Origin of the sequence: Paenibacillus sp. 2TAB26 (assembly GCF_052115145.1) — a bacterium.
In the GTDB taxonomy this organism is placed as follows: Bacteria; Bacillota; Bacilli; order Paenibacillales; family Paenibacillaceae; genus Pristimantibacillus.
On the sequence record NZ_JBFRGC010000039.1, the window covers coordinates 1 to 56,386 of the forward strand.

The 56,386-nt window shown below is 45.1% G+C and carries 68 protein-coding genes, 2 rRNA genes and 1 other annotated feature (1 of these 71 cut by a window edge); of the genes, 69 read left to right on the forward strand and 1 reads right to left on the reverse strand.

Going from position 1 to position 56,386, the window contains the following annotated elements; all coding sequences use genetic code 11:
- From AB4Z50_RS31590 to AB4Z50_RS31640, 11 genes are all read left to right on the forward strand, one after another.
- A 23S ribosomal RNA gene (locus tag AB4Z50_RS31590) occupies positions 1 to 104 on the forward strand; the annotation flags it as partial.
- Positions 105 to 264: 160 nt separating this feature from the next.
- Positions 265 to 381: ribosomal RNA gene (gene rrf, locus AB4Z50_RS31595) — 5S ribosomal RNA — on the forward strand.
- Between the two features lie 306 nt (positions 382 to 687).
- The gene (locus AB4Z50_RS31600) at positions 688 to 1,149 is read left to right on the forward strand and encodes a CtsR family transcriptional regulator (RefSeq protein WP_054025359.1); all 462 of its coding nucleotides are present in this window, start codon (positions 688 to 690) and stop codon (positions 1,147 to 1,149) included.
- Positions 1,150 to 1,184: 35 nt separating this feature from the next.
- Positions 1,185 to 1,706, forward strand: coding sequence for a UvrB/UvrC motif-containing protein (locus AB4Z50_RS31605; protein WP_441885683.1), 522 nt, complete (start codon positions 1,185 to 1,187; stop codon positions 1,704 to 1,706).
- A 28-nt stretch (positions 1,707 to 1,734) separates the two neighbouring features.
- The gene (locus tag AB4Z50_RS31610) at positions 1,735 to 2,814 is read left to right on the forward strand and encodes a protein arginine kinase (protein ID WP_339205305.1); all 1,080 of its coding nucleotides are present in this window, start codon (positions 1,735 to 1,737) and stop codon (positions 2,812 to 2,814) included.
- Positions 2,815 to 2,816: 2 nt separating this feature from the next.
- Positions 2,817 to 5,276: an ATP-dependent protease ATP-binding subunit ClpC gene (gene clpC, locus AB4Z50_RS31615; RefSeq protein WP_441885579.1), complete on the forward strand. Its 2,460-nt coding sequence runs from the start codon at positions 2,817 to 2,819 to the stop codon at positions 5,274 to 5,276.
- Positions 5,277 to 5,406: 130 nt separating this feature from the next.
- Positions 5,407 to 5,763 carry an antibiotic biosynthesis monooxygenase gene (locus AB4Z50_RS31620; RefSeq protein WP_076271455.1) on the forward strand — a complete coding sequence of 119 codons (357 nt, stop codon included), beginning with the start codon at positions 5,407 to 5,409 and terminating at the stop codon, positions 5,761 to 5,763.
- 375 nt (positions 5,764 to 6,138) lie between these two features.
- Positions 6,139 to 7,506, forward strand: a complete 1,368-nt coding sequence (gene radA, locus AB4Z50_RS31625; protein ID WP_076271454.1) for a DNA repair protein RadA — start codon at positions 6,139 to 6,141, stop codon at positions 7,504 to 7,506.
- An 11-nt stretch (positions 7,507 to 7,517) separates the two neighbouring features.
- Complete coding sequence (gene disA / locus AB4Z50_RS31630; RefSeq protein ID WP_441885582.1) at positions 7,518 to 8,594, forward strand: DNA integrity scanning diadenylate cyclase DisA; 1,077 nt, start codon at positions 7,518 to 7,520, stop codon at positions 8,592 to 8,594.
- A gap of 88 nt (positions 8,595 to 8,682) precedes the next feature.
- Positions 8,683 to 9,429: a CDP-diacylglycerol--serine O-phosphatidyltransferase gene (gene pssA, locus AB4Z50_RS31635; RefSeq protein WP_076271452.1), complete on the forward strand. Its 747-nt coding sequence runs from the start codon at positions 8,683 to 8,685 to the stop codon at positions 9,427 to 9,429.
- Between the two features lie 186 nt (positions 9,430 to 9,615).
- Entirely contained in the window at positions 9,616 to 11,703 is a 2,088-nt protein-coding gene (locus AB4Z50_RS31640; RefSeq protein ID WP_441885584.1) for a serine hydrolase, read from the forward strand.
- Between the two features lie 115 nt (positions 11,704 to 11,818).
- Here AB4Z50_RS31640 and AB4Z50_RS31645 read toward each other — a convergent pair whose 3' ends face one another.
- A complete protein-coding gene (locus AB4Z50_RS31645; RefSeq protein WP_054025352.1) occupies positions 11,819 to 12,214 on the reverse strand; it encodes a hypothetical protein in 396 nt (131 codons plus the stop codon).
- Between the two features lie 176 nt (positions 12,215 to 12,390).
- Here AB4Z50_RS31645 and AB4Z50_RS31650 point away from each other — a divergent pair, with 176 nt between their 5' ends.
- The 58 genes from AB4Z50_RS31650 to rpsK all read left to right on the forward strand — a co-directional run.
- Positions 12,391 to 13,485, forward strand: a complete 1,095-nt coding sequence (locus AB4Z50_RS31650) for a PIN/TRAM domain-containing protein (RefSeq protein ID WP_076271450.1) — start codon at positions 12,391 to 12,393, stop codon at positions 13,483 to 13,485.
- A 150-nt stretch (positions 13,486 to 13,635) separates the two neighbouring features.
- Positions 13,636 to 14,355 carry a 2-C-methyl-D-erythritol 4-phosphate cytidylyltransferase gene (gene ispD / locus AB4Z50_RS31655; protein WP_441885587.1) on the forward strand — a complete coding sequence of 240 codons (720 nt, stop codon included), beginning with the start codon at positions 13,636 to 13,638 and terminating at the stop codon, positions 14,353 to 14,355.
- Positions 14,352 to 14,834 carry a 2-C-methyl-D-erythritol 2,4-cyclodiphosphate synthase gene (gene ispF, locus AB4Z50_RS31660; protein ID WP_441885589.1) on the forward strand — a complete coding sequence of 161 codons (483 nt, stop codon included), beginning with the start codon at positions 14,352 to 14,354 and terminating at the stop codon, positions 14,832 to 14,834. The genes ispD and ispF overlap by 4 nt, the downstream gene beginning before the upstream one ends.
- A gap of 100 nt (positions 14,835 to 14,934) precedes the next feature.
- A complete protein-coding gene (gltX, locus tag AB4Z50_RS31665; RefSeq protein WP_441885591.1) occupies positions 14,935 to 16,407 on the forward strand; it encodes a glutamate--tRNA ligase in 1,473 nt (490 codons plus the stop codon).
- A 507-nt stretch (positions 16,408 to 16,914) separates the two neighbouring features.
- The gene (gene cysE, locus AB4Z50_RS31670) at positions 16,915 to 17,577 is read left to right on the forward strand and encodes a serine O-acetyltransferase (protein WP_441885593.1); all 663 of its coding nucleotides are present in this window, start codon (positions 16,915 to 16,917) and stop codon (positions 17,575 to 17,577) included.
- On the forward strand, positions 17,574 to 19,016 hold the full coding sequence (gene cysS / locus AB4Z50_RS31675; protein ID WP_441885595.1) for a cysteine--tRNA ligase: 1,443 nt from the start codon (positions 17,574 to 17,576) through the stop codon (positions 19,014 to 19,016). Before cysE ends, cysS begins: the two co-directional genes overlap by 4 nt.
- Positions 19,013 to 19,438, forward strand: a complete 426-nt coding sequence (locus AB4Z50_RS31680; RefSeq protein ID WP_441885597.1) for a Mini-ribonuclease 3 — start codon at positions 19,013 to 19,015, stop codon at positions 19,436 to 19,438. The genes cysS and AB4Z50_RS31680 overlap by 4 nt, the downstream gene beginning before the upstream one ends.
- Positions 19,439 to 19,488: 50 nt before the next feature.
- Positions 19,489 to 20,250, forward strand: a complete 762-nt coding sequence (gene rlmB / locus AB4Z50_RS31685) for a 23S rRNA (guanosine(2251)-2'-O)-methyltransferase RlmB (protein WP_076271442.1) — start codon at positions 19,489 to 19,491, stop codon at positions 20,248 to 20,250.
- Between the two features lie 3 nt (positions 20,251 to 20,253).
- Complete coding sequence (locus AB4Z50_RS31690; RefSeq protein WP_339205296.1) at positions 20,254 to 20,778, forward strand: NYN domain-containing protein; 525 nt, start codon at positions 20,254 to 20,256, stop codon at positions 20,776 to 20,778.
- 299 nt (positions 20,779 to 21,077) lie between these two features.
- The gene (gene sigH, locus AB4Z50_RS31695; RefSeq protein ID WP_053373882.1) at positions 21,078 to 21,728 is read left to right on the forward strand and encodes an RNA polymerase sporulation sigma factor SigH; all 651 of its coding nucleotides are present in this window, start codon (positions 21,078 to 21,080) and stop codon (positions 21,726 to 21,728) included.
- A gap of 314 nt (positions 21,729 to 22,042) precedes the next feature.
- Positions 22,043 to 22,192: a 50S ribosomal protein L33 gene (rpmG, locus tag AB4Z50_RS31700; protein ID WP_015847242.1), complete on the forward strand. Its 150-nt coding sequence runs from the start codon at positions 22,043 to 22,045 to the stop codon at positions 22,190 to 22,192.
- Positions 22,193 to 22,210: 18 nt separating this feature from the next.
- The gene (gene secE / locus AB4Z50_RS31705) at positions 22,211 to 22,420 is read left to right on the forward strand and encodes a preprotein translocase subunit SecE (protein ID WP_053373883.1); all 210 of its coding nucleotides are present in this window, start codon (positions 22,211 to 22,213) and stop codon (positions 22,418 to 22,420) included.
- 24 nt (positions 22,421 to 22,444) lie between these two features.
- The gene (gene nusG / locus AB4Z50_RS31710; protein WP_054025341.1) at positions 22,445 to 22,978 is read left to right on the forward strand and encodes a transcription termination/antitermination protein NusG; all 534 of its coding nucleotides are present in this window, start codon (positions 22,445 to 22,447) and stop codon (positions 22,976 to 22,978) included.
- Positions 22,979 to 23,098: 120 nt separating this feature from the next.
- The gene (gene rplK / locus AB4Z50_RS31715) at positions 23,099 to 23,524 is read left to right on the forward strand and encodes a 50S ribosomal protein L11 (protein WP_054025340.1); all 426 of its coding nucleotides are present in this window, start codon (positions 23,099 to 23,101) and stop codon (positions 23,522 to 23,524) included.
- Positions 23,525 to 23,625: 101 nt separating this feature from the next.
- A complete protein-coding gene (gene rplA, locus AB4Z50_RS31720; RefSeq protein WP_076271440.1) occupies positions 23,626 to 24,318 on the forward strand; it encodes a 50S ribosomal protein L1 in 693 nt (230 codons plus the stop codon).
- A gap of 12 nt (positions 24,319 to 24,330) precedes the next feature.
- Positions 24,331 to 24,496: a sequence feature (ribosomal protein L10 leader region), on the forward strand.
- A gap of 57 nt (positions 24,497 to 24,553) precedes the next feature.
- On the forward strand, positions 24,554 to 25,057 hold the full coding sequence (gene rplJ, locus AB4Z50_RS31725; RefSeq protein ID WP_054025338.1) for a 50S ribosomal protein L10: 504 nt from the start codon (positions 24,554 to 24,556) through the stop codon (positions 25,055 to 25,057).
- A 92-nt stretch (positions 25,058 to 25,149) separates the two neighbouring features.
- Positions 25,150 to 25,509, forward strand: coding sequence for a 50S ribosomal protein L7/L12 (gene rplL / locus AB4Z50_RS31730; RefSeq protein WP_076271439.1), 360 nt, complete (start codon positions 25,150 to 25,152; stop codon positions 25,507 to 25,509).
- A gap of 92 nt (positions 25,510 to 25,601) precedes the next feature.
- The gene (locus AB4Z50_RS31735) at positions 25,602 to 25,730 is read left to right on the forward strand and encodes a hypothetical protein (protein ID WP_441885604.1); all 129 of its coding nucleotides are present in this window, start codon (positions 25,602 to 25,604) and stop codon (positions 25,728 to 25,730) included.
- 6 nt (positions 25,731 to 25,736) lie between these two features.
- The gene (locus tag AB4Z50_RS31740) at positions 25,737 to 26,336 is read left to right on the forward strand and encodes a class I SAM-dependent methyltransferase (RefSeq protein ID WP_339205294.1); all 600 of its coding nucleotides are present in this window, start codon (positions 25,737 to 25,739) and stop codon (positions 26,334 to 26,336) included.
- Positions 26,337 to 26,720: 384 nt separating this feature from the next.
- Positions 26,721 to 30,272 carry a DNA-directed RNA polymerase subunit beta gene (gene rpoB, locus AB4Z50_RS31745; RefSeq protein WP_441885607.1) on the forward strand — a complete coding sequence of 1,184 codons (3,552 nt, stop codon included), beginning with the start codon at positions 26,721 to 26,723 and terminating at the stop codon, positions 30,270 to 30,272.
- A 95-nt stretch (positions 30,273 to 30,367) separates the two neighbouring features.
- Entirely contained in the window at positions 30,368 to 33,994 is a 3,627-nt protein-coding gene (gene rpoC / locus AB4Z50_RS31750) for a DNA-directed RNA polymerase subunit beta' (RefSeq protein WP_441885610.1), read from the forward strand.
- Positions 33,995 to 34,240: 246 nt separating this feature from the next.
- Positions 34,241 to 34,471 (forward strand): ribosomal L7Ae/L30e/S12e/Gadd45 family protein, encoded by a 231-nt coding sequence (locus AB4Z50_RS31755; protein WP_441885613.1) that lies wholly within the window; start codon positions 34,241 to 34,243, stop codon positions 34,469 to 34,471.
- Between the two features lie 256 nt (positions 34,472 to 34,727).
- The gene (rpsL, locus tag AB4Z50_RS31760) at positions 34,728 to 35,150 is read left to right on the forward strand and encodes a 30S ribosomal protein S12 (RefSeq protein WP_441885615.1); all 423 of its coding nucleotides are present in this window, start codon (positions 34,728 to 34,730) and stop codon (positions 35,148 to 35,150) included.
- A gap of 66 nt (positions 35,151 to 35,216) precedes the next feature.
- The gene (rpsG, locus tag AB4Z50_RS31765) at positions 35,217 to 35,687 is read left to right on the forward strand and encodes a 30S ribosomal protein S7 (RefSeq protein WP_028609662.1); all 471 of its coding nucleotides are present in this window, start codon (positions 35,217 to 35,219) and stop codon (positions 35,685 to 35,687) included.
- A gap of 29 nt (positions 35,688 to 35,716) precedes the next feature.
- Positions 35,717 to 37,792, forward strand: coding sequence for an elongation factor G (gene fusA / locus AB4Z50_RS31770; protein WP_441885619.1), 2,076 nt, complete (start codon positions 35,717 to 35,719; stop codon positions 37,790 to 37,792).
- A 116-nt stretch (positions 37,793 to 37,908) separates the two neighbouring features.
- Entirely contained in the window at positions 37,909 to 39,099 is a 1,191-nt protein-coding gene (tuf, locus tag AB4Z50_RS31775; RefSeq protein WP_076271433.1) for an elongation factor Tu, read from the forward strand.
- A gap of 306 nt (positions 39,100 to 39,405) precedes the next feature.
- Complete coding sequence (locus AB4Z50_RS31780; RefSeq protein WP_441885623.1) at positions 39,406 to 40,449, forward strand: ABC transporter substrate-binding protein; 1,044 nt, start codon at positions 39,406 to 39,408, stop codon at positions 40,447 to 40,449.
- A gap of 98 nt (positions 40,450 to 40,547) precedes the next feature.
- The gene (locus tag AB4Z50_RS31785) at positions 40,548 to 41,462 is read left to right on the forward strand and encodes an ABC transporter permease (protein ID WP_441885626.1); all 915 of its coding nucleotides are present in this window, start codon (positions 40,548 to 40,550) and stop codon (positions 41,460 to 41,462) included.
- On the forward strand, positions 41,462 to 42,256 hold the full coding sequence (locus AB4Z50_RS31790; RefSeq protein ID WP_076271430.1) for an ABC transporter ATP-binding protein: 795 nt from the start codon (positions 41,462 to 41,464) through the stop codon (positions 42,254 to 42,256). The genes AB4Z50_RS31785 and AB4Z50_RS31790 overlap by 1 nt, the downstream gene beginning before the upstream one ends.
- 551 nt (positions 42,257 to 42,807) lie before the next feature.
- Entirely contained in the window at positions 42,808 to 43,116 is a 309-nt protein-coding gene (rpsJ, locus tag AB4Z50_RS31795; RefSeq protein WP_017692074.1) for a 30S ribosomal protein S10, read from the forward strand.
- A 41-nt stretch (positions 43,117 to 43,157) separates the two neighbouring features.
- Complete coding sequence (gene rplC, locus AB4Z50_RS31800) at positions 43,158 to 43,781, forward strand: 50S ribosomal protein L3 (RefSeq protein WP_076271429.1); 624 nt, start codon at positions 43,158 to 43,160, stop codon at positions 43,779 to 43,781.
- A gap of 28 nt (positions 43,782 to 43,809) precedes the next feature.
- Positions 43,810 to 44,433, forward strand: a complete 624-nt coding sequence (rplD, locus tag AB4Z50_RS31805) for a 50S ribosomal protein L4 (protein ID WP_053373899.1) — start codon at positions 43,810 to 43,812, stop codon at positions 44,431 to 44,433.
- Positions 44,433 to 44,726, forward strand: a complete 294-nt coding sequence (gene rplW, locus AB4Z50_RS31810) for a 50S ribosomal protein L23 (protein ID WP_054025324.1) — start codon at positions 44,433 to 44,435, stop codon at positions 44,724 to 44,726. Before rplD ends, rplW begins: the two co-directional genes overlap by 1 nt.
- A 17-nt stretch (positions 44,727 to 44,743) precedes the next feature.
- Complete coding sequence (rplB, locus tag AB4Z50_RS31815) at positions 44,744 to 45,574, forward strand: 50S ribosomal protein L2 (protein WP_076271428.1); 831 nt, start codon at positions 44,744 to 44,746, stop codon at positions 45,572 to 45,574.
- A gap of 67 nt (positions 45,575 to 45,641) precedes the next feature.
- Positions 45,642 to 45,923, forward strand: a complete 282-nt coding sequence (rpsS, locus tag AB4Z50_RS31820) for a 30S ribosomal protein S19 (RefSeq protein WP_053373902.1) — start codon at positions 45,642 to 45,644, stop codon at positions 45,921 to 45,923.
- Between the two features lie 43 nt (positions 45,924 to 45,966).
- Positions 45,967 to 46,302 (forward strand): 50S ribosomal protein L22, encoded by a 336-nt coding sequence (gene rplV / locus AB4Z50_RS31825; protein WP_076271427.1) that lies wholly within the window; start codon positions 45,967 to 45,969, stop codon positions 46,300 to 46,302.
- A 13-nt stretch (positions 46,303 to 46,315) separates the two neighbouring features.
- The gene (gene rpsC / locus AB4Z50_RS31830) at positions 46,316 to 46,978 is read left to right on the forward strand and encodes a 30S ribosomal protein S3 (protein WP_054025321.1); all 663 of its coding nucleotides are present in this window, start codon (positions 46,316 to 46,318) and stop codon (positions 46,976 to 46,978) included.
- A 2-nt stretch (positions 46,979 to 46,980) separates the two neighbouring features.
- A complete protein-coding gene (gene rplP / locus AB4Z50_RS31835) occupies positions 46,981 to 47,415 on the forward strand; it encodes a 50S ribosomal protein L16 (RefSeq protein ID WP_028609647.1) in 435 nt (144 codons plus the stop codon).
- Positions 47,405 to 47,605, forward strand: a complete 201-nt coding sequence (gene rpmC, locus AB4Z50_RS31840; RefSeq protein WP_053373905.1) for a 50S ribosomal protein L29 — start codon at positions 47,405 to 47,407, stop codon at positions 47,603 to 47,605. Before rplP ends, rpmC begins: the two co-directional genes overlap by 11 nt.
- Positions 47,606 to 47,655: 50 nt before the next feature.
- On the forward strand, positions 47,656 to 47,919 hold the full coding sequence (rpsQ, locus tag AB4Z50_RS31845; RefSeq protein WP_076271426.1) for a 30S ribosomal protein S17: 264 nt from the start codon (positions 47,656 to 47,658) through the stop codon (positions 47,917 to 47,919).
- Positions 47,920 to 47,966: 47 nt separating this feature from the next.
- Positions 47,967 to 48,335 carry a 50S ribosomal protein L14 gene (gene rplN / locus AB4Z50_RS31850; RefSeq protein WP_076271425.1) on the forward strand — a complete coding sequence of 123 codons (369 nt, stop codon included), beginning with the start codon at positions 47,967 to 47,969 and terminating at the stop codon, positions 48,333 to 48,335.
- Between the two features lie 46 nt (positions 48,336 to 48,381).
- The gene (gene rplX, locus AB4Z50_RS31855; protein WP_076271424.1) at positions 48,382 to 48,735 is read left to right on the forward strand and encodes a 50S ribosomal protein L24; all 354 of its coding nucleotides are present in this window, start codon (positions 48,382 to 48,384) and stop codon (positions 48,733 to 48,735) included.
- 31 nt (positions 48,736 to 48,766) lie between these two features.
- Positions 48,767 to 49,309: a 50S ribosomal protein L5 gene (rplE, locus tag AB4Z50_RS31860; protein WP_441885641.1), complete on the forward strand. Its 543-nt coding sequence runs from the start codon at positions 48,767 to 48,769 to the stop codon at positions 49,307 to 49,309.
- Positions 49,310 to 49,335: 26 nt separating this feature from the next.
- Positions 49,336 to 49,521 carry a type Z 30S ribosomal protein S14 gene (locus AB4Z50_RS31865; protein WP_054025317.1) on the forward strand — a complete coding sequence of 62 codons (186 nt, stop codon included), beginning with the start codon at positions 49,336 to 49,338 and terminating at the stop codon, positions 49,519 to 49,521.
- Between the two features lie 30 nt (positions 49,522 to 49,551).
- A complete protein-coding gene (gene rpsH / locus AB4Z50_RS31870) occupies positions 49,552 to 49,950 on the forward strand; it encodes a 30S ribosomal protein S8 (RefSeq protein WP_053373909.1) in 399 nt (132 codons plus the stop codon).
- A gap of 31 nt (positions 49,951 to 49,981) precedes the next feature.
- Positions 49,982 to 50,524, forward strand: a complete 543-nt coding sequence (gene rplF / locus AB4Z50_RS31875; protein WP_076271423.1) for a 50S ribosomal protein L6 — start codon at positions 49,982 to 49,984, stop codon at positions 50,522 to 50,524.
- Positions 50,525 to 50,584: 60 nt separating this feature from the next.
- Positions 50,585 to 50,953 carry a 50S ribosomal protein L18 gene (gene rplR / locus AB4Z50_RS31880; RefSeq protein ID WP_054025315.1) on the forward strand — a complete coding sequence of 123 codons (369 nt, stop codon included), beginning with the start codon at positions 50,585 to 50,587 and terminating at the stop codon, positions 50,951 to 50,953.
- A gap of 30 nt (positions 50,954 to 50,983) precedes the next feature.
- On the forward strand, positions 50,984 to 51,481 hold the full coding sequence (rpsE, locus tag AB4Z50_RS31885) for a 30S ribosomal protein S5 (protein ID WP_054025314.1): 498 nt from the start codon (positions 50,984 to 50,986) through the stop codon (positions 51,479 to 51,481).
- 13 nt (positions 51,482 to 51,494) lie between these two features.
- Complete coding sequence (gene rpmD, locus AB4Z50_RS31890; RefSeq protein ID WP_076271422.1) at positions 51,495 to 51,680, forward strand: 50S ribosomal protein L30; 186 nt, start codon at positions 51,495 to 51,497, stop codon at positions 51,678 to 51,680.
- Between the two features lie 39 nt (positions 51,681 to 51,719).
- The gene (rplO, locus tag AB4Z50_RS31895; RefSeq protein ID WP_053373914.1) at positions 51,720 to 52,160 is read left to right on the forward strand and encodes a 50S ribosomal protein L15; all 441 of its coding nucleotides are present in this window, start codon (positions 51,720 to 51,722) and stop codon (positions 52,158 to 52,160) included.
- On the forward strand, positions 52,161 to 53,462 hold the full coding sequence (gene secY / locus AB4Z50_RS31900; protein WP_076271421.1) for a preprotein translocase subunit SecY: 1,302 nt from the start codon (positions 52,161 to 52,163) through the stop codon (positions 53,460 to 53,462).
- Positions 53,463 to 53,553: 91 nt separating this feature from the next.
- The gene (locus tag AB4Z50_RS31905) at positions 53,554 to 54,204 is read left to right on the forward strand and encodes an adenylate kinase (protein WP_076271420.1); all 651 of its coding nucleotides are present in this window, start codon (positions 53,554 to 53,556) and stop codon (positions 54,202 to 54,204) included.
- Positions 54,204 to 54,962, forward strand: coding sequence for a type I methionyl aminopeptidase (gene map / locus AB4Z50_RS31910; protein ID WP_441885650.1), 759 nt, complete (start codon positions 54,204 to 54,206; stop codon positions 54,960 to 54,962). The genes AB4Z50_RS31905 and map overlap by 1 nt, the downstream gene beginning before the upstream one ends.
- A gap of 7 nt (positions 54,963 to 54,969) precedes the next feature.
- Entirely contained in the window at positions 54,970 to 55,251 is a 282-nt protein-coding gene (locus AB4Z50_RS31915; protein ID WP_144376900.1) for a KOW domain-containing RNA-binding protein, read from the forward strand.
- 3 nt (positions 55,252 to 55,254) lie between these two features.
- The gene (gene infA / locus AB4Z50_RS31920) at positions 55,255 to 55,470 is read left to right on the forward strand and encodes a translation initiation factor IF-1 (protein ID WP_053373919.1); all 216 of its coding nucleotides are present in this window, start codon (positions 55,255 to 55,257) and stop codon (positions 55,468 to 55,470) included.
- Positions 55,471 to 55,514: 44 nt separating this feature from the next.
- Positions 55,515 to 55,628 (forward strand): 50S ribosomal protein L36, encoded by a 114-nt coding sequence (gene rpmJ / locus AB4Z50_RS31925; protein ID WP_003333770.1) that lies wholly within the window; start codon positions 55,515 to 55,517, stop codon positions 55,626 to 55,628.
- Between the two features lie 19 nt (positions 55,629 to 55,647).
- A complete protein-coding gene (gene rpsM / locus AB4Z50_RS31930; RefSeq protein WP_054025308.1) occupies positions 55,648 to 56,016 on the forward strand; it encodes a 30S ribosomal protein S13 in 369 nt (122 codons plus the stop codon).
- A 19-nt stretch (positions 56,017 to 56,035) separates the two neighbouring features.
- A protein-coding gene (gene rpsK, locus AB4Z50_RS31935) for a 30S ribosomal protein S11 (protein ID WP_054025307.1) crosses the window boundary here: on the forward strand, positions 56,036 to 56,386 show its 5' portion. It continues 45 nt past the right edge of the window; only the first 351 of its 396 coding nucleotides appear in the window; it begins with the start codon at positions 56,036 to 56,038; the stop codon falls past the right edge of the window.

Consider the following 56,386-nt stretch of genomic DNA (forward strand, 5'->3'; position numbering starts at 1 on the left):
CCAGTATGTAAGACCCCTTGAAGACGACGAGGTTGATAGGTTCGGGGTGGAAGCACAGCAATGTGTGTAGCTGACGAATACTAATCGGTCGAGGGCTTATCCTAAACACGTTTACTGTGACCCATACATCCAGTAGACAGCAGCATAAAAGGCTTCAGCAAGCCTAATCTTTCGTATCCAGTTTTCAGGGCGTAAACACCTTGAAGGACTTTGGTTGGATCTTTTCTGAGGAAACTCAGGACTGCATTTCAACGAAAAATCCAGTTTGGTGGCGATGGCGGAGGTGAACCACGCGTTCCCATACCGAACACGACCGTTAAGCCCTTCAGCGCCGATGGTACTTAGACCGCAGGGTCTTGGGAGAGTAGGACGTCGCCAAGCACGAGAGACCTATCGCATAATATGCGATAGGTTTTTTGTTGTTTTTGCATGCAGAAAATGAGCGTTAATCATATAAATGAATCCGGCTATGTATAAACAGCATGCAAGCGTACCAAGCTAATGGAAAATCAATTTTACCGAGCACTTGACCTTTTGCTGAAATTGCATATAATAAAATCAAGGTCAAAGAAAGTCAAAGTCAGTTGTCCGAATATTCGGTGTATATTCTGATTTGATTGCAAGACCTCATTAATACCTATGTTTCAACTTTAGTTTTATTGGTTATTTCTCAGGGAGGTTGGTGGTTTGCGTAACATTTCCGATCTCATCGAACAGTACTTGAAGCTTATGCTTCAAGAAAGTCCAGAGGGCGCAGTAGAAATTCAACGCAATGACCTGGCTGACAAATTTTCTTGTGTACCGTCGCAAATCAACTATGTAATTAGTACTCGATTTACCATGGAGAAAGGATACATGGTTGAAAGTAAGCGCGGCGGCGGAGGCTATATCCGAATACAACGGATTGAGCTTCCTGCATTAAAGGCGATTCAATTCCACATCGAAGAAACGGTTGGAGAATGTGTCGATCAAGGTGCAGCGGAAGGGCTTATTTATCAGCTTGAGGAAGCAAGACTTATCTCTAAGCGCGAGGGAAATCTACTCCGTGCGGCTGTGCATCGCGATACCATTGCACTGAAGCTGCCGCTAAGGGATGAAATTCGGGCAAGGTTGTTAAGGTCCATGCTTATCTCATTGCTGGTTAAATAATGACAAACCGTTTATACCGGGAGGAGGGATCAGGCTTGTTTTGCCAAGATTGCGGTAAAAAACCGGCTACGCTTCATTTCACAAAAATCATTAATGGCGAGAAGACCGAATTTCATATTTGTGAAAGCTGTGCTCGTGAGAAAGGCGAAGGCATTCCAGGCGCGCCGAATAGCTTTTCTATTCATAGCTTACTATCGGGCCTTCTTGATTTCGAACAGCTTGGCGGGTCGACGATTACCGGCATCAAGCAGCCAGCGCTGCGCTGCGAGGAATGTGGACTGACCTATACACAGTTTAGCAAAATCGGTCGATTCGGCTGCAGCTCTTGTTATCAGTCGTTCGAAAGTAAGCTTGATCCACTTCTCAAACGTATTCACAGCAGCACCGTACACAGCGGTAAAATCCCTAAGCGCTCAGGCGGGCAAATCCAGTGCAAGCGCGAGATTGAACAGCTGAGGCGGGATCTGCAGGAGAAGATTGATCAAGAGGAATTTGAAAGCGCGGCTGAGCTGCGTGATCGAATACGTGAATTAGAGCGCAAAATGGCAGACCTGTAGGCTGGCATAGAAGGAGTGAAGGAACCTCTTGACTAAGCATCGATTCTCACAGCATGCGCTCAGCGAATGGATGAAGGACGCAGGTCCTGAATCTGAAATTGTCATTAGCAGCAGAGTGCGAGTAGCCCGAAATTTACGTCATCAGCCTTTTCCATTACTTGCAACAAATCAGCAATCTAAGGATGTCATGGATCAGCTGACTGAAGTTAGCCAGAGCGGCAAGCTGCAGTCAATTGGATCATTTGAGACCATTGTTTTGTCAGATTTAAGCGAGCTTGATAAAAGGGTGCTTGTTGAAAAGCATTTAATCAGTCCCAATTTAGCGAACGAATCGCGATGCGGGGCCGTTATTTTAAGCGATAATGAATCTGTTAGCATAATGATTAACGAAGAAGATCATTTGCGCATTCAATGTCTGTATCCAGGTTTCCAAATCCAGGAGGCATGGGCATTGGCCAGCGGAATTGACGATATTTTTGAAGAGTCGGCTGATTATGCATTTGATGAGAAACGCGGTTATTTGACGACATGTCCAACGAATGTGGGCACAGGCATAAGGGCATCCGTCATGATGCATTTGCCAGCACTCGTTTTAACGTCTCAAATCAATCGGATATTGTCAGCTGTTACACAGGTAGGATTGGCGGTAAGAGGTTTGTACGGCGAAGGCAGTGAAGCGCTTGGGAATTTATTTCAGGTGTCTAACCAAATTACGCTCGGGCAATCCGAGAATGAAATTATTGAAAATCTTTATGGTGTTGCAAGACAAATCATCGAGCATGAGAAAGCGGCACGCAAACGTCTTATGCATGAGTCGCGGCTGAGGACAGAGGATCGCGTGAAGCGCTCATACGGTATTTTAGCATATGCTTCAATTATGGATTCCAAGGAAGCTGCGCAGCGGTTGTCAGATGTGCGGCTTGGTGCAGACCTTGGCATTTTATCAGATGTAACGCCACAAGTGTTGAATGAACTTTTGGTCATGACTCAGCCTGGATTTTTGCAACAAACCTTCGACGAGAAGATGAGTCCAGAGCAGAGAGATTTCAGGAGAGCAGAACTCATACGCAAGCAATTGCGTGGTGAAAAAGGCCATGGGGGTGCGTAAATATGATGTTTGGAAGATTCACGGAGCGAGCACAGAAGGTGCTTGCATTGGCGCAAGAAGAAGCGGTTCGTCTCGGACATAACAATATTGGTACGGAGCATATTTTGCTAGGCCTTATTCGCGAAGGGGAAGGAATAGCGGCTAAAGCATTGATTGGACTAGGACTTGGGCTTGAAAAGATTCAAGATGAAGTTGAGGCGTTGATCGGTCGCGGTCAAGAGCAGCCTAACAACATTGCCTATACGCCACGCGCAAAAAAAGTAATTGAGCTTTCGATGGATGAAGCAAGAAAGCTTGGACATACGTACGTTGGCACAGAGCATATTTTGCTTGGTCTCATCCGTGAAGGAGAAGGCGTTGCGGCACGTGTGCTCAACAATCTTGGCATTAGCCTAAATAAGGCTCGTCAACAAGTCCTTCAGCTTCTTGGCAGCAGTGAAGCTGTCTCAAGCAATCACGGTTCACCAGCGAATGTTAGCACGCCTACGCTCGATGGACTTGCAAGAGATTTAACTGCTTATGCGAAGGAAGGAAATCTGGATCCTGTAATCGGCCGAAGCAAAGAAATTGAGCGTGTAATTCAAGTGCTTAGCCGCCGTACGAAGAACAATCCAGTACTAATCGGGGAACCAGGCGTCGGTAAAACAGCAATTGCCGAAGGTCTTGCGCAGAAGATTATCGAGAATGAAATTCCCGAAACTTTGCGTGATAAGCGTGTCATGACGCTGGATATGGGCTCCGTAGTTGCAGGTACAAAGTACCGTGGTGAGTTTGAAGATCGGTTGAAGAAAATCATGGATGAGATCCGCCAAGCGGGCAATATTATTCTATTCATCGATGAGCTTCATACGTTGATTGGCGCAGGCGGAGCAGAAGGTGCAATCGATGCATCTAATATTTTGAAACCTGCATTAGCACGTGGTGAACTACAATGTATCGGTGCAACTACTCTTGATGAATACCGCAAATATATTGAAAAAGATGCTGCGCTTGAGCGTCGTTTCCAACCTATAACGGTAGATCAGCCATCTCCAGAAGAAGCGATTCAAATTTTATACGGCTTACGCGATCGTTATGAAGCTCATCACCGTGTGAAAATTACGGATGAAGCTATCGTGCAAGCAGTTAAATTATCGGATCGTTACATTCCGGATCGGTTCTTGCCAGATAAAGCGATTGACCTTATCGATGAAGCCGGTTCAAAGGTACGCTTGCATTCTTACACTGTACCGCCAAACTTGAAGCAGCTTGAAAACCGTTTGGAAGATATCCGCAAGGAGAAGGATGCAGCGGTTCAAAGCCAAGAATTCGAGAAAGCGGCAGCACTTCGCGATACGGAGCAAAAAATTCGCGAAGAGCTTGATATTACCAAAAACCAGTGGAAAGAAAAACAAGGCCGTACTGATTCTGAAGTGACACCAGAGGATATTGCTCAGGTTGTAGCTAGCTGGACGGGTATTCCTGTTAGCAAGCTGGCTGAAGAAGAGACGGAACGACTTCTGAAAATGGAAGATATTCTTCACGATCGCATCATTGGACAAGATGATGCCGTGAAGTCGGTATCCAGAGCGATTCGTCGTGCGCGTGCCGGCTTGAAAGATCCGAAGCGTCCAATTGGTTCATTCATTTTCTTAGGTCCAACGGGTGTTGGTAAAACGGAGCTCGCCAGAGCACTTGCAGAAGCGATGTTCGGAGATGAAAATGCGGTTATCCGTATCGACATGTCGGAATATATGGAGAAACATTCGACATCCCGTCTAGTCGGAGCGCCTCCTGGTTATGTAGGTTATGAAGAAGGCGGACAGTTAACCGAGAAAGTTCGCCGCAAGCCATATTCCGTTGTGTTACTAGATGAAATTGAGAAAGCTCACCCTGAAGTATTTAACATATTGCTTCAGGTGCTGGAGGATGGTCGCTTGACTGATTCCAAAGGCCGCGTTGTCGATTTCCGCAACACACTGATTATTATGACTTCTAACGTTGGAGCGGATCAAATCAAGCGTAATTCCTCGCTCGGTTTTACAGCCGTACAGGATGCGGGACGCGACTTCCAGCAAATGAAGGATAAAGTGCTTGGCGAGCTTAAGAAAAGCTTCCGTCCGGAGTTCTTGAACCGTATCGATGAAAGCATCGTGTTCCATTCGCTTGGCGAGGAGCATATTGCTCAAATCGTTACACTCATGTCGGATGAGCTGCGCAAGCGTCTGCGTGAGCAGGAAGTTGACTTCATCTTGACGGATGCAGCAAAAACCTTCCTTGCGAAGGAAGGCTACGATCCACAATATGGAGCTCGTCCGCTTCGCCGGGCAATCCAAAAACATATCGAAGACCGTTTGTCCGAAGATTTGTTGATGGGTAAAATCCAAAAAGGCGATACGTTCACAATCGATGAGAAGGATGGCGGTCTAACCGTTACCAAATCGATTTCCGAACAAGAGCCAGAAGAATCCACGACAAAATAAGCATGATAGTAAACTGTCCCGCAATCAGAATAGCTGCTTGCGGGACAGTTTTTATTAATACAATAAATTGACAATGATAATCATTATCGTATAATAAGACTATAGCGTTACATAGAATGGAGGAACAACGATGATAGTTGTCACCAATACGATAAAAGTAAAAAAAGGCCACGGGGAGACGGTGGCGAGTAGATTTCAAAACTCCAAAGGCATAGATTTATCTCCTGGTTTTGTGCGCATGGAAGTGTTGTTAACGGAAGGCTTAGAAGAATATGATGAGCTTAAAGTAAGCACGACTTGGGAAACCAAAGCTTCCTTTGAGGGCTGGGTGAACAGTGATTCTTTTCGGCAAGCACATGCTCATAGAGGCGGGGGACAACAGGGTGAGGCAGGCCAGCAAACGGAAAGCGTGATGCTCGGCTCACAATTGACAACGCATCGTGTGTTAGTTGCTCGGCAAGCTGGAATTGAGCTTAAGCAGCATTAATTCTATTTATTTATAACTTGGTGCTCTAATAAATATGCTGCGTTGTGACTAATCTTTCGCTCTCTTATCCACTGTGGATAACGAGGGCGTTTTTTATGTTGTATTTATAGAAAAAGCCTTTGGGGATATGTTGATGAGTTGTGGATAATGTTGATAACTTGTTCGTAATTCTGTGGATAACAATGAAAAGACGTGAAATGGATAAGCTTAGCTGTGGGAAACGAATAATAAGTGGGTTATCTCCTTTTTTCATTAACAATGTGGGTTTATACATGGAGGATAAAATGGTAAACTTTATGTAGTGTGATTTTAAGCACAATCGCTAGGGCTGGCATCATTCATTTACGCTGGTTCATAACGTTTAAGGAGTACAGAATGGCCAAAATTAAATCAAAATTTGTTTGTACGGAATGTGGAACAGAATCGCCAAAATGGCTGGGGAAATGTCCCGGTTGCCACGCTTGGAATTCGATGGTGGAAGAGAAAGAAACCGTTGTGAAAACGAAGGGCGTCGGATTGTCGTCGTTTCATGCGAAAGAAAAGCCGCAGTCCATCATACATATAGAAAGTGGGCAAGAGCCTCGTATAGAAACAAGGATGCTTGAGCTTAATCGAGTGCTCGGCGGAGGTGTTGTTCCAGGCTCGCTAATTCTTGTCGGCGGAGATCCCGGAATCGGAAAATCAACGCTGTTGCTGCAAACGTCTCATGCGCTCGCGGTGAAAGGATTGAAAGTGCTCTATATTTCTGGGGAGGAGTCCGTGCGGCAAACAAGGCTAAGGGCAGATCGACTTGGTGCGCTGACGGAATCGCTTTATGTACTATGCGAAACCAATATGGAGCAAATTAACGATGCCATAGAATCAGTCCAGCCGGATTTTCTCGTTATTGACTCCATTCAAACCGTCTACGATCCAAATGTTCAATCGGCTCCCGGAAGTGTATCGCAGGTACGAGAATGCACGGCACACTTTATGCGAGTGGCCAAAATTAAAGGAATTGCGACGGTGCTCGTCGGCCATGTTACGAAGGAAGGCGCGATTGCGGGGCCAAGGCTTTTAGAGCATATGGTGGATTGTGTTCTTTATTTTGAAGGGGAGCGCCATCATACGTACAGAATTTTAAGGGCAGTCAAAAACCGCTTTGGCTCGACGAACGAGATTGGCATTTTCGAGATGGGCGAGGATGGACTGCGAGAGGTTTCGAATCCTTCTGAGCTGTTTTTATCTGAGCGGCCGCTTGGTGTATCAGGGTCAACCGTAGTTGCAAGCATGGAAGGCACCAGGCCTGTGCTTGTTGAGCTTCAGGCGCTTGTGGCCACAACTAATTTTCCATCTCCGCGCAGAATGTCAACGGGTATCGACCATAACCGAATGGCGCTCATTATCGCAGTGTTGGAGAAGCGGAACGGCATGTTTCTACAAACACAGGATGCTTACTTGAACGTAGCTGGCGGAGTTAAGCTTGATGAGCCGGCAGTCGATCTAGCAGCGGCGGTCAGCATAGCCTCCAGTTTTCGCGATGCGCCAACGAAGCCGTATGACGTTATATTTGGTGAGGTAGGATTGACGGGAGAAGTGCGTGCGGTATCGCGTGCTGAGCAAAGGGTGAAGGAAGCAGAGAAACTAGGTTTTAAACGTGTCATAATGCCAGAGAAAAGTTTAAAAGGGTGGAAACCACCCGCAGGCATAGAAATTATTGGCGTATCTACAGTGTCGGAAGCACTTAAGGCAGCGCTTGGATAGGGGGGCAGATGATGAAGGAACCTACACAGCTTGAAATTATGAATCAATTATTGCAATTAGTCGCACCAGGCACCCCTTTTCGGGATGGGCTTGAAAATGTGCTTCGGGCGAAAACGGGGGCGTTGCTGGTTGTTGGCTACAGCCCAGAAGTAATGGAAGTCGTAGACGGAGGTTTCYCCATTAATTGCGACTTCTCGCCTAACTATTTGTATGAGCTTGCAAAAATGGACGGAGCTATTATTTTGAGTGAGGATATGCGCCGAATTTTGTATGCGAATACGCAGCTTATACCGAATAGCTCCATTCCGTCGATCGAAACGGGAATTCGGCACCGTACAGCTGAGCGGGTTGCAAAGCAGACAGGCAAGCTTGTTGTATCCATCTCGCAGCGCCGTAATATTATTACTTTGTATCAAGGCAATCTGCGTTATTCGCTGAAGGACATGGGTGTTATTTTGACGAAGGCCAATCAAGCGATTCAAACGCTCGAGAAATATAAAGCGGTGCTAAGCCAATCCTTTACGAATCTTTCAGCGCTTGAATTCGAAGAGCTCGTTACACTTCAGGAAGTAGCGCATGTTATTCAACGTGTTGAAATGGTTCTGCGCATCAAGATGGAGATCAAGCGTTATGTAAATGAGCTTGGAACGGAAGGACGGCTCATCAGCATGCAAATGGATGAGCTCGTTGGCGGAGTTGAAGAGGATGCATGGTACTTACTTAAGGATTATGCCAAAGAAAATTCGGATGAGAAAATACGAGAAATTCGGGCAGGCCTGAAGAAGCTGAGCTCGGATGAGCTGCTGGATGCGCCGCCAATCATCCGTTTGATCGGTTATCCACATACGAGCAACATGAACGATGAATCCGTGTCACCGCGCGGTTATCGACTGCTGAATAAAATTCCAAGATTGCCGCTCATTATTATGAACAATCTGATTGAAAACTTCGGTCGATTGCCTCATATTCTGATGGCGACAATTGAAGAATTGGATGAGGTTGAAGGTATTGGCGAGGTGCGGGCACGTGCGATTAAGGAAGGTCTAAAGCGGATACAAGAGCAGATGTTCATTGACAGGCAAATTTAAATCCCATACAATGGATTGAATGTGGTCCTGTAACGTGGAGATACATTCGTTAAGGGTTTTGGGGCATAGTAGAGAAGAGGTGGAAAAGATGATCACAAAATCGATACCGAGCCTTCTCACGGTGGGGAACTTATTCCTAGGAGTAATCGCCATCATTCTTGTATTCAATGAAAAACCAGATACTGCGGCTATGATGGTGTTAATCGCCATGCTGCTTGATGGTGTTGACGGACGCGTTGCTCGGGCGCTGAACGTTCAAAGTGAATTCGGTAAGGAGCTGGACTCATTATCCGATGTGATTTCGTTTGGCGTAGCTCCAGCATTTATTATGTATGTAGTTGCTTTTCAAGATCTTAATCCAGCCTTGGCTTGGATCGTAACGGCATTGTTCCCGATTTGCGGGGCACTGCGGCTTGCTCGTTTCAATGTAATATCAAGTGCGCCAGGTTATTTTATCGGTCTTCCGATACCGGCGGCTGGCGGAGTGTTAGCGACATTAGCTTTATTTCAAAATGACATTTATGTATCCGTGTTGCTTGCAAGCACAGTAGTGCTTTCCATTCTTATGGTTAGTACGATTAAATATCCGAATTTCAAAAAGGTCGGTATTCCTAAGAGCGCAGTATGGGTTGTCCCTATTGTTATTGTTGTATCTGTCGTATTAGGTCTATTGTTCAAAAATGACTTATCCAAAATTTTGTTTGTACCGCTGCTTCTATATGCGCTGTACGGCCTAAAAAAAAACGTTGATCGCCGTTTGCCCAAGCGAAACCGCAAGCGGAAGAAACGGGATGAAAACGCGGAAGACCCTGTTCAAACAGAAAAGCCGGCTTGATCAAAGCGGCAATATTGAATGTGAAATAGCGTTTCAAGCACAGATTTTTGTGCTTGGGCGCTATTTTTTTTCTTGCTTACAGCCCCCTTTTAGCAATCTATTATGGGATAATTTTGAAACTAATCATCTTCCAAATTCGTATTTAATAGGCGGTCAAAAACGAATTCGAATGGAGAAGATGCTGGTTTGAAACGACTATTTAGTATTAGAAAGCCTTCTTTATGGACCAAAACGATTGTTACTGCTGCTTTATCAGTCAGCCTGCTTGCTCCAGCCGTCTATGCGGCTCCCGTGAAACCGAGTGCTGCGCCTGCTCCAAAAGCGTTAAATGCTGAAAATGCGACAACTTTTTTAAACGATTTTTTTGCAACGGAACAAATCAAATYGCAATATGTAGGAGCTTCCGTCGTTATTGTAAAGGATGGGAAAACGGTAGCGCAGCGAGGATATGGCTTTGCAGACCTGGAAACAAAAAAGCCGATTGACCCTGCTTCAAGCGTGTTTCGCATCGCGTCAGTGTCCAAGACCTTTACGGCAGCCGCGGTTATGCAGCTTGTAGAGCAGGGGAAGATTTCTCTTCAAGACGATTTCACCAAGTATGTGAAGGATTTGAAGTTTGACAACCCGTTCGGCAAGCCGGTTACAATTGAGCATTTACTTACACATACGACGGGTTTTGAAATACGTGATCCGCAGGCAGAGGATATACATACCGACTTCGGGAAAGTAGTTGAAATTGAAGACTATGTTCGGGGGCATATGCCTTCTGTTGTTCGGGAGCCGGGCAGCGCCTACATGTACGATAACTTTGCGTCGATGCTGATTGGATTGATCGTACAAAAAGTCAGCGGTTTACCTTTTAACGATTACATGGAACAGAATATATTCAAACCGCTGAAAATGGATTCAAGCCGTTTTTTACTTGATAAAAAACTTACAGAAAATCTAGTTTCGGAGTACGACGCTGCAAACGGCAAACATGAACTATATGCAGTTACTCCTACTATAATGCCGCAAGGGGGAATGTTCTCTACTGCTGAGGACATAAGCAAGTTTATGATTGCTTTCCTGAATGGCGGTTCATCAGAATCCGGCAGCATTCTTAAGCAAGCAACCGTTGATCAGATGAAAACGTATCGCTCTTCGATTCATTCATTGCTGCCGAACACTACTTATGGATTTGAGGCACCGATTCAGCTTCCTGGGGCGGGAAGCAGTTCTTCCGTGATAGCCAAGTTTGGAGATATTGTGGGCACTAGCTCGCTTATGTTCCTTATTCCGGAACAAAAGACGGGAGTATTCATTACTTACAACAAAATAGGCCCTCTCCGTGATTTCTTCTATCAGGCGTTTATTAATTCATTTTTCCCGGCATATGCTGAACCTGCCAAGTTCGACGCATTCACGCCGAGTACGACAGATTCATTAAATAAATTCACGGGCATTTATACTGACCTTCGTCTTGCACAACTAAATACATCAATAGAAGCAGACGGCAAAGGCAGCTTGATGATATCAGATGCTTTCCTTGGACCGCGTGCGCTTAAACAAGTAGATAAAAATCTATTTGTAGATAGTCTTACGGGTAAATTCACGGCATTTGCGATAGGGTCAGGCGATGAAGTGCTTTACTTTAAGGAGCCGTATCTGAATCCGCTCGGCTATGGGATGAAACATAAAGCGCCAACCTTATTTGCTGATATTGYGAAAGACCACCCTTATGAGAAGGCAATTTATACGCTGAAAACATTAGGGCACTACTCCGATATTGAGGATGAGAAATTTAATGCTGAGCAATCAGTCACTCGGGGACAATTTGTTAAGCATCTTATGGAGATTAGCGGATTAAAAGGAAGCAGTACGGAAGAACTTGTATTTACGGATTTGGAAGGCCATTCAGCCGCTGCTTTTGTTCAGCAAGCGTATGAGCTGGGCCTGGTCAAAGGTACAACAACGAATCTGTTTGAGCCGGATCGCAATATTACTCGCCAAGAAGCGGCTGTTATGATGTGGCGCGTTTTCTCTCAGCAGTATCCAGCAGAGTTGTTTGAGTCGGTTAAGCTCTCCGGTGAGACTGATAAATGGGCGCTGCCAGCTGTTAAGATGATCGTTAAGCTCGGCATCTATGGACCAGAGGTTCAAGAGCCAGAGAAAGGTGTTTTCAATTACGCTTCTAAAAAAGTTCTGAACCGCCAAGAGGAAGCTGCTATTTTATATTCTCTTCTTACACGTCCGTTAGATGTTATTGTTTCTGGATTCATGCAACAGAAGTAGCACTATTAGTGCTAAAAAAGAGGCCTCCCAATATGGGAGGCCTCTTTTTTTACTCGTTGCTCGGGAGGAAGAGATAGCTATAGTCTCTTTCCTGCGCGATTCATATGTTGCATATTTACGTTAAGTTAAACAGGCCTAAAGTTGAGCATTTGTCGTATTCATCAGCAATAACTTCATCCAGTTGAATGTCCAGCAAATTACATAAAGCAGTCATATAAAACAAGTTGCGGCCAAGATCGGCCTTGAGCGCATCGCGGCAATGCTCGCATACGGCTCCAGTGAGATGACTTTGCAGCGTCGTTTTCGCATTTTCAAGATTTAGTTCGTCCGAGTATTGTTGTTTGCGGGCATTTAGTTCAATACATCCACAGTCTGTGACTGCTTTCGTGACTGCACGATTTACCGAAGCGCCTGACTGTCCAAATTTGGACATAACATCTAGCAAGCTGCGGTGCCGAAGCAACAATTCGGATACTTGCTGCTGAAATTGATCCAGTGTAGGAGCGCTCATCGGTTCCACCTCTTTCACCAACCTCTTATGTTTTCTTCCTAATATCCATTATAAGCCTCCTATCCCCCTTTTACAAAATGTGAATTATTAAAAATTATAAATGTTTTCAATTAATCCGTGCCCCCACGGTTAGCGATCCAATTATTGGAACATAATTATAGTGGAGGTGAACCATAATGGTTAGACGAATAATTCAAATATTGGGTATGTTGTTCGGTGGTATGGCAGGCGGTGAAGTATACGGATGGATAAATGGAGCGGCCGTATGGTCTGGCTCATCCTTCGGAATGCTACAGCGATCCGGCACTTATTACATGAATGTAGCAATTGGCGCGGTTTTTGGTGTAGTTGTAGCAACGATGGTTGCAGGGCAAGTCATTCGCTATATGCAGAAGGGTGCGGAGCAAACCGCAGCGCTTCCTATGCAGCAGCTGATTGCTGGAGCTGGCGGTCTTCTAGCAGGTTTATTGCTTACTGTTCTGATCTATCCCGCAGTATCGGGTCTAGATGGTATAGGAAGTCTCCTTCCTGCTGCTATGATGTTATGCTTCGGTTATTTGGGCATGCGAATTGGTCTGCATAAGCAGGAGGAGCTGGCAGAAGGTTTTGCAGCTCTGCTGGAGAAACGGAGAGTCGCGCCTGTAGATGAGGCAGGTGGTTACGAGGAGCATAAGATACTCGATACCAGCGTTATTATTGACGGCCGTATTGCAGACATCTGTAAAACTGGATTTATTGAAGGCACGTTAGTCATTCCTGAGTTTGTGCTTGAGGAGCTGCAGCATATTGCTGATTCATCTGATTTATTGAAGCGCAATAGGGGACGCCGCGGGCTTGATATTTTGAACAAGATTCAGAAAGAGCTGGACGTAAAGGTTCTTATTTATGAAGGAGATTTTGAAGAAATCGGAGAAGTAGACAGCAAGCTGGTCAAGCTGGCTAAGGCGCTTCATGGTAAAGTTGTTACCAACGACTTCAACTTAAACAAAGTATGTGAGCTTCAAGGCGTGTCGGTGCTCAATATTAATGATTTGGCTAATGCTGTGAAGCCGGTTGTTCTACCTGGAGAAGAAATCATCGTACAAGTGATAAAGGACGGCAAAGAGCATGGACAAGGTGTCGCATATTTGGATGATGGCACGATGATCGTTGTTGAGGGCGGACGTGAATATATCGGGACAACGATGGAAGTGCTTGTAACGAGCGTGCTTCAAACCTCTGCGGGCCGAATGATATTTGCAAAGCCGAAGCTGTTGGAAAAAGCGCAGTAACAAGGTATGATAGTACTATTGTTATAGCGCAAACGGCTAACGTCGACAAAAGACGGCACAAGCTCGTTTCGCAGAGAAACGTAAGTTTATTTATAAGAAGCTAGGTTTATAAATACTTATGTTTTAACTCAGTGTGAGGCGGGTCGAGGCATGGGAGCAGATTGGGGAGTTATCATCGTAGCGGCCGGACGAGGCACGCGGATGGGAACGAAAGAAAGCAAGCAGTATTTGAAGCTGGCGGACAAGCCTATTCTTGTGCATACGCTAGAGCTGTTTCAATCGATGGATTTGGTAAATGAAGTGGTTCTGGTCGTAGGCAGCGAGGACGTGGAGCGTTGCCGCAATTGGGCTTCCCTATATGGCATAACGAAGGTAACCGCTATAGTTGCCGGAGGGAAAGAACGACAGCACTCGGTATACTTAGGACTGCAGGAGCTAAAGAGCGACTGGGTGATGGTGCATGACGGTGTACGTCCGCTGGTATCGGCGAATGCCGTCCGTGCTTGCTGTTCGCAGGCTGAGCAGAGCGGTGCATCTGTGCTGGCTGTTCCAGTAAAGGATACGATTAAACAAGTCAATGAAGCGGGAGTTATCGTTTCTACTCCGGACCGCCGAAGCTTGTGGGCGATACAAACGCCGCAAGCTTTTCGACGTGTTCTACTGCAGGAGGCGCATGAGCGTGCACTTGCAGAAGAGTTCATTGGAACAGATGACGCAATGGTTGTAGAGCGCATGGGCGCAAGCGTTACTGTTGCAGAAGGCGAATATACGAATATTAAAATTACGACGCCTGAAGATTTGCCGTGGGCGGAATTTTTGCTTGCGAAGCGTCATGCCGATAGGGCAGAGGGGAAAGGTGAGCAAGGATGATTCGAGTTGGTCAAGGATTTGATGTGCATCAATTGGTAGAAGGACGTCCATGTATTATTGGGGGAGTAACGATTCCATATGAGAAGGGGCTTCTAGGTCATTCTGATGCGGATGTTCTGTTGCATGCCATAACGGATGCAGTGCTGGGCGCGCTTGGACTTGGAGATATCGGTAAACATTTTCCGGATACTGATGCCGCTTTTAAAGATGCCGACAGCTTAAAGCTGCTGGAGGAAGTATGGAAGCTTGTGCGTGAGCGCGGATATAAGCTTGGGAACATTGATTCCACGATTATTGCTCAAAAGCCAAAAATGCTGCCTTATATTCCGCAAATGGCTGAAATTATAGCGAAGGCGCTTGAGGCTGATGTAACACAGGTGAATGTGAAAGCAACAACAACCGAGCAGCTTGGATTCACAGGACGCGGTGAAGGAATTGCAGCGCAATCCGTTGTCTGTCTAATCAAGGATGTGCTATGATCGGGAGTATTCATTAATCAGCATGTGCTTCGCAAAACTTTATCTGTATATGCTTACGAAGCTAGATTTTGCTTCGCAAAACTTTTAGGAGGTTATATATATGACTGCAGAAGTTCGTGTACGTTATGCCCCATCCCCAACGGGTCATTTACATATTGGTAATGCAAGAACGGCCTTATTCAATTATTTGTTCGCGAGAAACCAGGGCGGTAAATTTATTATTCGGATCGAAGATACGGATGTAAAGCGCAATGTTGAGGGCGGAGAAGAGAGCCAGCTTAAGTACTTGAAATGGCTGGGCATGGATTGGGATGAGAGTATCGATATTGGCGGCGGGTACGGACCTTACCGTCAGACTGAGCGTCTTGATATATACAACAAATACTGGCAGGAACTGCTTGATCGTGGTCTTGCTTATCGCTGCTACTGCTCGGAGGAGGAGCTTCAGAAGGAGCGGGAAGAGCAAACGGAGCGCGGCGAAACGCCTCGTTATTCCGGACGCCATCGCAATCTGACGGAAGAACAGCGCCAAGCTTTCGAAGCGGAAGGACGTGTGCCGAGTATTCGTTTCCGTGTACCGGAGAATCGGACCTATGCTTTTGACGATATCGTAAAAGGCTCAATCAGTTTTGATACAACAGAGATGGGCGATTTCGTCATCGTGAAGAAGGACGGTATCCCGACTTATAACTTCGCTGTAGCACTGGACGATTATTTGATGAAAATCAGTCACGTATTGCGTGGAGAAGACCATATCTCGAATACGCCGCGCCAGTTGATGATTTATGAAGCTTTTGGCTGGGAAGCTCCAAAATTCGGCCATATGACGCTAATCGTGAATGAGCAGCGCAAAAAACTAAGTAAACGAGATGAATCCATCATTCAGTTTATTTCGCAGTATGACGATCTTGGTTATTTGCCGGAAGCGATGTTTAACTTTATTACATTGCTTGGATGGTCGCCTGAGGGTGAGCAGGAAATGTTTACTCGCGAAGAATTGGTTAATGTGTTTAATCCTGAACGTCTTAGTAAAAGCCCAGCAGTATTCGATACGCAGAAGCTTAGCTGGATGAACAATGAATATTTGAAAAAAGCGGACTTGAACCGCGTTGTTGATCTTTGCCTGCCACATTTGCAAAATGCGGGTCGTGTCGCTGCTGAACTTGATGCAGAAGGCAGAGCCTGGGTGACTGCGCTAGTAGCGCTGCATCAGGACAAACTGCGTTCCGCCTCAGAAATCGTTCCAATGACAGAGCTATTTTTCCGTGATACGGTAGAGGATGAAAGCGAAGCGGTAGAGGTTCTTGCCGAGGAGCAAGTGCCAACTGTTTTGCAGGCCTTCCTGTCAAAAATCGAAGCGGGAGAAACAGCCTTTGAAGTGGATGGCATCAAAGAGATGATCAAAGCTGTACAGAAGGAAACTGGATTTAAAGGCAAGCAGCTGTTCATGCCGATTCGTGCAGCCCTTACTGGACAAACGCATGGTCCTGATTTGAATCAATCGCTTGCTTTGCTAGGCAAAGATAAGGTTGCTGATCGTCTACGTGCGCGTTTGGCAGGATCTTTAGCTTAATTCTTATAAATGAGAGTATGCATAATGCCCTTGTCACATTTTTGGGTATTCGGTATACTATGACTAATAAATGAATGAATCAAACGGCCATGAACAGGAGAAGTACGTTTGCTTGTGGATTCGCAGAGAGGACAACCGTCATTCGAGTCGGAGTCGCATCACCATGTGACTATGAGGAAACGTAATGGGGCTGCAAGTTGTCTGGTCCGCCGAACGGAAATATGCACCTGGGAGCTTTGTTCCGAGCTGTGTCAGCAGGTAATGCGCAATGATGAGGATGGCGGCGACGCTTAATCGGCTATATTGGCATATATTTGGCTGGACAGGGTAGGCAGCAACGYATCGTCTGCGTTAAAGACCTTAAGGTGAATAAACTTCAGCAAGGATAGCTGTCGAATTATTCAAGCAGAGTGGAACCGCGAGATCACACGCCTCTGCAGCATATTATGCTGCAGAGGCTTTTCTTTTATTAGAAATTTATGAGCGTAGGAAAAAGGAGCATTGTTTATGTTTCGTCATTTTCGATCGGACATACTAGCTGTTTTTGAGAATGATCCGGCTGCTCGCAGTCGCTTCGAGGTTATTTTCACCTATTCAGGTGTGCACGCTATTTGGGCGCATCGCATTTCCCATCCCTTATACCGTAGAGGTTGGTATACTACAGCGCGCTTGATCTCCCAGGTTAGCCGCTTTATGACTGGCATCGAAATTCATCCAGGTGCCCGTATCGGCGAGCGATTGTTTATCGATCATGGCATGGGTGTCGTCATTGGTGAAACCTGTGAGATTGGCGATGATGTCGTTATTTATCAGGGAGTAACTCTTGGCGGAACGGGTAAAGAAAAAGGGAAGCGTCACCCTACAATTGGCAATAATGTAGTTATTGGCTCAGGAGCGAAGGTGCTCGGCTCATTTCAAGTGGGCGAATTTTCTAACATAGGATCAAACGCGGTTGTACTCAGAGAGGTTCCTGCCAATTGTACGGTAGTTGGAAACCCGGGACGCGTGGTCAAAAGAAACGGCGAGCGTGTAGGCGATCGACTTGATCATACGAAGCTGCCCGATCCCGTCATCGAAATGTTCCGTACAATGCAGAAGGAAATAGACGAATTAAAATCCGAGCTCGATAAGCTTCGGAATCCTGTAGCTGGAGGAGAAATACGAAAATGACAGTATCCATTTATAATACAGTATCGCGGCTAAAAGAGCCTTTTGTATCGCAAGAGCCAGGTAAGGTGAAAATGTACGTTTGCGGTCCAACCGTTTATGACTACATTCATATTGGAAACGCTCGTCCGGTTATTTTCTTTGACGTTGTTCGTCGTTATTTGGAGGACGTAGGTAATGAAGTTCAATATGTGGTTAACTTTACAGATGTCGATGATAAGCTGATTCGTAAAGCAGAACAGCTTGGTACGACAGTCCCTGAAGTAGCGGAGACGTTTATTGCGGCATTTTATGCAGATATCGAATCGCTGGGTGTTCATAAGGCGACACTTAATCCAAGGGTAACGGAGCATATTCCACAAATCGTTGCGTTTATTCAAGGCTTGATAGATAAAGGCTATGCTTATATGAGTGACGGAGACGTTTATTATCGTACGTCTGCATTCGCAGATTACGGCAAGCTCTCTCATCAGAATATTGAAGAGCTTCAATTCGGTATTCGAGTAGAGATTGGCGACCGCAAAGAGAATCAACAGGATTTTGTATTATGGAAAGGCGCTAAGCCGGGCGAAATCAAATGGGAAAGCCCTTTTGGCGATGGACGCCCAGGCTGGCATATCGAATGCTCGGCTATGGCTCGCGCATATCTTGGGGATACTCTTGATATCCATGGCGGCGGTCATGATTTGCAGTTTCCGCATCATGAATGCGAGGTTGCGCAATCTGAGGCGCTGACAGGCAAACCGCTGGCGAACTATTGGATGCATAACGGCTATATTCATATAAATAATGAGAAAATGTCCAAATCGCTTGGCAATGGCATTTCGGTGCATGAGCTGGTGAAGCGGGTTAAACCTCATGCGATTCGTTATTTTATGCTCTCTACACACTACCGCAGTCCACTCAACTTCAGTGATGACACGGTTGCACAAGCTGAGAACAGCGTAGAGCGGATTGCAAACAGTGCAGCGAATCTAAAGCATAGGCTTTCATCGTTTGAAGGCAAGCTAAATGAGGCGGCAGGCAGTGGCAACGGACTTGTCCCTTCTGGCGACGAAGCGCTGGATGCAAGACTAAAAGTGATTCATGAACAATTCCATGCCAAAATGAGCGATGATTTCAACACCCCTGATGCGATTACAACGGTGTTTGATTTGGTAGCTGAGGCTAATCAATATTTGAATCGTGCAGACGCCTCTGCTGAAGCGATTTATGCTTTGCTTACATTGTTTGAGCGTATGGATGCTGTACTTGGCTTGCTGCCGCAGCAACAAGCGGACGCTGAACTGCTGGATGCGGATATCGAACAGCTTATAGTGGAGCGGACCGAAGCTCGCCAGTCCAAAAACTGGGCTAGAGCGGATGAAATTCGTGATTTGCTCATAGAGAAAAACATCGTCCTTGAGGATACACCGCAAGGTATCCGCTGGCGGCGTAAATGAGCGAGAATATCGATACGAACCGCTTGCTCTTTTACCCGCCGTCCAAGTCACCGCAGCTGATGAATCCGGTCGTTCTCGCTTATATGGGCGATGCTGTGTTTGAGCTTCTTGTAAGACAATATTTTATTTCGCTGCCGAATCAGAAATCACATCACCTTCACCGTGAGGCAACAAAATTTGTTTCTGCCAAAGGACAAAAGAAAACATTGGATCTCTGGCAGCCGCATTTAACCGAGGAGGAGGCGGACATCGTCCGCCGAGGCCGCAATTCAAAATCGGGAGCGCCTCCCAAAAACGCTGATTTAGCTGATTATCGTCTAGCAACAGCGTTGGAGAGCTTGGTTGGCTATCTTTATTATGAAGGCCGAATTGAAAGAATACATGAACTATTTGCCATTGCAATTAAGAAGCATGAGAATTAACAAGGCTCATGAAACTATTTTGTAAATGAAAAAATAAAGGAGGGTTACCGATGACAGAAGAAACGATTCAAGATCAAGATGAAATGATAGCCGGTAAACATCCTGTGCTCGAAGCACTGCGTTCCGGACGAGAAATTAATAAAATATGGATTGCTGACGGTGCACAAAAAACGTTGACGCAGCCCATTGTAGCGGAAGCCAAGAAATCCGGTATCATCGTACAGTTTGTCGACAAGCGGAAACTCGACAGCTTAGCTCCTGGAGTTACACATCAGGGAGTTGTCGCACAGGCAGCGGCCTTCGCTTATGTGGATGTTGAGGACATTCTGGAACGAGCAAAACAACGGGACGAGGTTCCATTTATTTTGCTATTGGATGAAATCGAAGATCCTCATAATTTGGGCTCTATATTGCGGACAGCGGAATGCACAGGCGTACATGGCGTTATTATTCCAAAACGTCGTGCGGCAGGGCTGACGGCTACGGTTCTTAAAACATCTGCGGGTGCCGCTGAGCATGTACCGGTTGCACGCGTTACTAACTTGGCGCAAACGATCGATAGGCTGAAGGAAGCGGGCGTATGGGTAGCGGGAACCGATGTAAGTGCAAAACAGGATGTTTATAAAATGAAATTCGACATGCCGCTGGTTGTCGTTATAGGCAACGAGAGTAAAGGCATGGGAAGACTTATTAAGGAGAAATGTGATTTTCTCGTTAAACTTCCTATGCTTGGTCAGTTGAACTCGCTAAATGCTTCCGTTGCAGCTGGTGTTCTTATGTATGAGGTCGTTCGGCAGCGCCGGAGCATTTAGGTTATGAACCGGCGCGACGATATTTTATTAGTCGACGGTTATAACATAATTGGCGCTTGGCCGGTACTCGAGAAGCTGAAGGAACATGATCTGGAAGAAGCGCGGGATAAATTGCTCGATTTAATGGCGGATTATCAAGGTTTTACAGGAATGAAAGTGTATGTCGTGTTTGATGCGCATCAGGTGCCTGGATTAGGCGCTACTTACAGGCACCACAGGCTGACTATCGTTTACACAAAAGAGAAGGAAACAGCTGATGAATGCATCGAGCGTTTATGCTCGGAGCTGTTCCTCAGACGTAGAAATATATATGTAGCCACTTCGGATTTGGTCGAGCAGCATGTGGCATTCGGCAAAGGTGCGCTTCGTGTATCAGCACGGGAACTGCTTATTGATATAGGCCAGAATCGCAAAAATATCGAGCAGACACTCCGTGAGGAACAGCCGGGAAAACGGAATTCAGTAGACGGCAGAATTAGTTTAGAGGTTCGAAGCCAGCTGGAGAAACTTCGGCGCGGAGAGAAATAAAAGATTGGAAAAACGATAATCTTCAAATAGATATAGAATGATTGACTCGGATCATTCCACTAAGTTACAAAATTCCCAGTATATCTGTGGTTATCGGGGCTCAGATTGGTTGACGGTGTAAGGTTACATAATGTATACTGACTCTATTATTAGCGATAAGAACGTGTTGATTTTGTTCAGTATACATTCTTATCTTTCGACGTGAAACGCTGTTTGAGCTCAGACTTTGAGTTCAATCAGATAGGTTTGCGTGAATAAGAATCTAGCGGTGTACGCCTTGCAGGCCGGAGGGATAGTTCGTGAGTATCGACCTCAAAGAATGGAGTACGCTCGAGTATGACAGCAGTACGGACGAGGATATCGTCGAAGCGGTCCGCAATGGTGATAGCATAGCGTTGGAATATTTGATAAACAAGTATAAGAATTTTGTGAGAGCCAAAGCGCGCTCGTATTTTCTTATCGGTGCGGATCGTGAAGATATCGTGCAGGAGGGTATGATTGGTCTTTATAAGGCAATTCGAGATTTTAAAGGGGACAAGCTAGCAAGCTTCAAAGCCTTTGCTGAATTGTGTATAACCAGGCAAATTATTACCGCCATCAAAACAGCCACGCGTCAGAAACACATTCCGCTAAATTCCTACGTTTCGCTAGATAAGCCCATTTATGATGAAGATTCGGATCGCACACTGCTGGATGTTATTTGTGGTACGCGAGTATCTGATCCAGAAGAATTAATTATTAATCAAGAAGAATTCATTGGCCTTGAAGATAAGATGTCCGAAATATTAAGCGACCTTGAACGCAAGGTGCTTATGCTTTATTTGGATGGAAGGTCCTATCAGGAAATTGCTGTTGATTTGGATAGACATGTGAAATCTATCGACAACGCTCTTCAAAGGGTGAAACGCAAGCTCGAACGTTACTTGGAAGTCAGAGACATTAGCGGCTAGCCGCATTTATACGTAAATCATTTTTACGAGGACTGTCTTCCATCTGGCGGTGTCTAGGTGGAATATACGGTCCTTTTAGTTTTAAACGGACAAAAGTAGACTATACTGGTAGATACGAGACCGATGGCGCTTTTGTTTCCAATCATTCACAGGCTTAACACTTATCTTTTACATTGACATCAAAATTGCTGTATGATAAAGTGTTTAGGTAGGCCTAAAATCGAGGTTTTATTTCGTTTTGGCGTTGGAATCAATGAACTTTCATATAGAGCTTCATGATTCGTATTTTGTAGCAGTTCGGGAGGTGTAATTCAATGCGGGTAATTATCACGTTGGCATGCACAAACTGCAAACAGAGAAACTATGCGAGCAGCAAGAACAAACGCAATCACCCCGACCGCATCGAGTTGAAGAAGTTTTGCAAGTTCTGTAACGAGCAGACTCCTCATCGCGAGACGAGATAGTCAATTGGAGGTGTGAACGTGGCATTTTTGGCTAAACTAAAGCAAAGCTTTGGTACAACGTTTAGTTTTTTTGCCGACAGCTGGGCGGAACTTAAGAAGGTTCGCTGGCCAAGCCGTAAAGAGTTGACAAGCTATTCGATCGTGGTTTTGCTCACGATTACGCTTGTGACTATTTACTTCTGGCTTCTTGACATCGGGATCTCGTCTCTGGTTGAACTCATTGTTTAAGAAGGGTCCAAAGGTGGATTTGTGATGGAAAAAAGATGGTACGTCGTGCATACCTACTCAGGTTATGAGAACAAGGTGAAAGCCAATTTGGAACGCCGTGTTGAATCAATGGGCATGGAAGATAAGATTTTCCGTGTGCTTGTTCCTATGGAAGAAGAAGTGGTAGAGAAGGATGGTAAGAAGAAGACTGTCCAACGTAAGGTCTACCCCGGCTATGTTCTTGTGGAAATGGTTCAAACCGACGATTCATGGTACGTTGTTCGAAATACACCAGGTGTAACTGGATTCGTAGGATCAACAGGTTCCGGTTCAAAACCGATTCCTCTATTGCCAGATGAGGTTGAGCAAATACTCAAACACATGGGCATGGAAGAACCAAAACCGAAAATCGAGTTCGATTTGAAAGAAACGGTTCGCGTCAAAGTGGGTCCTTTCGCAGATTTTGTTGGTACAGTAGAAGAAATTTTGCTGGACAAAGCGAAGTTGAAGGTTCATGTAAACATGTTTGGCAGGGAGACCCCACTAGAGCTGGATTACACTCAAGTGGAAAAGATATAATATCTGGTTTCCGAACCCACTGGGTTAAACTAGTGGAGGTTTGGACGCGAAATAGCAATGCCCCTTGCGGAGGCGGATGCTATTTACGCATGGAATAAAGGGTTAGGAGGTGTTTCAGGCATGGCAAAAAAGGTCATCAAGATGGTCAAATTGCAAGTTCCTGCAGGTAAAGCAAACCCAGCGCCGCCGATCGGTCCAGCACTTGGTCAAGCAGGCGTTAACATCATGGCGTTTTGTAAAGAGTTTAATGCTCGTACCGCAGATCAAGCAGGCTTGATTATTCCGGTTGTTATTACAGTATTTGAAGACCGTTCTTTCACTTTCGAAACAAAAACGCCGCCGGCAGCAGTATTGCTTCGCGTCGCAGCTGGTATCGAAAAAGGTTCAGGCGAACCGAACAAGAAAAAGGTCGCTACTGTAAAACGTGACAAAGTTCGCGAAATCGCTGAGCAAAAAATGCCGGATCTTAACGCAGCGTCTGTAGAATCAGCAATGCGTATGGTTGAAGGTACTGCTCGCAGCATGGGCGTAACTATTGTTGACTAATACCGCGAGGTAGCTTGCTTTGCGATAGCTTCGGCTTTCGCGAGTGGGAGGATCATCCCTAGGAGGATTTTCCGCTACAACCACATGAGGAGGAAATTACAATGGCTAAACAAGGTAAAAAATATGTAGAAGCTGCTAAGCTATTTGATAGCGAAGCAACTTACGAGCCTCTAGAAGCGATTGAGCTTGTTAAGAAGGCTGCAACAGCTAAATTCGACGAGTCCGTTGAAGTAGCAGTTCGTTTGGGTGTAGACCCACGTAAACAAGACCAAGCTGTTCGTGGCGTAGTTGTACTACCACACGGCACTGGTAAAACTAAACGCGTTCTCGTTTTCGCAAAAGGCGAAAAAGTGAAAGAAGCGGAAGCTGCGGGCGCTGATTTTGTCGGCGATGCAGACATGATCAACAAAATCCAACAAGGCTGGTTCGAATTCGACGTTTGCGTAGCAACGCCGGACATGATGGCTGAAGTTGGTAAACTTGGACGTATCCTTGGTGGTAAAGGCTTGATGCCGAACCCTAAAGCTGGTACAGTAACGTTTGACGTTGCTAAAGCCGTTCAAGAAATCAAAGCCGGTAAGATTGAATACCGTCTTGATAAAGCAGGTCAAATCCATGCGCCAATCGGTAAAGTATCTTTCGATGCTGAGAAACTCAACGAGAATCTCAAATCATTGATCGATGCACTTAATCGTGCTAAACCGGCTGCGTCAAAAGGTGTTTACCTGAAAAACATTGCCGTTTCTTCAACAATGGGCCCTGGCGCTCGTGTTTCTACAGCGGCTTACCGCTAAGAAGAACGGAACTAAATTCGAATACGCATACCGTAGACAGTAGGTGCCTTAAGGCTTAATTTCCTACCGAGGTGTTATGATAAAACGTTTGTAAGCAACATTCGATCCTTTAGGGTTGATGCGCGATAACGACATCATGGCCTTCGCAGTGTCTGCGAAGGCCTTTCTCATGCATCGAGGCGTGGAAAGCCCGTCGTAATTAACGGAATGTATACTATTACGGGAGGTGTACAGTTTGGCTAACGCAAATATCATCCAAGAGAAACAAGAGGCAGTTGCCGTAATCGCGGCAAAAATTGCTAATAGCTCAAGCACAGTAGTAGCTGACTATCGTGGATTGAACGTTGCTCAAGTAACTGAACTTCGGAAACAACTTCGTGAAGCAGGAATTGAATTCCAAGTTCTTAAAAACTCGCTCGTTCGTCGCGCAACTGAAGGTACGGATTATGTAGAATTGAACAACATTCTTACAGGTCCTACAGCAATTGCATTCGGTAAAGAAGACGCTGTTGCTCCAGCTAAAATTTTGAACGATTTCGCTAAGAAAAACGATGCTTTGAAACTTAAAGGCGGCGTTGTTGAAGGTAAAGTCGTATCTCAAGAAGAAATTAAAGCTCTTGCGGAACTTCCGTCCCGCGACGGTTTGCTCTCTATGCTCCTCAGCGTATTGCAAGCTCCAGTGCGCAACTTCGCGCTTGCAGTTAAAGCAGTCGGCGAGAAACAAGAAGCACAAGCTTAATTTTTTTCAAGAGTCCCTTATAGTAATGAACCGACGCAAGTCGGCTGTAGGATAAACCAAAAAAAATAAACCATATTCCCGGAGGTATAATCATGTCTAAAGAACAAATCTTAGAAGCGATTAAAGTTATGAACGTTCTTGAACTGAACGATCTTGTTAAAGCAATTGAAGAAGAATTCGGCGTAACTGCAGCAGCTCCAGTAGCAGCAGCAGGTGCTGGCGCAGCTGTAGAAGCTGAGCAAACTGAATTTGACGTTATCCTTAACGGCGCTGGCGCTTCAAAAATCAACGTAATCAAAGTTGTTCGCGAAATCACAGGTCTTGGCCTGAAAGAAGCGAAAGACTTGGTTGATAGCGCTCCTAAAGCAGTTAAAGAGAAAGTTGCTAAAGAAGAAGCAGAAGCTGTTGCAGCTAAGCTTACTGAAGCTGGCGCTTCCGTAGAAGTTAAGTAGTATTTCTTTCAATAAAATAAGCTGATCATGCGATTGAATGATGAATCGGCCGGCGAGCCCCTTGAAACGTCAGGTTTCAAGGGGTTCGTTGTATGTTGAAGGATAAGAATGTGCAAGTTTTTGGCTTGTACATTCTTATCCTTCAACGAGAATCGAGTATTTTTTCGCTGAAGCAAGGCGATATCAATATACTCGATGCAATATGGAATAGCGGGGAGTGATGAATAATGTCGAATCACTATTACTCACAGAGCCCAGATGTTAAGCATAATCGTCAAGTTCATGAAGCAATACTCCGAGGTTTTTCTTTGAAGTTTATGACGGATGCCGGTGTATTCTCGAAATCAGGAGTTGATTACGGGAGTCAGGTGTTGATCGATGCTTTGGAGCTGAATGCAAATGCAAACATTCTTGATGTTGGCTGTGGTTATGGTCCTATTGGATTAACATCAGCAAAACTCGCTGAGCATGGGCAAGTAACGATGATTGATATAAATGAACGAGCGGTAGAGCTTTCGCGTGAGAACGCAAAGCTTAACCAAATATCTAATGTTACCGTTTTGCAAAGTGATCTATTTGAAGCAGTTAAGCAAATGAAGTTCGATGTCATCGTTACAAATCCGCCTATCAGGGCGGGGAAGTCAGTCGTTCATCGAATTTTTGAAGAAGGTTATGAATTGCTCGAACAAGGCGGCAGCATGTGGGTTGTCATACAGAAGAAGCAAGGGGCACCTTCGGCGAAAGCTAAATTAGAGTCATTATTTGCAGATGTAGAAGAAGTAACGAAGGATAAAGGCTACCGTATTTTCCGAGCTGTAAAAGCTTAGAAAATTAGAGAAAAATATGTTTTGAAAATATGTTTGAAAACTGAATAATATTTATTGACTTGACATTTGCAATATGGTAAGATTATAAAATGTCAGCATTAAATTGGGCTCGATCTCTTTAGTTAACTAAAATGTCAAGTGTAAATTTAAAGCGCGGAATGCATAAGTTTTACACATTTGACGTATAATGTTTACGTTTTGGGCAAAATTATTTGATATGAGACTGTCACGGCCGCGCTGTGATTAGTTAACTGCCGGAACATGCTCTTTTTTCGAACCATTCGATAAGGGCTTTTCTTTATTTGACTATATAGGCGGCTGGTTCGTCTATAGTGACGCAGTGATTATCGATGCTGTGATACAGACATGAGGGGTGAGGTTAAGTTGGCAGGACAACTTGTTCAGTATGGTCGGCGCGCGCGCAGAAGCTACGCCAGGATCAACGAGGTGCTGGAAGTCCCGAACCTGATTGAAATCCAACAAAAATCGTATGAGAAGTTTTTGGACAGCGACCTAATTGAGTTGTTCCAAGATATTTCTCCGATTTCGGACTTTACGGGCAATCTATCGCTTGAGTTTATCGACTATAGCTTGGGCGAACCGAAATATTCGGTCGATGAATCAAAAGAGCGCGATGTGACGTATGCAGCTCCTTTACGCGTTAAGGTGCGACTTTTCAATAAGGAAACTGGCGAAGTAAAGGAACAAGAAGTTTTCATGGGTGATTTCCCGCTTATGACAGAGACGGGCACGTTTATTATTAACGGAGCCGAACGTGTCATAGTCAGCCAATTGGTTCGATCCCCGAGTGTGTACTTCAGCACGAAGGTCGATAAGAACGGGAAGAAAAACTACACAGCTACTGTTATTCCTAACCGTGGCGCTTGGCTAGAGCTTGAAACGGATGCTAAAGATATCATCTACGTTCGTATTGACCGGACCCGGAAAATACCGGTAACGGTACTTTTGCGTTCGCTTGGATTCGGTACTGACGCAGAGATTCTTGAACTGCTAGGCCATGATGAGTACATTCGCAACACGCTAGACAAAGATAACACGGATTCAACTGAAAAAGCGCTTATTGAAATTTATGAGCGTCTTCGTCCAGGCGAACCTCCAACTTTGGATAATGCGAAGAGCTTGCTAGTTGCTCGTTTCTTTGATCCAAAACGTTATGACTTGGCCAACGTAGGCCGTTACAAAATAAACAAAAAACTTCACATCAAGAACCGTTTGTTTAATCAACGTCTTGCGGAAAATCTAATTGATCCTGCGACTGGCGAAATTATTGCTGAGTCCGGACAAATGATTGACCGTCGCTTGCTTGATGAAATTCTCGAGAAGCTTGAGAAGGATGTTGGTTTCAAAACGTATCATGTCGCTAATGGCGTTCTTGATGCTGATAGTATTCCACTACAAACGATCAGCGTATTCTCACCATATGACGAAAGCAAAGTAATTAAAGTTATTGCGAATGGCATTATTGATAAATCCGTCAAGCATATCACGCCTGCGGACATCATTTCTTCCATTAACTACTTTATCAACTTGCTTCATGGCGTAGGCAGCACTGATGATATCGATCATCTGGGTAACCGTCGTCTGCGTTCTGTTGGCGAGCTGCTTCAAAACCAATTCCGTATCGGTCTGTCTCGTATGGAGCGCGTTGTGCGTGAGAGAATGTCCATTCAAGACGCGAATGCAATTACGCCGCAAGCGCTAATTAACATACGTCCGGTTATTGCATCTATAAAAGAGTTCTTCGGCTCCTCGCAGCTGTCCCAGTTTATGGACCAAACGAATCCGCTTGCTGAGTTGACGCATAAGCGTCGTTTGTCAGCACTTGGACCCGGCGGTTTGACTCGGGAACGCGCGGGCTTTGAAGTTCGTGACGTCCATCACTCCCACTATGGGCGGATGTGTCCGATCGAGACGCCAGAGGGACCGAATATCGGTTTGATCAACTCCTTGTCTTCCTTTGCTCGTATTAACGAATATGGCTTCATTGAAGCACCATATCGTTGGGTAGATCCGAAGACTGGAATTGTTACAGAACAAATCGCTTATCTGACTGCTGACGAGGAAGATAACTACGTAATCGCGCAAGCGAATGCGAAGCTGACTCCAGACGACAAGTTTGCAGAAGAGAATACGATCGTTCGTTACAATAAACAAGCCGACAACATTTTGACTATGCCTAGTGATCGCGTTGATTACATGGATGTATCGCCTAAACAGGTAGTATCTGTTGCGACAGCGTTAATTCCTTTCTTGGAAAACGATGACTCCAACCGTGCCCTCATGGGATCCAACATGCAACGTCAAGCGGTACCGCTTCTTATCCCTAGATCACCACTTGTTGGTACAGGTATGGAGCACAAAGCAGCGAAAGACTCAGGCGTTTGTATCGTAGCGAAGCATGACGGTATAATCGAACGTTCTTCCGCTAATGAAATCTGGCTTCGTCGCGTCGAGCAAATCGATGGCAAGCCGGTTACTGGTGACTTGGTAAAACATAAACTACACAAGTTTATGCGCTCTAACCAAGGAACGTGCATCAATCAACGCCCGCTTGTACGTAAAGGCGACGTTATTAAAAAAGGTGATATCCTTGCGGATGGTCCTTCTACTGAAAAAGGCGAATTGGCTCTTGGACGCAACGTCGTTGTTGCATTCATGACGTGGGAAGGCTACAACTATGAGGATGCGATCCTGCTAAGTGAAAAGCTAGTGAAAGAGGATGTTTATACATCTATTCACATCGAGGAATACGAGTCTGAGGCTCGTGATACGAAGCTTGGACCTGAAGAAATTACACGCGACATTCCGAATGTCGGTGAAGAAGCTCTTCGCAACCTAGATGAGCGCGGAATCATTCGTGTCGGAGCTGAAATCGGCGCTGGCGATATCCTAGTTGGTAAAGTAACGCCTAAGGGTGTAACTGAACTGACAGCGGAAGAAAGATTGCTGCACGCTATCTTTGGTGAGAAGGCTCGTGAAGTACGTGATACATCGCTACGTGTGCCGCATGGTACAGACGGTATCGTTGTTGACGTTAAAGTATTTACGCGGGAGAATGGCGACGAATTGCCACCAGGCGTTAACCAGCTCGTTCGTGCTTATATTGCTCAAAAACGGAAAATATCCGAAGGCGACAAAATGGCCGGACGTCATGGTAACAAAGGGGTAATCGCTCGTATCATGCCTGAAGAAGATATGCCTTTCCTACCGGATGGCACACCTGTAGAAGTTGTTCTTAACCCGCTCGGCGTACCGTCGCGGATGAACATCGGTCAGGCGCTTGAAGTTCACTTGGGTATGGCTTGTAAGCATCTCGGCATCCACGCAGCTACGCCAGTATTTGACGGCGCACGCGAGAATGACGTTTTCGATACGATGGAAGAAGCAGGCATGCAGCGTAACGGTAAAACCGTACTGTATGACGGACGGACAGGCGAGAATTTCGAACGTGAAGTTACAGTTGGGGTCATGTACATGATCAAACTGGCGCACATGGTCGACGATAAAATTCATGCCCGTTCCACTGGTCCTTACTCACTCGTTACACAACAGCCGCTCGGTGGTAAAGCACAGTTCGGTGGACAACGTTTCGGGGAGATGGAGGTATGGGCGCTTGAGGCATATGGCGCTGCGTACACGCTTCAAGAAATATTGACTGTTAAATCCGATGACGTGGTTGGTCGTGTGAAAACGTACGAATCTATTGTCAAAGGCGAAAACGTACCAGAACCAGGTGTTCCGGAATCGTTCAAAGTTTTGATCAAAGAGCTTCAAAGCTTGGGTATGGACGTTAAAATCCTATCCGAGAATGAGGAAGAGATCGAAATGAAGGAAATGGATGATGAAGACGAGGCAACGGGTGATAAGCTCAACCTCAATATAGAAGGTGCCGAAGTCGGCGCTGCTACTGAATAAACTAGTTGCTGGATTCCGTCACATGGTCACGCGCCTATGACGGAATCTAGCTGATTAGATAGACATTGTCATACATGACGGAGGAGGGTTGCTCCTTGTTGGACGTGAACAACTTCGAGTATATGAAGATTGGTCTGGCTTCGCCGGATAAAATTCGCTCGTGGTCCCGCGGAGAAGTTAAAAAACCGGAGACGATCAACTATAGGACCTTAAAACCGGAGAAGGAAGGACTCTTCTGCGAGAAAATTTTTGGACCTACAAAAGACTGGGAATGTCATTGCGGTAAATACAAACGTGTACGCTATAAAGGTGTCGTTTGTGATCGCTGTGGCGTTGAAGTAACTCGCGCTAAAGTTCGTCGCGAACGTATGGGTCACATCGAGCTAGCAGCTCCAGTTTCTCATATTTGGTACTTCAAAGGGATTCCAAGCCGTATGGGCCTTGCACTTGATATGTCGCCTCGCTCGCTTGAGGAGATCATTTATTTTGCATCCTATGTCGTGACGGACCCAGGTGATACCCCACTTGAGAAGAAACAACTTCTATCGGAGAAAGAATATCGCAGCTACCGTGAGAAATACGGGTATGGATTCCATGCTGGTATGGGTGCCGAAGCTGTTAAAAAACTTTTGCAAGATATCGACGTTGACAAAGAATTGGAGCAATTGAAAGAAGAACTGCGTACAGCTCAAGGACAACGACGCAATCGTGCGATCAAACGTCTTGAAGTGGTAGAAGCATTCCGTAATTCCGGCAACGAACCGGAATGGATGATTCTAGACGTGCTTCCTGTCATCCCTCCTGAGCTTCGTCCGATGGTACAGCTTGATGGCGGTCGTTTTGCGACTTCTGACCTCAATGATTTGTATCGTCGTGTTATTAACCGTAACAACCGTCTGAAGCGTTTGCTTGATCTGGGCGCTCCTGATATTATCGTRCARAATGARAARCGGATGCTKCAAGAAGCRGTTGACGCATTGATCGATAAYGGTCGTCGCGGYCGYCCTGTTACAGGTCCAGGTAACCGTCCGCTTAAATCCCTCAGCCATATGCTGAAAGGTAAGCAAGGACGTTTCCGTCAGAACTTGCTAGGTAAACGGGTTGACTACTCTGGTCGTTCGGTTATCGTAGTAGGTCCAAACCTCAAAATGTTCCAGTGCGGTCTTCCTAAGGAAATGGCACTTGAATTGTTCAAGCCTTTCGTTATGAAAGAGCTTGTTAATAAAGGCCTAGCACATAATATTAAGAGTGCGAAGCGCAAGGTTGAACGCGTAAGCCCTGAGGTATGGGATGTTCTTGAGGAAGTAATCAAGGAGCACCCAGTATTGCTTAACCGTGCCCCGACGCTTCACAGACTAGGTATTCAAGCATTTGAGCCTATCTTGGTTGAAGGTCGCGCAATTAAGCTTCACCCACTCGTATGTACAGCTTACAACGCTGACTTCGACGGTGACCAAATGGCCGTTCACGTTCCGTTGTCTGCTGAAGCACAAGCGGAAGCACGTTTGCTTATGCTTGCATCAGGTAATATCCTTAACCCGAAAGACGGCAAACCGGTCGTTACTCCTTCACAGGATATGGTACTAGGAAGCTTCTACTTGACGATGGATAACAAAGAGGCTAAAGGCAGTGGTTCCGTATTTGGTACCATTAACGAAGCGATCTCTGCTTACCAACGTGGTATTGTTTCCTTGCACGCCAGAATTTTCATTCCGGTTCGTGTGCTTAAAAAAGTTAACTTCACCGAGCAGCAGCAAAATTCGTTACTCGTTACGACAGTTGGTAAAGTTATCTTCAACGAAATTTTCCCTGAAGATTTCCCTTATATCAACGAAGCAACGAAAACGAACCTATTGCACGGTACACCAGATAAATATTTCGTTTACGAAAAAGGCGCAGATCTTCCTAAATTCTTGGATGCAATCGAAACGCCTGGTGCGGTAGGTAAAGACTATCTTGCATTAGTTATTGCAGAATGTTTCCGCCAATACCACACTACGCTTACTGCGATGCTTCTTGACCGCATTAAGCAGCTTGGTTTCACTTACTCGACTAAGGCTGGTATTACGATCGGCGTGTCTGACGTTATCATCCCGAAAGAGAAAGACGAAATCATGAAGCGCTCCGATGAGAAGGTTGCTACCGTTATGAATCAATACCGTCGTGGTTTGATTACAAACGAAGAGCGTTATGACCGGATCATTACAATTTGGGGTAAATGTAAAGACGAGATCACCGAAGTTCTTATGAAATCGATGGATCGTTACAACAACATCATGCTCATGGTGGACTCCAAAGCACGGGGTAACAAATCTCAAATTACACAGCTTGGCGGTATGCGTGGTTTGATGGCCAATCCATCCGGTCGTATCATCGAGTTGCCAATTAAATCGAACTTCCGCGAGGGTCTTACAGTACTCGAGTACTTTATTTCTACTCACGGAGCGCGGAAAGGTCTTGCCGATACTGCCCTTCGTACTGCCGATTCCGGTTACTTGACTCGTCGACTTGTTGACGTTGCACAAGACGTAATCGTACGTGAAGAAGATTGCGGTACCGATAAAGGCTTCTCTGTAAGCAAAATTCAAGACGGTAAAGAGGTTATTGAAGATCTTTATGACCGTATTGAAGGCCGCTATGCGTTTGAAACGGTTCGTAATCCAAAAACAGGCGAGATTATTGTTAACCGCAGTGAGTTGATTGACTCGAACAAAGCGGATGCAATTATCGACGCTGGCGTTGAAAAACTGCAAATTCGTTCCGTACTAAGCTGCCGTGCTCGTCATGGCGTATGTAAGATCTGTTACGGACGTAACCTTGCAACTGGTAAACATGTTGAGATTGGGGAAGCGGTAGGTATTATCGCAGCTCAATCCATCGGTGAGCCAGGAACACAGCTCACAATGCGTACGTTCCATACGGGCGGCGTTGCGGGAGATGATATCACACAAGGTTTGCCGCGTATCCAAGAGTTGTTTGAGGCGCGTAATCCGAAAGGTCAAGCGATTATTTCTGAGCTTGACGGTGTGGTTAAAGAAATCCGTGAAGCTAAGGACCGTCGTGAAATCGAGGTTCAAGGTGAAGCGGAATCGAAAGTGTATGCTGTTACCTATGGTTCGCGTATCCGCGTAACGCAAGGTCAACAAATCGAAGCCGGCGATGAGCTGACGGACGGTTCAATTGACCCTAAAGATATGCTGCGTATCAAAGGTATCCGTGGCGTTCAAAACTATATTTTGCAAGAAGTACAGCGCGTTTACCGAAATCAAGGGGTAGAAATCAATGACAAGCACGTTGAGGTCATGATTAAACAAATGCTCCGTAAAATTCGTATCGTAGATGCAGGCGGCACAACGTTGCTTCCTGGTGCGTTCGTTGATATTCATGAATATGAAGCTCAAAACCGCACTGCGATTTTCGCAGATCTCGAACCAGCTGTTGCAAAACCAGTTTTGCTCGGTATTACGAAGGCATCGCTTGAGACAGATTCGTTCTTGTCAGCAGCTTCCTTCCAAGAAACAACTCGTGTATTGACTGATGCAGCTATTAAAGGCAAAGTTGACCAGTTGCTTGGACTAAAGGAAAATGTTATTATCGGTAAGTTGATTCCAGCAGGTACTGGAATGGCCCGTTATCGTAACATTCGTTTTGCTGGACTTGAAGATGAAACAACTACTGCAGTTGAAGGCGAACTAGAAACAGAAGCTGTAACAGTCGACTAGTCGGCTTGAACAGATCATGTTATTAAAACCGGATACTAACTAATATCGAAGGAGCGTCACATCTTCCGTTTCCTTGGAAGCGGAAGATGACCGCTCTTTTATATGTTTACAGTATGAAATTCATTTACAAAAAGTTTACAAGTGATTATCCTAGAAGGTTCTTGACACAAGCACATAGTAGGTGATATTATATCGAAGTGTGCCTAATTGTGTGTTCGCTGAATGGAAGAATTGAAGGTGATTATCATGCAATTCAAAGTCGGCGCGAAGCAAACGACGAAGATGCTCGAGCAACAAAGAGCCATTAAAGTCTATATCGCACGAGATGCAGATCCGCAGATGAAAGAGAAGATTGTTCATCTATGTGAGCGGGCGGGAGTTCCAATGAAATGGATCGACACGATGGTAGAGCTTGGGGAAACCTGCGGCATCGATGTCGGGGCCGCGATGGCAGCGCTCGTAACCGAAGAAGAATAACGCAATAGCCGTTTTTGTTAGTTGATTATTTAACGATGATTAGCTGGCGAGAACTTTTGTTTGTTCTTTTATGATCCGCCTGGATCTGTGGGCTTAATTTTAGGTAAAATGTCTACCATACATGCGTAAACAGCTATTGCCGTCTTTTGGTGGGAAAAGCCCGCTTACGCGAAAGAATATAAGTTGATTTATAAACAACTTCTTTATAAATGCTTATATTTTCAAAAGACATGAATATAGGGAAGGGGGTGGCAACATGCCAACTATTAACCAGCTAGTCCGTAAAGGACGCCAAGCGAAAGTCGTTAAATCGAAATCGCCGGCATTGCAAAAAGGTTTCAATGCATTGAAACGTGAAGCTACAAACATCAGCGCTCCTCAAAAACGCGGTGTGTGCACTCGTGTAGGTACAATGACTCCAAGGAAACCGAACTCCGCACTTCGTAAATATGCTCGTGTTCGTTTAACGAACCGCTTAGAAGTTACGGCTTACATTCCAGGTATCGGACACAACTTGCAAGAGCATAGCGTTGTTTTGATCCGTGGTGGTAAAGTAAAAGACTTAGCAGGAGTACGTTATCACATCGTTCGCGGTGCACTTGATACTGCAGGTGTAAACAACCGTATGCAAGCTCGTTCGAAATACGGTACGAAACGTCCGAAAGCTAAAAAATCATAATCATAACCTTAACAGGTTATTGAAATGCTAGAAATAGCAACTATTAGAAGAAAGGGGGACTTTCTCATGCCACGCAAAGGTCCTGTAACGAAACGCGATGTGCTTCCAGATCCGCTATATAATAGCAAACTGGTAACGCGCCTAATCAACCGCATTATGCTTGACGGTAAAAGAGGCGTTGCACAAACACTATTGTATGATGCTTTCAAACTGATTCAAGAACGCACGGGTAAAGATCCGATGGAAGTGTTCGAAGCTGCTTTGAAAAATATTATGCCTGTACTTGAGGTTAAAGCACGCCGTGTCGGCGGTGCAAACTATCAAGTGCCTATCGAAGTTAAACCAGAGCGCCGTACGGCACTTGGTCTCCGTTGGCTCGTGAACTACTCACGTAACCGCGGTGAGAAAACGATGGAAGAGCGTTTAGCTGCTGAAATCACAGATGCTTCCAATAACACTGGCGCAGCTGTTAAAAAGCGCGAAGACACTCACAAAATGGCTGAAGCAAACAAAGCGTTTGCTCACTACCGCTGGTAGAATTTTTACATTCGAGAGGAGACAATTTTATGGCAAGAGAGTTCTCCTTGAAAAATACGCGTAACATCGGGATTATGGCGCATATTGATGCTGGTAAAACAACAACTACTGAGCGTATCTTGTTCTTCACGGGCCGTACTCACAAAATCGGAGAGGTGCACGAAGGTGCAGCTACGATGGACTGGATGGAACAGGAACAAGAGCGCGGTATTACGATTACGTCTGCCGCGACAACTGCTCAATGGCATGGACACCGCATTAATATTATCGACACCCCGGGACACGTTGACTTCACTGTTGAAGTTGAACGTTCCCTACGCGTATTGGACGGGGCCGTTGGGGTTTTCAGTGCAAAAGAAGGCGTTGAGCCACAGTCTGAAACCGTATGGCGTCAGGCTGACCGTTACAACGTACCTCGGATTGCATACGTAAATAAGATGGATATCATTGGTGCTGATTACCTAAACGTAATCAAAGACATGCGTGAGCGTCTAGGTGCCAATGCCGTAGCAATTCAAATTCCAATCGGCGCGGAAAGCGACTTTAAAGGTATTATCGATATCGTTGAACGTGTAGCTTATATCTACAAAGACGATACTGGTAAAGACCCTGAAAAAGTTGAAGTTCCAGCTGAGTATGTAGAGCAAGTAGATGCACTACGTACGGAATTGATTGAGAAAGTAGCAGAATTGGATGAAGAATTAACGATGAAATATTTGGAAGGTGAAGAAATCACTATYCCAGAAATTAAAGCAGCACTCCGTAAAGGTGTTTGCGAAGTTAAAATCTTCCCAGTTGTAGCTGGCTCCTCATACCGTAACAAAGGTGTTCAACCGATGTTGGATGCTGTTGTGGATTACCTACCTTCACCTCTTGATGTACCAGCTATCAAAGGTACTCTTGAAGACGGTGAAGAAGGAGAACGTCCATCTTCAGACACAGAGCCTTTCGCGGCTTTGGCATTCAAAATCATGACTGACCCTTATGTTGGTAGACTTACTTTCTTCCGTGTGTATTCTGGTGTACTAAAATCCGGTTCGTATGTCCTTAACTCAACAAAAGGCAAACGTGAACGTATTGGACGTATTCTTCAAATGCACGCAAACAGCCGTCAAGAGATCACGGAAGTTTATTCCGGCGATATCGCTGCAGCTGTAGGTTTGAAAGATACGACTACTGGTGATACACTTTGTGATGAGAAGCACATCATCGTTCTTGAATCGATGAACTTCCCAGAGCCGGTTATCTCGGTTGCTATCGAACCAAAAACGAAAGCTGACCAAGACAAACTAGGTATCGCTATTTCCAAGCTTGCTGAAGAAGATCCTACTTTCCGTGCACATACGGATGAAGAAACAAACCAAACAATTATCTCTGGTATGGGTGAGCTTCACCTTGAGATCCTTGTTGACCGTATGTTCCGCGAATTCAAAGTTGAGACAAACGTTGGTAAACCACAAGTTGCTTACCGTGAAACGTTCCGTCAAGCTGCGAAGGTTGAAGGTAAGTTCGTTCGTCAGTCCGGTGGTAAAGGTCAATTCGGTCATTGTTGGGTTGAGTTTTCACCACTTGAGCCTGGTACAGGCTTCATATTCGAAAACAAAACAGTTGGTGGATCAATTCCTCGTGAATTTATCGCTCCAATCCAAGCTGGTATCGAAGAGTCAATGAAGAACGGTGTTGTAGCCGGCTTCCCGCTCGTTGATGTTAAAGCTGTTGTTGTTGACGGATCTTACCATGATGTTGACTCCTCGGAGATGGCGTTTAAAATTGCAGGTTCGATGGCGCTTAAAGCTGCTAAAGAAAAATGTAAGCCAGTTCTTCTTGAGCCAATCATGAAAGTTGAAGTTACTGTTCCAGAAGAGTACATGGGCGATGTTATGGGTATGCTTAACTCCCGTCGTGGTCGTATCGAAGGTATGGATACTCGTGCAGGTGCACAAATTATCCGCTCCAAGGTACCTCTCTCCGAGATGTTTGGTTATTCCACTACACTACGTTCCGGTACACAAGGACGCGGCGTATTCTCCATGGAGCTTTCTCACTATGAAGAAGTTCCTAAATCAATCTCTGATGAAATTATTGCTAAAAACAAAGGCGAGTAATCGTTTTTGGACTAGCGCTCAACAAATTGCTTTTGCCGTCATTTTGGTTTGCTTGCGAGCCAAATGTCGGCCACACATAAAAAAATATGATGTTAAATTGAGGAGGCTCAAGTTCAATGGCTAAGGCAAAATTTGAACGTAACAAACCGCACGTTAATATCGGTACTATCGGTCACGTCGATCACGGTAAAACGACTTTGACTGCAGCTATCACAACTGTACTTTCCAAAAAATACGGCGGTGCAGCAATCGCATTCGACCAAATCGATAAAGCTCCTGAAGAGCGCGAGCGTGGTATCACGATCTCGACAGCTCACGTTGAGTATGAGACGCCTGCTCGTCACTACGCACACGTTGACTGCCCAGGTCACGCCGACTATGTAAAAAACATGATCACTGGTGCTGCTCAAATGGACGGAGCTATTCTTGTAGTTTCCGCTACTGACGGTCCTATGCCACAAACTCGTGAGCACATCTTGCTTTCGAAACAAGTAGGCGTACCTTACATCGTTGTATTCTTGAACAAATGCGACATGGTTGAAGACGAAGAGCTTCTTGAGCTAGTTGAAATGGAAGTTCGTGACCTTCTTTCTGAGTATGAGTTCCCAGGCGACGACACTCCAATCATCCGTGGTGCAGCTCGTGAAGCACTAGCTAACCCAGATGGTCCTTGGGCTGAAAAAATTATCGAGCTTTTCGAGCAAGTGGATACTTATATCCCTACTCCTGAGCGCGATACTGCTAAGCCTTTCCTTATGCCTGTCGAGGACGTATTCACAATCACTGGCCGTGGTACTGTTGCTACAGGTCGTGTTGAGCGTGGCGTTATCAAAGTTGGCGACGAGATCGAAATTATCGGTCTTGCTGAAGAATCCCGTAAGTCCGTAGTAACAGGCGTTGAAATGTTCCGTAAATTGCTTGACTCCGCTCAAGCTGGTGACAACGTAGGTGCTTTGCTTCGTGGTGTAGACCGCAGCAACATCGAGCGTGGTCAAGTTTTGGCTAAACCGGGTTCGGTTAAACCACACACTAACTTCACTGCTCAAATCTACGTTCTAACTAAAGAAGAGGGTGGCCGTCACAAGCCTTTCTTCACTGGTTACCGTCCACAGTTCTACTTCCGTACAACTGACGTAACGGGTATCATCAACTTGCCAGAAGGTACTGAAATGGTTATGCCTGGCGACAACATCACTGTAACGGTTGAGCTTATCGCTCCAATCGCTGTTGAAGAGGGAACTCGTTTCTCTATTCGTGAAGGCGGCCGTACTGTAGGCGCTGGCGCTGTAGCTTCTATCCAAAAATAATTCATAGCGGCTTAGCCGCTATGAATGACAAAAGCCCTCACTTCGGTGAGGGCTTTTTATTTTTCTAATTAAAACGGTCAATAGGGCTTCTTACTTAATTTTACAAATAACTATTCATTGACTGTATGCCGTAAGCCCATTTAATATTAAGGAATAGTAGGTAGAGCTTGTCCTTCACTTATTAATTGAAGTCATTACGCACAGACATAGGCTTTAATGATAGAAAGCGATAATGCTTTGCTGTACATGTTTTTTTGCAAACGGCTTCATTACAAGAGAATTTATATGATGAGAGGGGTTTGAAGAATGAACAGAAAATTTTTACTTAGCTTGGTATTAGCTTCAGTTATGGTAGTAACAGCAGCATGTGGTGCAAACTCAGGTAAAGCAGGCACAGAGAACGAAGGAAATAAAACGGGTTCAGGCAACAGTGAGAAACAGTATACGATCGCGATCTCACAAATTGTTGAGCACCCATCATTGGATGCAACGCGCGAAGGCTTTATTGCAGCACTAAAAGATGGTGGATTTGAAGAAGGCAAAAACCTTAAAATCGACTTCAATAATGCGCAAGGTGAGCAAGCGAATATTGCTACAATTGCACAAAAGATTAAATCAAGTAAAAGTGACCTTGCATTAGGAATTGCAACTCCGACTGCACAAAGCTTGGCTGATGAAGTCAAGGACATCCCTGTATTATTCGCTGCAGTTACAGATCCTATTGATGCAGGAATCGTTACACAATTGAAAGCTCCAGGAGGAAATGTTACTGGTGCTTCTGATACGAATCCAGATGCCATTAAACAAACGATGGATTTTATCGCAGCTCAATTTCCTAATGTAAAAAATGTGGGCCTTGTTATTAATGAAGGAGAACCAAATGCGGTTGTAATGGGCGACATTGCTGAAAAGGCACTTGCTGAACATGGCATTAAGCTCGTTAAAGCTTCAGTTGCGAACTCTTCAGATGTTAAACAAGCGGCAGAATCACTAGTTGGTCGTGTAGAAGCTATCTACATCACTTTGGATAATATGGTTGTAAGCGGCGTTGATGCTATTATTGAAGTGGCTAATAAAAATGATATTCCTTTCTTCTCTGCTGACCGTGATACGGTTGAAAAAGGTGCTTTTGCGGCAGTAGGCTTCAAATATTACGATCATGGTTATGAAGTTGGTCAAATGGCAGTAGAGATTTTGAAAAATGGCAAAAAACCAGCAGACATGGATGTTACAGTGCCACAGAAGCTTGACTTCATTTTCAACTTGAAAGCAGCAGCTGAGCAAGGCATTACAGTTACTGACGAGATGAAAGCATTCGTTAAAGATCAAGCAAACAACATTATCGAGTAAATTAAAATTCATTTGCTAAAAATAACAGGCTCATAAGTTCAAAAGGGGTGACCGGGCTACTCGTTCACCCCCTTGTTATGAAAAAGGAGGTATGTCATATGCTCGTATCAATGCAGGGAGCTTTAGAGAGTGGATTATTGTATGCGCTTATGGCACTTGGAGTATATATAACGTTTCGAATTCTTGATTTTCCGGATTTGACGGTAGATGGCAGCTTTACAACAGGCGCAGCTATCGGTACGGTTATGACGGTTAATGGAACAGCTCCATGGATTGCGGTATTGTGTGCATTTGCAGGTGGGGCTATAGCGGGTACATGTACAGGCTTACTCCATACAAAGGGTAAAATAAACGGACTATTGTCAGGCATTATTATGATGATAGCACTGTATTCAATCAATTTAAGAATTTTGGGAAAACCAAACGTTTCCTTAAGGGGACAGGAAAATCTATTTAGTAATGTATCCACATTAGTTGTTATGGTCATTTTTGTCGTTGTGGTTAAGTTGGTTCTCGATCTATTTTTCCGTACGGATCTGGGACTAAGTCTTCGCGCAACTGGGGATAACTCTCGAATGATTCGCAGCTTTGGCRCAAACACAGATGTTACGACGATTTTTGGCGTGGCTTTGTCGAATTCACTAGTTGCGACCTCAGGTGCATTAGTCGCACATTACAATAAATATGCGGATAATAGCATGGGTATTGGTATGATCGTTATTGGTCTTGCATCCGTTATTATTGGTGAAGCGATATTCGGATCCCGTACAATCTTTAGAGCAACGTTGGCTGTTATACTTGGTTCGATTATTTATCGAATTATTTATGCATTTGCACTACGTGTTGAATGGTTGGATGCTTCTGATATGAAGCTTATTACAGCAGTAATCATCATTTTTGCATTGATCATACCTACGATAAGAAGAACATTGAAGCAAAAGAATGTAGCTAAAAGACGAACGGCAGAAATGCTGGCATCCTTGGATAATATTCAGCCTGGAGGTGGACGCTAATGTTGGAGATCGCTAAAGTGTCCAAGCTGTTTAATCCTGGTACCGTTGATGAGAAGACAGCGCTCGTAGGTGCCAATCTTATTATGAAGCCAGGCGATTTTATTACGGTTATCGGTAGTAACGGAGCAGGCAAATCTACATTAATGAACATTATATCCGGCGTGATGAAGCCGGACGCGGGCGAAGTGCGAATTGACGGCAACAATATAAGTCATCTATCGGAATATGAGCGCAGCCGCTGGATTGGCCGAGTATTTCAGGATCCGATGGCAGGAACAGCGCCACGTATGTCCATTGAAGAAAATTTGGCGATAGCTTATGCACGTGGAAAGTCACGTGGTTTTTCATTTGGCGTAACACGCGCAAAACGTGCCATTTTTAAGAAAGAGCTGCAGCGCCTCGGTATAGGTCTCGAAAATCGACTTGGCGCAAAGGTGGGTTTATTGTCAGGTGGAGAACGCCAAGCGTTAAGCCTATTGATGGCTACCTTTACAAGACCGCAAATCTTATTGCTTGATGAACATACGGCAGCGCTTGATCCTTCAAGAGCGGAGCTCATTACGACTTTAACGGAAAACCTAGTTCGTGAGATGAATTTGACTACGCTTATGGTTACTCATAATATGGAGCAGGCTATACGCCTAGGCAATCGACTTATTATGATGGACAAAGGCCGGATTATACTTGATGTACCAGAAGAACGCAAAAAGGATCTTACCGTACAACAACTGCTAGGTGAGTTTGAGTTGATAAGCGGAAAGAAACTTGCGGATGATCGTATCGTACTTGGTTAGGGCGTTTTAACTCTGAATATGAAGTGTTGGATGGAGAGTGTGCAGCTCTGTTAGAAAAGTCATAGCTGCCTGCACCTTCTAAACAAGTAGAATCAGAGCCTGCGGATACTTCACTTCAACTCTGTTATTATAGAAGGAAAACACGCAGCGACATGTGGTCGCTGCGTGTTTTTTTTGTAAATGTGAAGGTTGGCGTTATTTGGTGGTGTATTTTCATCCGGATGATGTATATAATCATATAGCGCCCATTAAGTCCGTTATTATAATGATAGTGTTCTAAATACTTGTAATAAGGGACATAATGGGCGAATGTAAGGATAGATTGCAATGTAATATTGACGATCTTTCCGCAGTTGTATGACGCTATAAAGAAAGAAGAAACTTTATGTTGCATTTGCCTATTAGATTCGGTATAATATTGACTGTTGGTCTGACGTTGCGATGATGTGAGAGGTTGCCGACACACCCGGCCCCTTTGCCATGGGGCATGTGCAGGGTTTTCTCACGGAGTATGTCCGATAATAAATTGGGCGAAAGAAGGAGGGACTTATATGGCAAAGCAAAAGATTCGTATCCGCTTGAAAGCATACGATCACAGGATTCTTGATCAATCCGCAGAGAAAATCGTTGAAACTGCAAAACGTTCCGGTGCAGGCGTATCCGGGCCGATTCCGTTGCCAACGGAAAAGCAAATCATCACCATTCTCCGTGCGGTACACAAGTACAAGGATTCTAGGGAGCAATTCGAACAACGCACTCATAAGCGTTTGATCGACATTGTAAACCCAACGCCGCAAACGGTTGATGCGTTGATGCGCCTGGATTTACCATCCGGTGTAGATATCGAAATCAAACTGTAATATCAGCATATGCGATTATAGAAAGGAAATGAGGTGTCAACATGAAAGGTATCTTAGGAAAAAAACTTGGTATGACTCAAGTGTTTACTGCTGAAGGTAATGTCGTTCCTGTAACGGTTATCGAAGCTGGACCTTGCGTAGTACTTCAAAAGAAAGACCAAGAAAACGATGGCTACGAAGCAGTTCAATTCGGTTTCTCCGATAAGAAGGAGAGCAGATCGAACAAGCCAGAAGCTGGTCACGCTAAAAAAGCTAACACAACACCTAAGCGCTACGTTCGTGAAATTCGCGGAATTAATCTAGGTGATTATGAAGTTGGCCAAGAAGTTAAAGCTGACCTATTCACAGAAGGCGAATTCGTTGACGTAACAGGTATTTCAAAAGGTAAAGGCTTTGCCGGCGTTATCAAACGTTGGGGACAAAGCACGGGTCCTATGTCTCACGGTTCCCGTTACCACCGTGGACCAGGTTCGATGGGTTCTATCCAAGCGAACCGTGTACCGAAAGGCAAACGCCTTCCAGGACATATGGGTCACGAAACAATTACGATTCAAAAACTTGAAGTTATCCGTGTAGATGTAGAACGTAACGTTCTTCTAATAAAAGGTTCGATTCCGGGCCCGAAAAACGGATTCGTAAAAGTTAAGCAAACTGTTAAGAAATAATTGATCTTAAAGAAAGGAGGAACAGGAAATGCCAAAAGTAACAGTATATAACGTGAGTGGCGCGCAAGTGGGCGAACTTGAACTGGCTGAAACGGTTTTCGGAATTCAACCAAATGTTCACGTTTTGCACAGTGCTGTTGTTAATCAACAAGCATCTGAACGCTTCGGCAATCACAAAACTAAAGGACGCTCCGAAGTACGTGGTGGCGGTCGTAAACCTTGGAAACAAAAAGGTACTGGCCGTGCTCGTCAAGGTAGTATTCGCTCCCCGCAATGGGTTGGCGGCGGTGTGGTTTTCGGACCTACTCCACGCTCTTATGGCTTCAAACTTCCTAAGAAAGTCCGTCGTCTAGCGATTAAATCAGCATTGTCTTCGAAAGTGATTGCAAACGAGATTATCGTTTTGGATCAACTGACATTTGCAGCTCCTAAGACGAAAGAATTCGCAGCAATTCTAAGCAACCTTAAAGTTGGCCGCAAAGCTCTTGTAGTAACGGCTAATTATGAAGATAACGTAGCATTGTCTGCTCGTAACATCCCAGGTGTGAAGTTCGTTGCAGCTGACGGCATCAATGTTCTGGATGTTTTGGTGCATGACAACCTTATCATCACTAAAGAAGCAGTAGAGAAAGTACAGGAGGTGCTTGCGTAATGAAAAATCCACGCGATATTATCAAGCGCCCGGTTATCACGGAACGTACGAGCGATTACATGGTTGATAAAAAGTATGTTTTCGAAGTTGATCTTCGTTCAAACAAAACTGAAATCAAACTTGCGATTGAATCAATCTTTAAAGTAAAAGTAACCGGCGTTAACACAATGCGTGTTGCGGGTAAACCGAAACGTTATGGTAAACATAGCGGATACAGACCGGATTGGAAAAAAGCCATCGTTCAATTGAGCGCTGATAGCAAAGAACTTGAATTCTTTGAAACGTCTGTTTAGAAAAGGAGGAAATCAAAGTGCCTATTAAAAAGTACAAACCGACCTCTCCTGCACGTCGTAACATGTCGGTCTCGACTTTCGAAGAGATCACGACAAGTACACCGGAGAAATCGTTGCTTGCTCCACTTTTCAAAAAAGCTGGACGCAACAACCAAGGTAAAATTACGGTTCGTCACCATGGCGGCGGACACAAACGTAAATACCGTATCATCGACTTCAAACGTACTAAAGACGGTATCGTTGGTAACGTAGCTACGATCGAGTATGATCCAAACCGTTCTTCCAACATCGCTTTGATCCATTATGTTGATGGTGCAAAAGCATATATCATCGCTCCTAAAGGTTTGAAAGTTGGAGATCAAGTGGTATCTGGAGTAGGCTCTGATATTAAACCCGGCAATGCAATGCCGCTTGTTAATATCCCTGTCGGTACAGTTATCCACAACATCGAATTGAAACCAGGCAAAGGCGGACAACTTGTTCGTGCAGCTGGTACTAGTGCTCAACTTCTTGGTAAAGAAGAAAACTATGTATCCGTTCGTTTGTCTTCAGGTGAAGTTCGTCGTATCTTGAACACTTGCCGTGCAACAATTGGTTCTGTTGGTAACGAAGATCACGAACTCGTGAAAATCGGTAAAGCCGGCCGTAACCGTTGGTTAGGCAATCGTCCAACTGTACGTGGTGTTGTCATGAACCCTAACGATCACCCACACGGTGGTGGTGAAGGCCGTGCTCCAATCGGACGTAAATCTCCGTTGTCACCATGGGGTAAACCAACTCTTGGTTACAAAACACGTAAGAAGAAAAAAGCATCAAGCCAATACATTATTCGTCGTCGCACGAAATAATAGCTGCTTGATAAAAACCGCGTGATACGAAAGTATCGCTACCGCTTATTTGAAGGGAGGAACACAAATGGGTCGCAGTTTAAAGAAAGGTCCGTTTATTGACGGATACCTGCTTAAAAAAGTCGAGGTATTGAACGAAGCTGAGAAAAAGGTCGTTATCAAAACCTGGTCCCGCCGCTCGACCATTTTCCCACAATTCATAGGTCACACGTTTGCGGTATATGACGGACGCAAGCACGTGCCTGTATATGTAACGGAAGATATGGTTGGACACAAGCTTGGTGAATTTGCACCAACTCGTACGTATAAAGGCCATGCCGGTGAAGACAAAAAAACGGGCAGACGTTAATTTGCCCTTAAACATCTCTAACTGAACGAGAGGAGGTTCCTACATGCCAGAAGCTAAAGCGCACGCTAAATATATTCGTATTGCACCTCGTAAAGCACAGCTTGTTGCGGATTTGATTCGCGGTAAACAAGTTGGCGAAGCAATCGCGATTTTGCGTCACACGCCTAAGTCTGCATCCCCAATTTTGGAGAAGCTGTTGAACTCTGCGATTGCTAACGCTGAGCATAACTACCAGCTTGACGTGAACAAATTGGTTATCTCGCAAGCCTTTGTTAACCAAGGGCCAACGATGAAACGTTTCCGTCCACGTGCGATGGGTCGCGCAAGCCGGATCAATAAAAGAACCAGCCACATTACCTTGGTGGTATCTGAAAAATAAGGAGGGAATACGTGTGGGTCAAAAGGTAAATCCAATAGGCTTCCGGGTCGGTGTTATCCGTGATTGGGAGTCCAAATGGTTCGCTGGCAAAGATTTCGGCGATCTTCTTATGGAAGACGTTAAAATCCGTGAATATTTGAAAAACAAGCTGAAAGACGCAGCAGTTTCTCACATCGAGATCGAACGTGCAGCTAACCGCGTGAACGTTACGATTCAAACCGCAAAACCAGGTATGGTTATTGGTAAAGGCGGTTCAGAGGTAGAAAACCTACGTACTGAGCTTGGTAAAATTTCTAAAGGCAAAAAAGTTCACATCAACATTTCTGAAATCAAACATGCAGATCTTGACGCTATTCTTGTAGCTGAAAGCATTGCACAACAACTTGAGCGTCGTGTATCTTTCCGTCGCGCATTGAAGCAAGCAATTCAACGCTCCATGCGTTCAGGTGCTAAAGGGATCAAAACCGCAGTTAGCGGTCGTCTCGGTGGCGCGGAAATCGCACGTTCGGAAGGCTACAGCGAAGGAACAGTACCACTTCATACACTACGTGCAGATATCGATTATGGCACGGCTGAAGCGGCTACAACATACGGCCGTATCGGCGTTAAAGTATGGATCTATCGCGGCGAAGTCCTTCCGATTAAGAAGAAAGCTCCCCAGGAAGGAGGCAACTAATCATGTTGGTACCTAAACGTGTCAAACACCGCAAACAACAACGCGGTCATATGAAGGGTCGCGCTAAAGGCGGCACTACAGTAGCATTCGGTGAATTCGGTCTACAAGCTCTAGAACCATCATGGATCACAAACCGTCAGATTGAAGCGGCTCGTATCGCTATGACTCGCTACATCAAACGTGGCGGTAAAGTTTGGATCAAGATTTTCCCTGCAAAACCTATTACTCAAAAGCCTCTTGAAGTGCGTATGGGTAGTGGTAAAGGTAACGTTGAGAAATGGGTAGCCGTAGTTAAACCAGGTAAAATCCTGTTTGAACTTGCTGGTGTATCCGAAGAAACCGCTCGTGAAGCGATGCGTCTTGCGGCTCATAAATTGCCAATCAAGACTAAATTCGTGAAGCGTGAAGAAGTGGGTGGTGAAGCAAATGAAAGCTAGTGAATTTAGAAACCTAACCTCTGCTGAGCTTGAACAACAGGTCGCTGGTTTTAAAGAAGAGCTTTTCAATCTTCGTTTCCAACTGGCTACTGGCCAATTGGATAACCCGACTCGGATCCGTGATGTGCGTAAAGGAATCGCTCGTGCTAAAACGATTTTGCGTGAAAGAGAACTCGGAATTAGCAGCTAGTAAATCCCTTACATGAATGCATAATCATGGCTGAAGGAAGGAGGAAGAACATGAGCGAACGCAATGCCCGCAAAGTGTTAATTGGCAAAGTGGTAAGCGACAAGATGGATAAAACAATCGTAGTTGCTATTGAAACATATAAAAAACACGAATTGTACCATAAACGCATTAAAGTTACGAAAAAATTTAAGGCGCACGATGAAAATAACCAAGCGAAGATTGGCGACATCGTGAAAATCATGGAGACTCGTCCGCTATCGAAAGATAAGCGCTTCAGACTTGTGGAAGTTGTTGAAGTTGCTGTTATTATCTAATGAGCGTATGCAGTATCTGAGCATTTTTCCGAAAGGAGGACGTTGAAATGATTCAACCATTTTCGCGCTTAGCGGTTGCTGACAACTCTGGCGCAAAACAATTGATGTGTATCCGTGTACTTGGTGGAACGGGACGTCGCGTTGGACACATCGGCGATTTGATCGTTTGCTCAGTAAAACAAGCAACACCAGGCGGCGTTGTCAAAAAGGGTGACGTTGTTAAAGCGGTTATCGTTCGTACAAAACGTTCGGTTCGTCGTAAAGACGGTTCGTACATCGCATTTGACGAAAACGCAGCTGTTATCGTTAAAGAAGACAAAAGCCCACGTGGCACACGTATCTTTGGACCAGTTGCCCGTGAACTTCGCGATAGAGATTTCATGAAAATCGTATCGCTTGCTCCAGAAGTAATCTAACAACCTATATAAGCTTGAAAGCACAAGCGTGCAGGAGGTGTAACTCATGCCAAGGCTGAAAAAAGTACTCGAATCCCATAACAACAAATTGCACGTGAAAAAAGACGATACGGTTATCGTAATTACCGGTAAAGATAAAGGTAAGAAGGGCCGCGTTATCGCTGCATACCCGCGTGAAAATCGCGTTCTTGTAGAAGGTGTAAATACTGTTAAGAAACATACTCGTCCATCACAAGCTAACCCACAGGGCGGTATTATCGAACAAGAAGCACCAATTCACGTATCAAACGTTATGCATATCGATCCGAAGAGCGGTAAAGTAACACGTATCGGATACAAAGTGCTCGACAACGGCAAGAAAGTTCGGATCGCGAAACGTTCCGGAGAAGTAATCGACTAATCGTTACGGTAGGAAAGGAGGTCCATGATCAATGGCAGCAAGATTGAAAGGTCGTTTCTTAAACGAAATAACTCCTGCTCTTATGCAGAAGTTCAACTATACGTCTGTTATGCAAGTGCCGAAAATTGAGAAAGTAGTTATCAACATGGGGGTAGGCGAAGCGGTTTCCAATTCGAAAATCCTTGATGTAGCTGTTGAAGAACTACGTATCATTTCCGGTCAAAAACCAGTCGTTACTCGTGCGAAGAAGTCTATTGCAGGCTTTAAGCTTCGTGAGAACATGCCAATCGGGGTTAAAGTTACTTTGCGCGGTGAGCGTATGTACCATTTCCTTGATAAACTGTTCAACATTTCTCTTCCGCGTGTACGTGACTTCCGCGGTGTATCAAACAAAGCTTTTGATGGCCGCGGTAACTATACGCTTGGTTTGAAAGAGCAATTGATATTCCCAGAGATCGAGTACGACAAAGTCGATAAAGTGCGCGGTATGGACATCGTCATCGTCACGACGGCAAAAACGGACGAAGAATCTCGTGAACTGCTGACCCAAATGGGCATGCCGTTTAYGAAGTAATCCACTTTTAGGAGGTGTAATACCCAGTGGCAAAAACTTCGATGAAAGTGAAGCAACAACGCACACCGAAATTTAAAGTGCGCGCGTATACGCGCTGTGAGCGTTGCGGCCGTCCGCATTCTGTTTTGCAAAAGTTTAAAGTTTGCCGGATTTGTTTCCGTGAGTTAGCACATAAGGGCCAGATTCCTGGCGTTAAAAAAGCAAGCTGGTAATCAGCCTAGTTTGGGAAGGAGGTTAACACAATGGTTATGTCTGATCCGGTTGCAGATATGTTGACGCGTATTCGTAACGCGAATGTCGTTCGTCACGAGACCGTGGAAATGCCCGCTTCGAAAATGAAGAAGCAAATCGCTGAGATTTTGAAGCGCGAGGGTTTTATCCGCGACGCTGAATATATCGAAGACAACAAACAAGGGATTATCCGTATTTTCTTGAAATACGGCCCTAACCAAGAACGCGTTATTACTGGCTTGAAACGTATTTCAAAACCAGGCCTTCGCGTTTATACACAATCAACTGAAATCCCTCGTGTACTCGGTGGACTTGGAATTGCAATTATTTCCACTTCCAAAGGGATTATGACTGATAAAGAAGCTCGCCAAGTTAAATCTGGCGGCGAAGTAGTTTGCTACGTATGGTAAGTAACAAGTCACAAAGATAGGAGGTGTAACAATGTCCCGTATTGGTCGCAAACCAATCCAAGTGCCTAACGGCGTAACAATCAGCTTGGACAACACAGTTATTACTGTAAAAGGACCGAAAGGCTCACTTTCCCGTGAAATTCACAAAGATATGGTTGTGAATGTAACTGAAACTGAAATCCTAGTAGAACGTCCTTCCGATAATAAATTGCATCGCTCGTTGCACGGAACAACTCGCAGCATCATCGCTAACATGGTGAGCGGCGTTACTGAAGGCTTCTCCAAAAACTTGGAGCTAGTTGGCGTAGGTTACCGTGCAAGCAAAACTGGAGACAAAATCACACTTAACGTTGGTTACTCTCACCCAGTTGAGATCACTCCAGATAGCGGCATCGAGTTCGACGTTCCTGCGAACACTAAGATTACTGTTCGTGGTATCGATAAAGAACTAGTTGGCGCAACTGCAGCGAAAATTCGTTCCGTACGTGAACCAGAACCGTATAAAGGTAAAGGTATCAAGTATGAAGGCGAACGCATCATCCGTAAAGAAGGTAAAGCTGGTAAGAAAAAATAAGCAAACGGTTCGTTTGCTTAAGATAGCGTCTTAAGGCTGAAAGAAAGGAGTGAACTTTGTATGATTACGAAAGGCGACAAAAACAAGGCTCGTCTGAAAAGACACCTTCGTGTTCGTAAAAAAATTAACGGTACAGCTGCACGTCCGCGTCTATCTGTATTCCGTTCCTCCAAGCATATGTATGCTCAATTAATCGACGATGTTTCAGGAGTAACAATCGTTTCTGCATCCACACAGGATAAAGAATTGACTGAAGCAATTGGCAACGGTGGTAACATCGATGCAGCTAGCAAAGTCGGAGAATTGATTGCGAAACGCGCTCAAGCTAAGGGTGTAACCCAAGTAGTATTTGATCGCGGCGGTTACTTGTATCACGGCAGAATTCAGGCACTTGCTACAGCAGCTCGTGAAGCTGGCCTAGAATTCTAATCGACTTTATTTATAAGGAGGTTAAACGACTTGCGTGTAGATCCAAATACGTTAGAACTGACTGAAAAAGTTGTTAATATCAATCGCGTATCTAAAGTTGTAAAAGGCGGACGCCGTTTCAGCTTTAGTGCACTAGTAGTAGTCGGCGACGGTAAAGGCTACGTTGGCGCAGGGATCGGTAAAGCAGGCGAAGTACCTGATGCAATCCGCAAAGGTATTGAAGATGCTAAGAAAAACCTGATCCACGTACCAATCGTTGGCACGACTATTCCCCATCTTGTACTCGGACATTTCGGTGCAGGTGAAGTTCTTTTGAAGCCAGCTTCAGAAGGTACTGGCGTTATCGCTGGCGGCCCAGTTCGTGCAGTTCTTGAACTTGCTGGTGTCGGCGACATCTTGACGAAATCGCTAGGTTCTTCGAACTCCATGAATATGGTTAATGCAACGCTTGAAGGTCTTTCCCGTCTTAAACGCGTGGAAGAAGTTGCTAAGCTTCGTGGAAAAACAGTCGAAGAGCTGTTACGCTAAGGAGGGAAATAAGATGGCAAAATTGCAAATCACCCTCGTTCGCAGTTTAATCGGTCGCAACGAGAAACAACGTGCAACGGTTGAGTCTTTCGGTCTTAAGAAGATTCGTCAAGCAGTTGTTTTGAACGATAGCCCAGCTGTCCGCGGCATGGTTAACACTGTTAGTCACTTGGTAAAAGTTGAAGAAGTACAAGAATAGATAGCTGTTCTAAGAATTAAATAAGGAGGTGCACGAACGATGAAATTGCATGAGCTAGCACCAGCACCGGGCTCAACCCAAGCGCCAAAGCGCAAAGGTCGCGGTATCGGTTCCGGTAACGGTAAAACCGCCGGTAAAGGTCACAAAGGTCAAAACGCTCGTTCCGGCGGCGGCGTTCGTCCTGGTTTCGAGGGCGGACAAAATCCTTTGTATCGTCGAGTGCCGAAACGCGGATTTAACAACCCGTTCCGCAAAGAGTACGCAATTGTCAACATTGAAGAGCTAAATGCTTTTGCAGCAGGTACTGAAGTCACTCCAGAAGTTCTCATCGAGACTGGGATCGTTAAGAACCCGCTCGCAGGAATCAAAATTTTGGGTAATGGTGAAGTTAGCGTTACACTTACTGTTAAAGCAAACAAGTTCTCTCAATCTGCGGTAGAGAAAATCCAGGCTGCCGGCGGTAAAACCGAGGTGATCTAATTGTTCAAGACCGTGTCCAATATTTGGAAAGTGGCGGATCTTCGTACAAGGATCCTCTTCACCCTTTTCATCCTATTAATATACCGCATCGGTGCTTTTATTCCGGTACCTGATGTAAACAAAGATGTGTTTAAGCAAGTTAATACAGCCGGTTCGGAACTGTTCGGCTTGCTTAACACGTTTTCCGGCGGTGCTTTGTTCCAATTCTCTATCTTTGCAATCGGAATTACCCCATATATTACAGCGTCGATTATCGTACAGTTGTTGTCTATGGATGTTATCCCGAAATTTGCTGAGTGGGCAAAGGAAGGCGAGAACGGTAAACGTAAGCTCGCACAAATCACTCGTTATGGTACGATTGTTCTTGGTATGATCCAAGGTTTCGCAACAGCGATCGGCTTTAACCGTCAATACGGTTATGAAATGATCGTTGGCGCAACATTCGTTGATTACTTGCTTATCGCTATTATCTTGACAGCAGGTACTGCTTTCTTGATGTGGCTGGGTGAGCAAATTACGGAAAAAGGAATCGGAAATGGTATTTCCATTCTTATCTTTGCAGCAATCGCAGCTGGTATTCCTGGACACATTCGTACGATCGTCGAAGATCAGTTCGTAGGTGCTCAAGACCAACTGTTCCTGAACATTATCAAAATGGTACTGATTCTGATTGCGATTATCGCAATCATCGTCGGTGTTATATTCGTACAGCAAGGTATTCGTAAAATTCCTGTTCAATACGCAAAACGTGTTGTTGGACGGAAAATGTACGGCGGACAATCGACGCACATTCCGATGAAAGTGAACGGCGCAGGCGTTATTCCGGTCATTTTCGCGGTTTCACTCATCATGTTCCCGGTTACGATTGCTCAGTTTTGGTCCACTCAGGGTTGGGCAGACTGGATTATTAAGAATATGAGCTATGACCAGCCGCTTGGTATGGTATTGTACGTATTGTTAATCATCGGGTTTACCTTCTTCTACACTTTCGTTCAGATTAATCCGGTTCAAATGGCCGATCAAATGAAGAAAAATGGCGGATATATTCCAGGTATTCGTCCAGGAAAGCCAACTTCGTCTTACCTAACACGCGTTATGTCGCGTATTACGTTGACAGGTGCAATTTTCTTGGCGGTTATCTCAATCATTCCGGTATTCTTCGGGACACTTGCTGGATTACCTAAGTCAGTGCAGCTAGGTGGTACTTCATTACTAATCGTTATCGGTGTTGCACTTGATACGATGAAGCAAATCGAGAGCCAGTTGATCAAACGCCATTACAAAGGGTTTATCAATAAATAACAATAGGTTCTGACCGGGCTTCCGCGTTCGTCAACAGGCGCTCTGCGGCAGCCCGCCCGAGCCTATTGTGCTTAAAGCGAGGAACTCAGCAATGAACATTTTATTCATGGGCCCTCCGGGTGCCGGTAAAGGTACACAAGCTGAACGGATCGTAGAAGAGTTCGGTATTCCCCACATTTCCACTGGTGATGCATTCCGCCTCGCTATGAAACAAGGAACCGCACTTGGAATCAAAGCGAAAGAGTATGTCGATCAAGGCTTGCTCGTTCCCGATGAGATCACGAACGGCATTGTAAAGGAAAGACTTGAACAAGCCGATTGCAAAAATGGATTCTTGCTCGACGGGTTTCCTCGCACACTGCAGCAAGCAGAAGCACTTGATGTTATGCTTGCGGAGCTCGGACGCAGTATTGACCATGTTGTAAATTTAAAAGTTGATCGCAGCTTGCTGCTTGCTCGTTTGACGGGCAGACGCATATCGAAAACGACTGGTACGACTTATCATGTAATCTTTAATCCACCTAAGGTCGAAGGTATCTGCGACAAAGACGGCGGAGAATTGTATCAGCGTTCTGATGATACAGAGGAAAAGGTCGGAACTCGTTTGGATGAGTATACATCCAAAACCGCACCTCTACTCGATTACTACAGTGCTAAAGGTCTCCTTCGCGAAGTCGACGGCGAGAAGGACATTGATGTTGTAACATCAGACATCGTTTCCTGCTTGCGAGGTTCATTGTAATGATTATATGCAAATCCGAATCGGAGCTGCGTTATATGAGGGAAGCAGGACGCATTGTTGCGGAAACGCATCGATTGATGGTGCAGGCTGTGAAACCAGGCATCACTACTCGTGAGCTTGACCAAATCGCTGAAACGTACATTAAGAGTCAAAATGCGATTCCTTCCTTCAAAGGTTACAATGGTTTCCCTTCCAGCATTTGTGCTTCTGTGAATGATGAGCTGGTGCACGGCTTCCCTGGGTCACGCAAGTTGAACGAAGGCGATATAATTAGTATCGATATCGGTGCGCAATTTGAAGGCTATCACGGAGATTCAGCTTGGACCTATGCGGTAGGAGCTGTAACCCCTGAAGTTCAGAAGTTGCTCGATGTGACGGAAGCATCGCTTTATGCGGGGCTTGCGCTCGTCAAACCGGATATTAGGCTATATACAATTTCGCATGCTATTCAAAAGGTAATTGAAGATGCAGGATTCTCCGTAGTACGGGAATACGTAGGGCACGGAATCGGCGCGGACCTCCATGAGGAACCACAAATACCGAACTACGGCATACCAGATCGCGGACCTCGTCTGAAGACCGGAATGGTGCTTGCAATCGAACCAATGGTTAATATCGGTGAACGATATGTCCGGACGCTCGAAGACAATTGGACGGTTGTAACGGAAGACGGCTCATGGTGTGCTCATTTCGAGCATACAGTAGCTGTTACAGAGGACGGCTTTGAAATATTGACCATTTTGCCGCAGCAACCATAGTATGACGATGGAAGCTCGTCCCCAGATTGGTCAGTTCGTCAAAGTACTTCGCGGTAAAGATGAGGAAAGCTATGCTGTTATCCTAGCAATCGTTGATGAGCGATTCGTCATGATTGCCGATGGCCATAAGCGCCGATTCGATGGACCGAAGAAAAAGAACGTTCTGCATCTCGAGTTACAGCCTGCAATTAGTTCTGAGGTTTCAAGCAGTATGCAAGAGACCGGCAGGGTGACCAACGCAAAGTTACGTTATGCAATTCAGAAGTATTTAAATGCGAAAGGAGAATGACGGTTGGCTAAGGAAGACATCATTGAGGTCGAAGGTACGGTTATTGAACCGTTGCCGAATGCCACGTTCAAGGTGGAGCTGGAGAACGGTCATCAAATTCTCGCACATGTTTCCGGTAAGCTCAGAATGCACTTTATTCGCATCCTGACAGGAGACAAGGTGGTTATACAGTTATCGCCTTATGATTTATCAAAAGGGCGCATCACCTATCGTAAATAGGCTCAATTTGGGGCTTATTACGAAAGATTCGGGAGGTAATCACAATGAAGGTTAGACCTTCGGTAAAGCCGATCTGCGAAAAATGCAAAGTCATTCGTCGCAAAGGCAACGTTATGGTGATTTGTGAAAATCCGAAACACAAACAAAAACAAGGATAGAAGGAGGGGAATATAGCCTATGGCACGTATAGCTGGTGTAGACTTGCCGCGTGACAAACGCGTCGAAATCGCCCTGACATACATTTTCGGTATCGGCAAAACAACGTCGCAAAAACTTTTGAATACAGCTGAAGTTAGCTACGACACTCGTGTTCGTGACTTGACAGAAGACGAACTTGCTCGCCTTCGCGAAGCAATTGATAAATCTGTTAAAGTAGAAGGCGACTTGCGTCGTGAAATTTCACTTAACATTAAACGTCTGACTGAAATCGGATGCTACCGTGGACTTCGTCACCGTCGCGGCTTGCCTGTTCGCGGTCAACGTACTAAGACAAATGCACGTACGCGTAAAGGTCCTCGTCGGACTGTAGCTAACAAGAAGAAATAAGAAGGGAGGATAATGGACAATGGCTAAACCAAAAAAAGTCGTTCGTACAAAACGCCGCGACCGGAAGAATATTGAGACTGGCGTTGCGCACATTCGCTCGACATTCAACAATACGATCGTTACGATCACGGATCCTCACGGCAATGCAATTTCATGGGCAAGCTCTGGCAACATGGGCTTCAGAGGCTCACGTAAGAGCACGCCTTTCGCAGCGCAAATGGCTGCTGAAACAGCTGCTAAAGCTGCGATGGAGCATGGCATGAGAACTGTCGAAGTGATGGTAAAAGGACCAGGCGCTGGCCGCGAAGCTGCGATTCGTTCGCTTCAAGCTGCTGGATTGGAAGTTAACCTCATTAAAGACGTAACACCA

Bases quoted from the DNA above. Each gene is read 5' to 3' on its own strand.
- clpC (WP_441885579.1), top strand. From the start codon at position 2,817: ATGATGTTTGGAAGATTCACGGAGCGAGCACAGAAGGTGCTTGCATTG.
- AB4Z50_RS31620 (WP_076271455.1), top strand. From the start codon at position 5,407: ATGATAGTTGTCACCAATACGATAAAAGTAAAAAAAGGCCACGGGGAG.
- radA (WP_076271454.1), top strand. From the start codon at position 6,139: ATGGCCAAAATTAAATCAAAATTTGTTTGTACGGAATGTGGAACAGAA.
- pssA (WP_076271452.1), top strand. From the start codon at position 8,683: ATGATCACAAAATCGATACCGAGCCTTCTCACGGTGGGGAACTTATTC.
- AB4Z50_RS31645 (WP_054025352.1), bottom strand. From the start codon at position 12,214: ATGAGCGCTCCTACACTGGATCAATTTCAGCAGCAAGTATCCGAATTG.
- AB4Z50_RS31650 (WP_076271450.1), top strand. From the start codon at position 12,391: ATGGTTAGACGAATAATTCAAATATTGGGTATGTTGTTCGGTGGTATG.
- ispD (WP_441885587.1), top strand. From the start codon at position 13,636: ATGGGAGCAGATTGGGGAGTTATCATCGTAGCGGCCGGACGAGGCACG.
- ispF (WP_441885589.1), top strand. From the start codon at position 14,352: ATGATTCGAGTTGGTCAAGGATTTGATGTGCATCAATTGGTAGAAGGA.
- gltX (WP_441885591.1), top strand. From the start codon at position 14,935: ATGACTGCAGAAGTTCGTGTACGTTATGCCCCATCCCCAACGGGTCAT.
- cysE (WP_441885593.1), top strand. From the start codon at position 16,915: ATGTTTCGTCATTTTCGATCGGACATACTAGCTGTTTTTGAGAATGAT.
- cysS (WP_441885595.1), top strand. From the start codon at position 17,574: ATGACAGTATCCATTTATAATACAGTATCGCGGCTAAAAGAGCCTTTT.
- AB4Z50_RS31680 (WP_441885597.1), top strand. From the start codon at position 19,013: ATGAGCGAGAATATCGATACGAACCGCTTGCTCTTTTACCCGCCGTCC.
- rlmB (WP_076271442.1), top strand. From the start codon at position 19,489: ATGACAGAAGAAACGATTCAAGATCAAGATGAAATGATAGCCGGTAAA.
- AB4Z50_RS31690 (WP_339205296.1), top strand. From the start codon at position 20,254: ATGAACCGGCGCGACGATATTTTATTAGTCGACGGTTATAACATAATT.
- rpmG (WP_015847242.1), top strand. From the start codon at position 22,043: ATGCGGGTAATTATCACGTTGGCATGCACAAACTGCAAACAGAGAAAC.
- nusG (WP_054025341.1), top strand. From the start codon at position 22,445: ATGGAAAAAAGATGGTACGTCGTGCATACCTACTCAGGTTATGAGAAC.
- rplK (WP_054025340.1), top strand. From the start codon at position 23,099: ATGGCAAAAAAGGTCATCAAGATGGTCAAATTGCAAGTTCCTGCAGGT.
- rplA (WP_076271440.1), top strand. From the start codon at position 23,626: ATGGCTAAACAAGGTAAAAAATATGTAGAAGCTGCTAAGCTATTTGAT.
- rplL (WP_076271439.1), top strand. From the start codon at position 25,150: ATGTCTAAAGAACAAATCTTAGAAGCGATTAAAGTTATGAACGTTCTT.
- AB4Z50_RS31735 (WP_441885604.1), top strand. From the start codon at position 25,602: ATGTTGAAGGATAAGAATGTGCAAGTTTTTGGCTTGTACATTCTTATC.
- AB4Z50_RS31740 (WP_339205294.1), top strand. From the start codon at position 25,737: ATGTCGAATCACTATTACTCACAGAGCCCAGATGTTAAGCATAATCGT.
- AB4Z50_RS31755 (WP_441885613.1), top strand. From the start codon at position 34,241: ATGCAATTCAAAGTCGGCGCGAAGCAAACGACGAAGATGCTCGAGCAA.
- rpsL (WP_441885615.1), top strand. From the start codon at position 34,728: ATGCCAACTATTAACCAGCTAGTCCGTAAAGGACGCCAAGCGAAAGTC.
- rpsG (WP_028609662.1), top strand. From the start codon at position 35,217: ATGCCACGCAAAGGTCCTGTAACGAAACGCGATGTGCTTCCAGATCCG.
- tuf (WP_076271433.1), top strand. From the start codon at position 37,909: ATGGCTAAGGCAAAATTTGAACGTAACAAACCGCACGTTAATATCGGT.
- AB4Z50_RS31780 (WP_441885623.1), top strand. From the start codon at position 39,406: ATGAACAGAAAATTTTTACTTAGCTTGGTATTAGCTTCAGTTATGGTA.
- AB4Z50_RS31790 (WP_076271430.1), top strand. From the start codon at position 41,462: ATGTTGGAGATCGCTAAAGTGTCCAAGCTGTTTAATCCTGGTACCGTT.
- rpsJ (WP_017692074.1), top strand. From the start codon at position 42,808: ATGGCAAAGCAAAAGATTCGTATCCGCTTGAAAGCATACGATCACAGG.
- rplC (WP_076271429.1), top strand. From the start codon at position 43,158: ATGAAAGGTATCTTAGGAAAAAAACTTGGTATGACTCAAGTGTTTACT.
- rplD (WP_053373899.1), top strand. From the start codon at position 43,810: ATGCCAAAAGTAACAGTATATAACGTGAGTGGCGCGCAAGTGGGCGAA.
- rplW (WP_054025324.1), top strand. From the start codon at position 44,433: ATGAAAAATCCACGCGATATTATCAAGCGCCCGGTTATCACGGAACGT.
- rpsS (WP_053373902.1), top strand. From the start codon at position 45,642: ATGGGTCGCAGTTTAAAGAAAGGTCCGTTTATTGACGGATACCTGCTT.
- rplV (WP_076271427.1), top strand. From the start codon at position 45,967: ATGCCAGAAGCTAAAGCGCACGCTAAATATATTCGTATTGCACCTCGT.
- rplP (WP_028609647.1), top strand. From the start codon at position 46,981: ATGTTGGTACCTAAACGTGTCAAACACCGCAAACAACAACGCGGTCAT.
- rpmC (WP_053373905.1), top strand. From the start codon at position 47,405: ATGAAAGCTAGTGAATTTAGAAACCTAACCTCTGCTGAGCTTGAACAA.
- rpsQ (WP_076271426.1), top strand. From the start codon at position 47,656: ATGAGCGAACGCAATGCCCGCAAAGTGTTAATTGGCAAAGTGGTAAGC.
- rplN (WP_076271425.1), top strand. From the start codon at position 47,967: ATGATTCAACCATTTTCGCGCTTAGCGGTTGCTGACAACTCTGGCGCA.
- rplX (WP_076271424.1), top strand. From the start codon at position 48,382: ATGCCAAGGCTGAAAAAAGTACTCGAATCCCATAACAACAAATTGCAC.
- rpsH (WP_053373909.1), top strand. From the start codon at position 49,552: ATGGTTATGTCTGATCCGGTTGCAGATATGTTGACGCGTATTCGTAAC.
- rplF (WP_076271423.1), top strand. From the start codon at position 49,982: ATGTCCCGTATTGGTCGCAAACCAATCCAAGTGCCTAACGGCGTAACA.
- rplR (WP_054025315.1), top strand. From the start codon at position 50,585: ATGATTACGAAAGGCGACAAAAACAAGGCTCGTCTGAAAAGACACCTT.
- rpmD (WP_076271422.1), top strand. From the start codon at position 51,495: ATGGCAAAATTGCAAATCACCCTCGTTCGCAGTTTAATCGGTCGCAAC.
- rplO (WP_053373914.1), top strand. From the start codon at position 51,720: ATGAAATTGCATGAGCTAGCACCAGCACCGGGCTCAACCCAAGCGCCA.
- AB4Z50_RS31905 (WP_076271420.1), top strand. From the start codon at position 53,554: ATGAACATTTTATTCATGGGCCCTCCGGGTGCCGGTAAAGGTACACAA.
- map (WP_441885650.1), top strand. From the start codon at position 54,204: ATGATTATATGCAAATCCGAATCGGAGCTGCGTTATATGAGGGAAGCA.
- AB4Z50_RS31915 (WP_144376900.1), top strand. From the start codon at position 54,970: ATGGAAGCTCGTCCCCAGATTGGTCAGTTCGTCAAAGTACTTCGCGGT.
- rpmJ (WP_003333770.1), top strand. From the start codon at position 55,515: ATGAAGGTTAGACCTTCGGTAAAGCCGATCTGCGAAAAATGCAAAGTC.
- rpsM (WP_054025308.1), top strand. From the start codon at position 55,648: ATGGCACGTATAGCTGGTGTAGACTTGCCGCGTGACAAACGCGTCGAA.